Below are 55,878 nucleotides of genomic sequence, written 5' to 3'. Positions count from 1 at the left end.
CGGCCCACCACGTCGATCCACATCATCGTCGAGCACCTCGCCAAGGAGGGCTACAAGCAGATCGCCCACACCGGTGTCAACGACGCCAGCGGCCAGAACTTCTCCAAGACGATCGTGGAGGCGGGCAAGGCCGCCGGCATCACTGTCGACAGCCAGCTCCTGGACCCGACGGCCGTCGACGCCTCGCCGACGCTGCTCAAGCTGCAGTCCTCCGACCCCGATGCGCTGGTCGTGAGCGGGTCCTTCGGCTACGCGCCGATCTTCAAGGCGATCTCGAAGCTCGGCTGGGACCTGCCGATCGTGGCGGACCCCAACATGGCCGCGACCAACTTCGTGGCCGCCGTGGCCCCCGACGTCCTGTCCCGCATGCAGGTGCTGGCCTTCCCCGCCATCGTGCAGGGCTCCGACATGACCAAAACGAAGGCCTGGAAGACGTTCCGCGAGGCGGTCGACAAGCAGGTGGGCGGAAAGAAGATCACCTCGCCCATGCAGCAGTACATCCAGGGATACAACTCGGTCCTCCTGGCGGCCGGGGGATACGAGGGTGCCGACTCGATCGACACCGAGAAGGTTCGCAGGTATCTAGAGTCGGGGGCCCTTCCGGAGCGGTACGCCCAGCTGATCGTGGGCCCGGGCAAGCTGGGCCTGAGCGAGAGCAACCACGCCTTCGACTACACCGGTGACGACCTCATCTACACCTCGGTCTCGGCATTCAACGACGGCATGTTGGTCCCCTAGGTCCCTTCGTGCCGTGCCGTGCCGTGCCATGGGTGCGCCTCGCGCCCACCCATGGCACGCACGCTCGCGCACGCCCACCGCTCGACACACCACACGACATCTTGGAACGGAGCACAGCACGTGAACGCCACCGACGACGGATCCACGACGCATCTGGTCCAGCAGCTGCTGGACCGGGAGGCCATCCGGGAGACCCTCCATCGCTACTGCCGCGGCGTCGATCGCGTCGACGCTGACGCGATCCGCTCGGCCTACTGGCCCGATGCCCACGACACGCACGGCGCCTACACCGGCGGCCCCGAGGGCCTGATCGAGCGCACCCAGGAGATCTACGGCGCCACGGATCACGTGGTCCACACCGTGGCGTCGGTGGGGATCGACCTGCGCGGATCGCAGGCGAACGTGGAGGCCTACTACCTGGCCTGGTTCGGCACGGAGAACGACGACGACGGCGCCCGCGTCCAGACCTTCGTCGCCGGTCGCTACCTCGACCTGTTCGAGAAGCGCGGCGACGAGTGGAGGATCCTGAAGCGCACCTGCGTCTACGACTGGATCCACCGCCTGCCGCTTCCCGAGGGGATGGGCGAGGAGGTCTTCGGCGAACGCCGTCCCTTCGGGCGGCACGCACCCGACGACGAGATCTACCGGCTGGGTTTCGCCTGATGGGCGCAGAGCTCGACGAGCTGGCTGATCGCGTCGACCGGCTCGAGCAGATGGTCTCCCGGTTGACCGACACGCTGGACATCATCCGGCTGTTGGCCTCCTACGGGCCATCCGTCGACAGCGACTCCCACGACCTGGCCGGGGAGATCTGGGTCGAGGACGGCGTCTACGACGTTGACGGCTGGGAGATGGAGGGGCGCGGCGAGATCCGCGAGATGCTGGCCGGCGAGCACCACCAGCCGTATATCGCCACCGGATCGGCCCACCAGGTCTCGATGCCGGTGGTGGACGTGCACGGCGACACGGCCACGGCCCTCGGCTTCATGTCACTGATCCAGCGCACCTCCGACGGGTTCACGATCCGGCGTCAGACCGCCAACCGGTGGGACCTCGTGCGCACGGACAAGGGCTGGCGGGTCAAGCGGCGCACCAACCGGCTCCTCAACGGCTCGGTCGAGGCGCGCGACCTGCTGCGAGCCACCCTGCTCGGCTCGTCGACGATCTCGGGGGCGCTCACCGGCCACCACGAGCCGGGGGGAAGGGGCTATGCCAACGAGCAGGTCGAGTTGTTCGAGCGCTCCGAGGGCGCCGAGGGCAACACCATGCACGGGCTACCCGTGGTGGTGCTGACCACGCGCGGCCGGACGTCGGGCAAGCTGCGCAAGAACCCCCTCATGCGGGTCGAGCACGAGGGACAGTACGTCGTGGTCGCCTCGATGGGAGGCGCCCCGACCCATCCCACATGGTTCGAGAACCTGCAGGCCCATCCGGTCGTCGAACTCCAGGACGGCCCGACCAGACGCGCCTACCGCAGCCACGTGCTGACCGGCGACGAGCGGGCCACGTGGTGGGACCGGGCGGTGGCCGCGTTCCCCCAGTACGCCGAGTACCAGGAGCGCACGACCCGGGAGATCCCCGTCGTTCTCCTCGATCCGGCGTAGGAGGAGTCCGCATGACTGACGCATCCGGACTGAGGATCGGCCTGGCCGCGTCCTGCCAGACGGTCGGTGGCGCCGACCTGGCCGCCGCGGCCGAGCAGGAGGTGCGCCTGATCCGGCGCGCGCGCGACGGCGGCTGGGACTCGGTGTGGGTCTCCCACCACTACGTGACGCCCGCCGTGGCGATGCCGCAGCCCGCGGTGTGGCTTTCGCGGCTGATTCCCGAGACCGGTGACATGCAGCTCGGCACGGGCATCATGCTGCTGCCGCTGCCGCACGCGGTGGACGTGGCCGAGACCTACGGGTCGATCGACGCCCTGTCCGACGGCCGGCTGGTACTCGGCGTGGGCCTGGGCTATCGCAGCGAGGAGTTCGAGGCCTTCGGCCTGCTCCGCAAGGACCGGGTGCGCCTGTTCGAGCAGAACCTGGATACCCTGCTGCGTCTCTGGGGTCCCGACCGCGACTTGCTGACCTCTCCACCGGTACGGCACCCCCGCCCACCCGTGGTGGTCGGGGCGGAGGGGCCACTGGGCATCGCACGTGCGGCGCGGGTCTCCGACGGGTGGCTGGCCAGCCCACGGATGACGCGCGCCGAGCTGGTCGCGGGCATGGAGACCTTCACCGCCACACGTCGCGATGCCGGTCACGAGGCGCCGGGCACGATCATGCTGGGGCGCGAGGTCTACTGCGCGGCCACGTCGGCGCAGGCGCAGTCCGTCGCCGACCGGTTCCTGCGCGACAAGTACGACGTTTACGGACGCTGGTCGGGGCTGGAGACCGACCCCTCCGTCATGCCCGAGAGGGACGAGCGGTTCGCCGTCGGCACGCCCGAGGAGTGTGTGGCCGCGCTCCTGCCCTACGTGCACGCCGGCATCGACCAGCTGGTGCTGCGGACCCACTGGGCCGGCATGAGTGAGCAGCAGGCTGCCGAATCGATCGACCTGTTGAGCGCGGAGGTGTTGCCTGCCCTCAGGGCCGCGGCGCGTGCCGCCGGCCCCGCAGCCGTACCCCGATGAGACCGCCGGCTGCCGTGGCCGGCGAGCCGTGCCACCAGTACCGACGCCTGAAGCCCCGAAACCCCGAACGAGAGGAACACCCTTGAGCAACCGGATCGCCGACCGGCTGGAGATCCACGAGTGCTTGTACCGATACGCCCGAGGCGTGGATCGGCTGGACTACGACGCGATCGTCGATTGCTACTTCGACGACGCTGTGGACGCACACGGGTCCTACGTCGGCTCGGCCGCGGGACTCGTGGAGGACATCCGGAGTCGGCACCAGATCATCGACTCCTCGCAGCACTACATCACCAACGTGATCATCGACTTCGACGGCGAGGATCGCGCGCATGTGGAGTCCTACTGCCTGGCCTTCCTGCGCGAGCAGGCATCCGAGGAGGGGCAGCCCCAGAGCGAGGCGATGTCGCGGTGCCGATACGTCGACCGCTTCGAGCGGCGCGAGGGCCGGTGGGCGATCGCGGACCGCGTCGTGGTCTTCGACGAGTTCCTGACCAACCAGGTGCAGGACCTGCGTCGTGACGAGTGGGTCGTGTCTCGCCGGGACCGCAGCGACCCGGTCTACCTGTGGGGCCGGGATGGGAGCACGCCTCGGCCGTAGCTCCCACATGGGTGGCAGGGAGCGGCGAGTGCCGCTCGCTGCTGTCGCCGCTCGGGGCCCTGGGGTGGACCGGGCTCAGGGGATCAGCGCCAGGTCCGTCTCGATGTCGAGGGCGGTCTTGCGTAGCTCTGCCAGCAGCTCGCCGCCCAGGGTCGACATCGGCACCAGCGAGGTGACTCCGATGGAGATGGCGCATGCCATGTCGCCGTTGCGGTCGTGCACGGGCACGGCCACGGTACGCAGGTTGCGCTCGAGCTCCTGGTCGACCAGCGAGAAGCCCTCGGCCGCGACCCGCGCGATCTCGGCACGCAGCTTCTTCTCCGAGGTGACGGTCTCGGGGGTCCTCGCCACGAGGTCGACCTCCTCGAAGTAGGCATCGAGCTCGGCGGGGGACAGGCTGGCGAGCCACACGCGTCCCGGAGGGCTGCAGTACGCCGGCACCCTCGTGCCGATCGAGACCAGCACGGCGACCAGCCGCTTGGCCTGGACACCGGAGACGTACACGATCTCGTGACCATCGAGCACGAACGCCATCGACGTCTCGCCCGTGTGGTGCGTGAGGGACTCCAGGTGGGGCTGGATCACGTCGACGTGGGCCATCGAGTCGAGGTAGGGCCGCGCCAGCTCGAGCACCCGGGGGCGCAGGTAGAAGCGGGCCCCGTCGACGCCCAGATAGCCCAGCGAGACCAGCGTGTACAGGAAGCGGCGGGCCGCGGCTCGGTCGATCCCGACCGCTCGGGCGACGTCGGACGTCGTCAGGCGGGTGGCGTCGTCACCGAAGCAGCGCAGTACGGCGAGGCCTCGGTCGAGGGCCTGGACGTAGGGGGTGTTCTCGGGACTGATTGCCATGCCGCTCCTTGGGGTGAGGTCAGCGCGCTCATTGTGTCAGAGCGGCAACGGGGCGCCGGTGGCCCCTCGCGGTCGGCAGAGAGATGAGGGCCGGGGATCTGTTGACCGGCGCCGAGTGGCATTGTCATGCTGCGTGCGAGTAACGCATAAGTGCGCGCACAACGCACAAGATTCAAGGGAGATGAGATGAGCAACGCGACGACCTGGCGTTCTGGCTGGGACGTGGACAACCCCCTCGGGATCGAGACGGGAGCAGTCGCCAAGGACGAGGGCACGTGGGAGCCGCTCGCCGGGACCGGGCTGGAGAGTCGTGACCTCGGCCTGGAGGCGAACACCGGCGGTGGTCTGCTGGGTCGTCACGTGCGCTCGGCGGGCAACGGGGAGGACGCCGCCACGGACTGGCAGTTCACCGACACCGACTTCCACTGGTTCTTCGTGCTGGAGGGCGAGATCACGATCGCCACCGAGGACGACGAGAAGGTCACCTTGGGCAAGTGGGCCTCGGCCTACCACCCGCCGTACTGGCGGCACCGCGTCCTGTCGGTCTCGCCGGACTACCAGGCGCTCGAGGTCATCGGCCCCAGCGCGTACGAGACCACCGTCGGCGAGGACGCCCCGAAGCCGGAGCGCGCCGCGGAGTTCGCCCATCTCAAGGGCGTCTACACCCTCGACACCGAGGACCAGTACGCCCGCGGCGACGGCCCACGGGCCTGGTCGCTGTACCGCGACCTGGGTACCCGGATCCCGACCGACGGGCGGATCCACATCCACATCATCAAGCTGGACGAGGAGAGGCCCTCGCCCAAGGGCGGCACGGGTGACCACACGCACTCGATGGCCCAGTTCTTCTACCCGATCCAGGGCTGGATCGACATCTCGACCGAGGGGCAGGAGAACCGTCGCTACTATGCCGGCGACTTCGTGATGCTCCAGCGCGGGACGATACACAACGCCTACGACGCCTCTCCCGACTACGCCACGATCGAGCTGTGCGTGCCGGCCGACTACACGACGGTGGCCCAGTGATCCTGGCGTCCCTGGCCGCGGGAGGACCTGACGGCACCCTCGTGGTGGTCAGCCGCGACCGGCAGCGCATGGCGTTGCCCGAGCCGGGGCCGCGAACGCCGCAGGAGGCGCTCGACGACTGGGCGGCGCACTCCGAGGGTCTGCGCAGAACGTTCCAGACCCTGGAGGATTCCTCCGTCGGTAGCCCCATCGCGGGCGCCACGTTCGCGGCTCCGCTGCCTCGTGCCTTCCACTGGGCAGAGGGCAGCTGCTACCTCCCGCACATGGAGCGGATCCGGGGAGGGCGGGGAGAGGCGCTGCCCCGTCGGCACCAGGAGCTGCCGATCACTTATCAGAGCGGCTCCGCGCCCAACTGGCCGCCCGTGTCCGCGGTCGAGCTTCCCGACGTGTCGTGGGAGCTCGACTTCGAGGCCACGGTGTTCGTGATGACCGACGCGGTCGAGATCGGTGCCGGCGCGGACGCCTCGGACCGGATCCGCCTGGTCGGGATCACCAACGACACGGCGCATGCCTGACCATGCAGTACGACGGCAACCTGGTGCTGTACAAGTGCATCTGGCAGAACCGGGGCATGTGCGATGAGGCGTACACCTCCGGCTGACCGGTGCTATGGGCGACGAACAAGTTCGACCCCTGGACCGAACCGCACTACTTCGCCAAGTTCCAGGACGACGGCAACTTCGTCCAGTACATGCCGGGCCCGACGTCCCTCCCGCTGTGGGCGTCGAACACCGAGGACCACCGAGGGTGGCGCCTGGTGGTCCAGGACGACGGCAACATGGTGATCTACAACCATGACGGCAAGGCCATCTGGGAGACGAACACTCCCTGGCGGCCCAACACCTGATCGACGGCTCGGCGTCGGCCTGCCAGGTGCCGACCGGACGGGCTCCGGTTCCGCGCCGGCAGGCGACGTCGAGTCCGGCTCCGATGCGGAGCAGAATGCAGCAGGTGCTGACCGTCGAGACGATCACCGATCCCGAGGACGAGCGGATCGGCGACTACCGCGCGCTCACCGACGTGGAGCTGCGCACCCGCTGGGCGCCGCCCAACCAGGGGCTATTGCGTTCTCCGTAGTGCTGGTCACGTCGTTGATCAAGTCGCGGGGACGGCGGTTGGCGGGTCTGGTGGCACGGGCGATGTCGGGTTCGCCGCTGCTGCGGTGGTATCCGATGGCGATGCTGCGCAGCACGGCGGCCACCGCGGGAACCGTTGCCAGCGCAGGCCTGGTGGGCGTCCCTGCGACGGTCGCATCCCGCTTGGCAAGAGTTCGTTCGACGTCCAGCCGGGCGGCTGTATCCGTTGACATGGTTCCGCCCGGCATGCGCTCACATGCCGGGCGGAACACTCGATGAGGTGGAAGGTCTACGAGGCCAGGTCGACGAAGGCGTGCGCGACCGTTGCGCCCGATGCGTCGGTCAGTCGCAGGTCAACGCGCGCCGTCGTAGTCGTCGCGAGCAACTCCGTGATACACCCCATAAAACAGGAGTCTGGGACTCCTCTTTAGGTAGGGTTCGCTTGTGCGCCTCAACCGCTCCACGGACATCAGCCTGCGCATCCTGATGCTGGGTGCCGCTCGCGAGGGCCTGCTCACCATCGACGAGCTGGCCGACGCGGTCGCCGTGCCGCGGCACCATCTGGCCAAGGTCGTGCAGCGCCTGCAGCACCTCGGGCTGCTGGAGACTGTCCGCGGACGCAGCGGCGGGGTGCGCCTGGCCACCGCGGCCCGAACGGCGTCCGTCGGCGGGCTGGTGCGTGAGCTCGAGGGCGAGACGGAGGTCGTCGAGTGCACCGGCGACCCGGCGTGTCCCCTGAGCCAGGGCTGCCGGCTGCGCGGAGCGCTGGGGCGCGCGCAGGAGGCCTTCTACGCCACCCTCGACCCGATCACGATCGATGACCTCACCGCGCCACCCGTGCGGCAGGTGCTGTTGAGCCTGGGCCGCTCCTGATCGCGCGACCCATTCCCCTCATCTGGAGAACAACCATGCTGTCAGCCACGAACTCCCCGGTCGTCGAGGCGACCCTCCCGGTCGTCGCCGACCACCTCGACGCCATATCGGACGTCTTCTACGACACGATGCTGGACGAGAACCCCGACCTGCTCAACCTGTTCAGTCGCAGCGCGCAGGCCACCGGCCAGCAGCGGCAGGCGCTGGCCGGCGCGGTGGCGGCCTTCGCGGCGCACCTGGTCGGCGCAGGCCCGGACGCCGTGACGTTCGAGCACCTGGTGAACCGGATCGCGCACCGGCACTGTGCGCTGGGCATCCGCCCCGAGCAGTACACCGTTGTCGGCCGATACCTGCTCGCAGCGGTCGGTACCGTGCTCGGCGACGCTGTGACCCCGCAGATCGCGGCCGCCTGGGACGAGGTCTACTGGCTGTTCGCCACCCGGCTGATCGGGCGCGAGACGCGCATCTACGCCGAGGCCGGGACGGACGGCGAAAACCCCTGGCGCGAGTACGTCATCGACAGCAAGACCGCGGAGGCGGACGACACCGTCTCGTTCGTCCTCACACCGGCCGACGGCCGCCCGGCCCCCCGGTTCCTGCCCGGGCAGTACGTCACCGTCGCCGCGGACCTGCACGACGGCACGCGCCAGCTCCGGCAGTACTCGCTGTCGCAGGCCGCCGACGACCAGACCTTGCGCATCACTGTGCGGCGCGTGCGCGGCAACGGCGGGGCGCCGGACGGGGTCGTCTCCAGCTTCCTGCACGACCACACGGCCCCCGGCGACCGGCTGCGGCTGAGCCAGCCGTACGGCGATCTCGCCCTGACTCCCGGCGACACGCCGCTGCTGCTGGTCAGTGGCGGGGTCGGCGTCACGCCGATGGCCGCCATCGTGGACCACGTGGCCCGCACCCAGCCGGCCCGGCACGTCACCGTCGTACACGCCGACCGCAGCCTCGACCGGCACCCGCTACGCGCCCACATGCACGCCAGCGGCGCACGGCTGGACTCCTTCGACTACCTCGTCTGGTACGAGCAGCCGACCCCGGACGCGTTCACCGGTCTGGTCGACGTGGACGCCATCCCGGTGCGCCCCGGCGCCGAGGTGTACCTGTGCGGCCCGGTCCCGTTCATGCAGGCAGTCCGCGCGGGTCTGCGTCGCCGCGGCGTCCCCGACGAGCGGATCCGCTACGAGGTGTTCGGCTCCGAGCAGTGGCGTCCAGCCCCGGCGCTGGCCCGCTGAAGTCTCCGGCCGGCGGCGGCGCGTGCGAGCCCGGCACCAGCGGACGCCGCCGGCGTCGCATCGGCGTCCGCAACCGACCAGAAACGGAAGACCAACCAATGCAGAAGCTTTCTCTTGACGCCCGGGTACGCGAGCACCTGGAACGCGCAGCCGCATCCTCCACCGGCCGCAGCGCCGAGACCCTCTACGGCGGCCACGAACACGCCCTGCGGCAGACCCTCATCGCACTGCGTGCAGGCACGTCCCTGGCCGAGCACGAGAACCCCGGCGAGGCGACGCTGCTGGTACTGCGCGGGCGCGTACGGCTGCACAGCGGCGAGACCTCATGGGAGGGCAGAGCCGGGGATCTGCTCATCGTGCCGCCCGCCCGGCACAGCCTGGAAGCCGTCGAAGACGCCGCCGCGCTGCTGACCGTCGCCAAGACTCCCTGACGCCGGTTCGCCAAGTACACGCAACTCCCGCCGGCCTGAGCGGGCAGGGCACTCGTGGCGGTGGCTCAGCCTGCGACGGCCGACGGGTGGAGCGTCCAAGTGCCCTTCGAGCGGCGTTTCGATGCGTACAACGCGGCGTCGGCGTGCGCGAGGAGCACATCGGTGGACGTGCCGTGTTCGGGGGCCAGAGCGATGCCGACGCTCACGCCGACCCGGGCCGTCGTCGCGTTGCCGAGGTGGTAGGGCAGACTGCAGGACTCGATGAGCCGTTCGGCGGTGTGGACGGCGACCTCGCCGTCGGCGCCCGATACCAGGACCACGAACTCGTCCCCGCCGATCCGGCAGACCAGGTCCTGCCCTCGTACGGCCCGGCGCAGGCGGATGGCCACGCTCTTGAGGAGCCGGTCGCCGACGGCGTGTCCGTGCCGGTCGTTGATCGGCTTGAACCCGTCCAGATCGAGGCACAGTACGGCGAAGCCGTCCTGCCGGCGGTCGTGGACCAGGTCGCGGGCCAGAGCATCGAGCAGAGCGGCTGTGCGTTCCCGCAGCAGCAGGCGGTTGGCGAGACCGGTCAGCGGGTCGTGCATGGAGAGGCGGAAGTTCTCCTGCTGCGCCACGAACGCGTTCATCAGGATCGTGTGATTCTGCAGGACGAGGAGATGGAAGGCGACCGGCGCGGCCGGGACCAGGACGGCCACCGCACGCAGTTGCGGTACGCCGAGAAATCCCACCGTCTGTGCCGCGCCCATCAGGTACAGCAGCGGCGCGGCCAGGCGGGGGAACGCGGCGTATCGAGAGGCGACGTAGCCCATGAACCCGATCGGCAGGATGCTCCCCAGAACCAGCAGACGCGGGTCGCCGGCGCGCAACTCGCCGACGATGCCGGCGGCCATGACGACGAACCACGTGACGTTCACCAGCACGAGGCTTCGGTGGGGCGGGTGCCCGCGTCCGGATGCCGCCCGGCGGTGCTGCAGCGTCAGCCACATCCGGCCGGCCTGGACCGCGCCGTCCGCCACGATCCACGCCAATGCCCAGGCACGTCCGGTGATCAGCAGCGCGAACCAGCCGACCACCTGACTCCACAACACAGTGGCGATCGCGAGGAACCACGTGTCGGGCAGTGTCGCCTGCCGTGCCGCGCGGATCTCGTGGGCGTTGCGTGCGGTCGTCCGCGCGAACGTCCGCGGCTGTGCCACGCCGCCACCCGCCCAGCGTTGCGACCCCGACGAACGACCCATGGTCTGGTCATCGGCATTGATGAGCCGGACATGAGCGAAGCCACCGGCGGGCACGCTCGCGCAAGAGCCGGACAAAGGCCCCGATGGGGGCGAGCCGGGGGAGAGTGCGACAAACGGGCCGCCTGTACCGGGCGGACGTGAGCGATGGCCGGGGCAAGGCTCACGCCGGCGGATCGGTGCGGCGACGGCGGGTGACGACGACGAGGACCAGCACACCGGCGACGACCAGCAGCGCCACGGTCATGAGCGCGATCGCGGTCACGGTGCCGGCGGTGTTGTCGTCCGCGGCGACCGGCGTCGGGCTCCCGGCGCCGGGCCCGGTGGTGCCTGGCTCCGCGGCCGCCTTGCTGATGGGGGTGCCGGGCGCGGAACTGCTCGCCGCGGCGGCTGGGCGCAACATCAGGACCGGTGCCGGGTGCTCCGGCTCCGGGTTGCCCGGCTCCGGCAGGTCGATCCAGCGGGCGACGCTGCCGTCGCTGTACGTCTCCAGGGTCTTGAACGCCAGCGCGTGGGCCGTGGCCGGCAGCCGGGCGACGCGGATCGTGTGCACGGCGTCGGTGCGCGGGCGCAGGGCCGGGCCGGAGATGGTGTAGCCGTCCGTCCCGGCGCTGAACGTCCAGGCCGCCGGGGCAGTGACCAACTGCACGTCGCCGATCTCGATTCCGGCCGGGAGTACAACCCGCTCGGCGCTGATGCCGGCCCGTGAGGACTCGCCCTCGCCGGTGAACGTGATGGTCACGTCGCGGGCGCCGGCCTGCGGGTTGTCCGCGCTGACCTGCACGTGTGCGGCGGCGGGCGCGGCCGGCAGCAGGGTGGCCGTCAGGCCGGCCGCGATCGCGGCACCGTACGCGGTCAGGCGGCGCAGGCTACCGTTCGCCATGACGGCACTCCTCATGTTTGCGGCCCCGCAGCTGTGGTCGGTGCGGGATTGAGCCGCCGGTACCGTACTACTACCTTCATTCGAAGCCGAACGGAGGACGCCTTCCGGCCAGTCGGGCCGGCGGTAACCGGTGATGGGACGGCCGTCGAGTTCGGCCATGCGCACGTGGTCGCCGGTGGTCGGGGCGTGGACCATCCAGGTGCCGACGCAGGTGCCCATGTGGGGACACGGACGCCAAGACGACAGCGGGTGGCACGTTTTCGGGAGTCAACACTACTAAGTGGCCTAGTAGTGTTCTCCTCATCGGAGCCATTCCCTTGATGTGAAAGGACCACCCTGATGAGCGAGTACGGCGAGTTCGACGGCGGGCACGAGTCGGGCGGTGTGGAGTACGGTCAGTTCGAGATGGGTCAGGAGTCGGGTGCGCTGGACCAGCTGCACCAGGCTTCGGGCAGCGAGCAGGACTTCGACTCGCAGTTCGGTGTGTACGGCGAGGACCACAGCTCCGCCGAGTCCACGGACTTCCAGACGGGTCGGCACGTGGAGTACGAGGGTGCCGACGGCACTCGGTTCGAGTCGACGGACTACACGAACTACTCCAACGACTCGGAGTCGTCGGACTCGACGTTCGCCGCCGAGGGCAGCGAGTCGGCACACAGTGCGGACTTCTCGCAGCTGGACGCGCTGCAGGCGCGGTTCGACAGTGCGTTCGCCGAAGGGACGCAGCTGAGCACGGGTCACGGCGACGCCGGCCTGTCCATCGCCTCCAACTGACGCCAGCGCAGCCCCTCGGGGGCCGGTCCGCTGTGCCGGATCGGCCCCCGACCGCTGTCCCGCCATTCGAACGTGACTACTAGGAGACTTAGTAGTAAGGTCTCCATGGGTCGTGCCGGACCTGACCAATCCCCTTGGGCGCTGTTCCGGCACGGCCCTTCGCGTCTGTGGCGCACTCCTCATCCCGTTGCCCGGCGTCGCCCTCTCCCGCCGGGTTGTGATGGGGGAGTACGGTGGTGATACATGCGTAGTTGCGCATAAGTCAGGAACGGGGCGGCCGGTCAACGGTGCGCCCGATCTCGCGCCCGCCCCTCCGGCAGGCGCTCCCGAGCAGGAGGGGCCGCTTGTCATGAGCAGCAGCGATGCCGAGCGTCACGAGCCGGACGACCATCACCGGTCGCACCGCCACGGCGAGCACGCGAGCGCCGTCCTGCCGTCCGCCGCCGACGACGCGGATCGCGACCACGCCGAGGGGCACGAGCACGATGATGCCCACGAGCATGAGCAGGGAGGTCATGGGCACGCCGGGCACGGCCACGGCGTTTCCGCCGACGCCGACCGCCGCTGGCTCGCGCTCGCCCTGAGCCTCATCGGCGTCTTCATGGCCGGCGAAGTCGTCGTCGGGTTGATCGCCCGGTCGCTCGCCCTGCTGTCCGACGCCGCGCACATGCTGACCGACGCGGGCGCCATCGCTCTCGCGCTGGTGGCCATGCGGCTCGCGGCCCGGCCGCCCAAAGGTGGGTACACCTTCGGCCTGAAGCGCGCCGAGATCCTCTCGGCGCAGGCCAACGGTCTCACGATGATCATCCTCGGCGTCTGGCTCGGCATCGAGGCGATCGAGCGGCTCATCAATCCGCCGGAGGTGACCGGCGGACTCGTGCTCGTCACCGCGCTGGCCGGGATCGTGGTCAACCTCGCGGCGGCGTGGGCGATGTCACGGGCGAACCGGTCCAGTCTCAACGTCGAAGGGGCGTTCCAGCACGTCCTCAACGACCTGTTCGCGTTCATCGCGACCGCCGTCGCCGGCGTCATCATGGTGCTGACCGGTTTCGCCCGGGCCGACCCCATCGCCACGCTCGTCGTGGTGGTACTGATGTTCAAGGCCGGGATCGAGCTCATCCGCGCATCCGGGCGGATCTTCCTCGAGGCGGCCCCGACCGGCATCGACCCGCCCGCCCTCGGCGCACGGCTGGCCGGGGTGCCCGACGTGGTCGAGGTCCACGACCTGCACGTGTGGGAGATCACCTCCGGCGAGCCGGCCCTGTCCGCACACGTGCTCGTCGCCGAGGGCCGCGACTGCCACGCCGTGCGCGCCGTGATCGAGGCGATGCTGCGCCGGGAGTACCGCATCACGCACAGCACCCTGCAGGTCGACCACGCCGGCACTGATCCCACTGTGTCCACCGGCCACGAGGTGAGCCTCGACCGCCCGGACCCGCACTGCGAAGACTCGCACGGCGCCTCGTACTGGCCGCCGAGTGCGTCGGCGCCGGCGTCCTGACCGCAGGCGCATGGGTGCGGGCCCCAGAGCGACCACGGGGCCCGCACCGCGTCGGCCGGAGCGCAGTTCCCACACCAGGGGCCAGCCGCACGGCAACTCTACTGTTTGGATTAGTAGATAGCGAACGGTTCGCGGCCGGCCCGGGCTCAGCCTCGACGACGCTGCGGCCGACGGGGCTTGAGCTACAGCGACAGCATCGCGGGCACCCAGGCGACGTAGCGGTCGAACGCCGCCATCGCGGCCGGGGCGGCGAGGACGCCGGTGGTCGCGGCCACGATCGCGGCGCGAACCGGCCATGACAGTGGCCGCGGCGGGGCGAGGAGTCGATGCAGCCGCTCGAGGCTGTCGCCACCCCCGGCGGCGAGCAGCCCGTCCGGCGTGCCGGAAGGGCTGGACGCCGGCTGGGCCATGCTGACCAGCGCCCGGGCCAGGTCGATGCGGGCGGCACCGCGGGCCGCGGCGTCGTCGGCGCACAGCTCAACCAGCCGCTCGACCTGCCGGCGGCCGAGCTCGAAGCCGCGGATCCGCGGGAAGGCTGCCGCGAGCAGCCGCATCCAATGGGTGATTTCGTAGTGGTGGCCGGCGTGGTGTGCGCGTTCATGGGCCAGTACGGCCGCCAGCTCGGGAGCCTGCAGGCGTTCGACGGCGGCCGAGGTGACCACGATCTCCGCCTCTCGCCCAGGCAGGCTGGGCCCCGGCAGCAGGTACGCCGCGGGCTCGCCGTGGCGCACGATGCTCGCCCCCGGCAGCGGCGACGGCACGCCGCCGATCCGCACCGCGAGCCGCAGCTCGGCGCGGCGCGCCCGGGCGGCGATCACCATCCGCCGGCCGTTGACGAGCAACCGGTCGCCGAGGACGAGCAGTCCGGTCAGGCCGACCACGGCGGCCACCTGCGCCGGACGGTCGTGCCGGCCCAGGAGCGCGTCGAGGCAGATGTGCCAGGCCCCCTTGACCAGGTCGTGCGTCCGGTCCCAGTGCAACAGCAGGGTCAAACCGGTCAGCACCGCCGAAAGGAGCGCCGCGCCGGACAATCCCAGCCAGGCCCCGATGGCGAGCCGGGGTGCGCGTGCGACCCAGCTCGCTGAGGCCAGCCGGGGTGCGGCCACCAGGGCCAGCACCACGGTGAAACCGGCCAGCAGGAGCGGGCTCACCGGCCCGAGATCCTGCGCTCGTAGGTGCGCAGCGCGGCCCGCAGTGCCACGGCCTCGTCCAGGCTCATCCGCCCGACGAAGTGGGTCAGCGCCTCGATCCGGTCACCGCTGTCGACCAGGGCGTTGTGCATCGCCTGGGCCACGCACTGGTCGCGGGTCAGCGCCGGCGTGTACCGATACGCCCGGCCATCGGGTTCGCGGGTCAGCCAGCCCTTGCGGTAGAGATTGTCGATCACGGTCAGCACGGTGGTGTAGGCGAGCTCGCGATGCCATTCCAACTCGGTCAGCGCCTCGCGGACCGTGGTCGGTTCGTCGCGCTCCCACAGCAGTTCCATGAGCGCTGCTTCCAGATCGCCGAACCCCTGCACCTCGCGCCCCCCAGCCGACTGGGCGCCATCGTAACGCGAGACCGCCCGGACAGGTGTCGCCCGGACAGCCACCCGACATCCGGCTCGACATCATCTACGAAGGCACTCAGTAGTCGTGCGGCCGGTGGCGCCCCATGTTCGCCACATATTCAGTCGGTACTCCGAGACTCCTTAGTAATAGATTCGCATCACCGACGGCTTTCCGGGGGACTCAGCCGCGGCGCATCAGGCGTCCGACGGCGGCCATCATCTCGGTAGCCATCTCCTCGCCCTTGCCCTCCTCGGCGCCGTGGCGCAGGCAGTGCCGGGCGTGGTCGTCGAGCAGCCCCAGCGCCACCTTGTCCAGGGCCGCCTGGATCGCGCTGATCTGCGTGAGCACGTCGATGCAGTACCGGTCCTCGTCGACCATCTTCTCCACGCCGCGGACCTGACCCTCGATGCGGCGCAGGCGGCTCTGCAACTGGTCCTTGGTCGCGGTGTAGCCGCGGGTGGGCGTGGTCGTCATGCTCCCACTGTAGCAAACCCCCATGGGGTATACCCTGGTTGCCGGTAGTTGACACGGGTACCCGCCGGGGGTAATGCTTGGGTACCCCTCAGGGGTATGGGTATGTTGGGGGCGTGGCGCCGAACGACCCGAGACCGCAGGCTCCGACGACGCGGGCCGACAGCAGAAGGAGACCGTCATGACGACGCAGACCTACATCGTGACCGGCATGACCTGCAGCCACTGCGTGCAGTCCGTCAGCAGCGAGCTCGGCAAGCTTGACGGCGTCCAGAACGTCCAGGTCGACCTGGGCACCGGCGCCGTCGCCGTCACCAGTGAGCAGCCCCTCGACGACGCGGCGGTTCGGGCCGCGGTCGACGAGGCCGGATACCAGGTGGCGAGCTAGCCGTGCGCACCCCGCTCAAGCTCGGTGTCTACGCGTTGGGGCTGGCGGCCGTGTTCGGCGCCGCGGCCGGGGTCGGCAACATCGCCGGCCCGGCCCCCGCCCCGGCGGCCCACACCGACACCCATCACACCGCCACCACGCCCACCGGCGCGGGACACGACGACCACCAGGACGCGACCCCCGGTGGGCTGCAGGTCACCGAGAACGGCTACCGCCTCCAGCCGCTCACCACCACGCTGAGCACGACCAGCACTGCGCCGTTCCGCTTCCGGGTCCTCGGGCCCGACGCCCAGCCGGTCACCGGCTACACGGTCAGCCACGACAAGGAACTGCACCTCATCGTGGTTCGCCGGGACCTTTCCGGGTTCCAGCACCTGCACCCGCAACGCGACCCGGACGGCACCTGGAGCCTGCCGCTGGCCGTGGCCACGCCCGGGCAGTACCGGGTTTTCGCCGACTTCCAACCGGCCGGACACGGCCGCGGGCTGACCCTCGGCGTCGACGTGCCCGCCCCCGGCGACTACCAGCCGGTGGCCCTGCCCGCACCGCAGCGGACCGCGACCGTGGACGGCTACACGGTCGTCCTCGACGGCACGCTCACTCCCGGTACCGCGTCGAAGCTGACCCTGACCGTGACCCGCAACGGAGCCCCGGTCACCGACCTGCAGCCGTACCTCGGCGCCTACGGCCACCTCGTCGCGCTGCGCGACGGCGACCTCGCCTACCTGCACGTCCACCCCGACGGCACCCCTGGCGACGGCCACACCGCGGCCGGTCCGCAGATCACGTTCTTCGCCGAGGTGCCCAGCGCCGGCACCTACCGGCTGTTCCTGGACTTCCAGCACGCCGGCGTCGTGCGCACCGCGGAGTTCACCGCCGTCGCCGGCACCGCCCCGGCGCCGTCGGCGGCCGGGCACGGCGAGCCCGGCCACACGCACGGCTGAAGGAGGCACCGATGGCATCCCCGACCAAGCCGCTGATCGCGGTACCGAACCACATCGAACTGGCAATCGGTGGCATGACCTGCGCCTCCTGCGCCGCGCGGATCGAGAAGAAGCTCAACCGCCTCGACGGAGTGATCGCGAGCGTCAACTACGCCACCGAGAAGGCGACGGTCAGCTACACCGGTGACGTGACCCCGCAGGACCTCATCGCGACCGTCGAACAGACGGGCTACACGGCGGCTCTGCCTGCCCCGGAGGTACCGGTGCCCCGGGAAGGGGAGCGCGACGAGCTGCGCACCCGCCTGCTCGCCAGCCTCGTGCTCACCGTCCCGGTGATCGTCCTGGCGATGGTCCCGGCGTGGCAGTTCACCTTCTGGCAGTGGGCCTCATTGACCCTCGCCGCGCCGGTCGTCGTCTACGGCGGGTGGCCGTTTCACCGGGCCGCGTGGACGAACCTGCGCCACGGCGCGGCCACCATGGACACGCTCGTCTCGCTGGGCACGATCGCCGCGTTCGGCTGGTCGCTGTGGGCGCTGTTCCTCGGTACCGCTGGGGCGCCCGGCATGACGCACCCGTTCGAGCTGTCGATCGAGCGCAGCGACGGCGCCGGGAACATCTACCTCGAGGCCGCTGCCGGCGTGACCCTGTTCATTCTTGCCGGCCGCTACTTCGAGGCCCGCGCCAAGCGGCGCGCGGGTGCGGCCCTGCGCGCTCTGCTGGAGCTCGGCGCCAAGGACGTCGCCGTCCTGCGCGGCGGCACGGAGATCCGCATCCCGGTCGAACAGTTGACGGTCGGGGACCGGTTCGTCGTGCGGCCGGGCGAGAAGATCGCCACCGACGGGATCGTCGAGGACGGCACCTCCGCCGTCGACGCCAGCATGCTGACCGGCGAGTCCGTCCCGGTCGAGGTCGGTCCCGGCACGGCGGTGGCCGGCGCGACCGTCAACGCCGGCGGGCGGCTCGTCGTGCGCGCGACTCGGGTCGGCGCGGACACCCAGCTGGCCCAGATGGCCCGGCTGGTCGAGGAGGCGCAGGCCGGCAAGGCCGCCGTGCAGCGCCTGGCCGACCGCATCTCCGGCGTGTTCGTCCCGATCGTCATCGCCCTCGCCGTCGCCACGCTCGGCTACTGGATCGGCACCGGCACCGGGCTGACCGCCGCGTTCACCGCCGCCGTCGCGGTGCTCATCATCGCCTGCCCCTGCGCACTGGGCCTGGCCACCCCGACCGCGCTGCTGGTCGGCACCGGCCGCGGCGCCCAGCTCGGCATCCTCATCAAGGGGCCCGAGGCCCTGGAGTCCACCCAGCGGGTCGACACCGTCGTGCTCGACAAGACCGGCACGGTGACGAGCGGCCGGATGACCCTCCACGACGTCGTCACCGCCGACGGCACCGACCCGGTCGAGCTGCTGCGTGTCGCCGGTGCGCTGGAGGCCGCCTCCGAGCACCCCATCGCGCGGGCGATCACCACCGCCGCGGCCGAGCGGCACGGACCGCTGCCGGCGGTGACCGGATTCGGCAACGCCGAAGGGCTCGGTGTCCGGGGTACCGTCGAGGGCCGCACGGTCACCGCCGGCCGGGCCAAGCTCCTGCTCGACGACGGCCTGACCATCCCGGACGAGCTGCGCGCGGCCCAGAGCGCCGCCGAGGCCGCCGGGCGCACCGCGATCCTCGCCGGCTGGGACGGCCAGGCCCGCGGGCTGCTCACCGTCGCCGACGCGGTCAAGCCGACCAGCCGTCAGGCGGTCGCCGCCCTGCGCGCGCTCGGCCTCACCCCGATCCTGCTCACCGGCGACAACGGAACCGTCGCTCGTGCCGTGGCCGACCAGGTCGGTATCGCCGAGGTCGTCGCCGACGTCCTGCCGGCGGACAAGGTCGACGTCGTCAAGCGCCTTCAGGCCGACGGCAAGGTGGTCGCGATGGTCGGTGACGGCGTCAACGACGCCGCGGCGCTCGCCCAGGCCGACCTGGGCCTGGCCATGGGCACCGGCACCGACGTCGCCATCGAGGCGTCCGACCTGACCCTGGTCCGCGGTGACCTGCTGGCCGCCGTCGATGCGATCCGCCTGTCGCGGCGAACGCTGCGCACCATCAGAGGCAACCTGTTCTGGGCCTTCGCCTACAACGTCGCCGCCCTGCCGCTCGCGGCCGCCGGGCTGCTCAACCCGATGCTCGCCGGCGCCGCGATGGCGCTGTCCTCCGTATTCGTCGTCACCAACAGCCTGCGCCTGCGCCGGTTCAAGACGGCGCACCCGAGCAGCGCCGCCGCGGCGCTGCCGGGAAGGGCCGGCGGTGAATTGCGAACAGCAGGCCGCTAACCGGCCGGGTGCGTGGGCACACGTGCGTCGGACGGGGGCACGTGCGTGTGGGGCCGGCCGTCGCCGGCGGCGTGATCGGGCAGGTCACGGTCGGCGTGATCGGCGTGGAACAGCGCTTCGGCCAGCAGTGCCCGGACGTGGGGGTCGGCGGCGGAGTAGTGCACGAAGGTGCCTTCCCGGCGGCCCCGCACGAGGCCGGCCAGGCGCAGTTTGGCCAGGTGCTGGCTGACGGCGGTCGGGGCGGCGCCGACGAGTTCGGCCAGGCAGGCGACTGAGGACTCGCCCTGCAGCAGTGCCCACAGGATCTTGATGCGGGTCGGGTCGGCCAGCATCCGGAAGCCCTCGGCGGCCAAGTGGACCTGCTCGTCGTTGGGCATCTGAAAGCCCGGCAGCGAGGTATGCACGTTCCCAGGATATCGGAACCGGCGTACTCATCTGCCTACCTTCTTGGCTATCTGCGTGACTGCGCAGGTATTGTTGCTCGGCGTGACCCTGACGATGAGCCCGACCACCGCCGCGGCCGTGGCACCCGTGTCCCCGCCGCGGCATCTGGCCGCCCGGCTATGGACGTTGCCGGAGGTGCGCTGGGCGGGCCTGGCGCTGGCGCTGTTCGCAGCCGGTGGGCTGACGCAGCTGGCCGGCGCCCCGAGTCCCGTGTGGTGGGCGGCGTATCTAGCCTGTTACGCGGCCGGCGGGTGGGAGCCGGGACTGGCCGGGCTGCGGGCCCTGCGCGCCAAGACGCTCGACGTCGATCTGCTGATGATCGTCGCGGCGATCGGCGCGGCCGCGATCGGGCAGGTCTTCGACGGAGCGCTGCTGATCGTCATCTTCGCCACCTCCGGTGCCCTGGAGGCGTTCGCCACGGCTCGGACGGCGGACTCGGTGCGGGCGCTGCTGGACCTGGCCCCGCAGCGGGCGACCCGCGTGGACGCCGACGGGGTGGAGGTGGTCGTGGACGCCGGCGATCTGCACGTCGGCGATCTGGTGCGGATCCGGCCGGGCGAGCGGATCGGCGCCGACGGGGTGGTCGTCGCCGGGGCCGGCGAGGTCGACCAGGCCACCATCACGGGCGAGCCCCTGCCGGTGGCGAAGATGGTCGGCGACGAGGTGTTCGCCGGCACCCTCAATGGCACCGGCACCCTGCTCGCGCGGGTGCACCGCGAAGCCGGCGAATCGGTGATCGCTCGCATCGTGGCCCTGGTCGCGGAGGCCTCGGCGACCAAGGCCCGGACTCAGCTGTTCATCGAGAAGGTCGAGCAGCGCTACTCGATCGTCGTTGTCGCTGCCACCCTTGCCCTGTTCGCGATCCCGTTGTTGCTCGGCGCGGACCTGCGCACCAGCCTGCTGCGGGCGATGACGTTCATGATCGTGGCGTCGCCGTGCGCGGTGGTGCTGGCCACGATGCCGCCGCTGCTGTCCGCGATCGCCAACGCGGGCCGCCACGGCGTGCTGGTCAAGTCTGCCGTCGTCATGGAGCAGCTCGCCGACACCACGCTGGTGGCCTTCGACAAGACCGGCACCCTGACCGAGGGCACGCCGCGGGTCGCCGGGATCCACCCCACCGGACCGATGAGCGGCGAGGAGGTGCTGCGGCTGGCCGCCGGCGCCGAGCACCCGAGCGAACACCCGGTCGCCGCCGCGATCCTCGCCGCCGCCCGCGAACATGGCCTGGCCGTGCCGGCCGCCCACGAATTCGTCTCCACACCGGGCCGCGGCGTGCGGGCGATCGTCGACGGCCAAACCGTGGCGGTGGGCAGTCCCGCCCTGCTCAGCGAACTGTCGCCGGCCCTGGCCGGCACGGGGGCCGTGGCGCGCCTCGCCGCCGCGGTCGACGCCGTCGAAGGCGCGGGCCGCACGGCGGTGGTGGTGCTTGCCGACGGCACCCCGGCCGGGGTCCTGGCCCTGACTGACCGGATCCGCCCGGGCGCTGCCGGCACAGTGACCGCCCTTACGCACCTGACAGGTACGGTGCCAATGCTGCTCACCGGCGACAACCCCGGCGCCGCCGGGCGGCTGGCCGCCGAGGCCGGCATCACCGACGTACACGCCGGGCTGTTGCCGGCTGACAAGGTCAAGCGCGTCCACGCCCTGCAGGACGACGGCCGGCGAGTGCTGCTCGTCGGCGACGGCGTCAACGACGCCCCCGCGCTCGCCGCCGCCCACCTCGGCGTGGCGATGGGCCGGCACGGCTCCGACCTCGCCCTGCACAGCGCCGACGCGGTCCTGGTCCGCGACGACCTGACCGCCCTGCCCGCGGTGATCGCCCTGTCCCGGCGCGCCCGCCGCCTGGTCGTCGCGAACCTCGCCATCGCCGCCACGTTCATCGCCGTACTCGTGCTGTGGGACGTGATCGGGCACCTGCCGCTGCCGCTGGGCGTCGCCGGCCATGAGGGCTCGACCGTCATCGTCGGCCTCAACGGGCTGCGCCTGCTGGCCGCCCGGGCGTGGCGGCGGGCGGCCGGCGAGGCATCGGTGCCGCGATGAGCATCGGCTGGAGAAGTCGCAGGTGAGAACGGCGGTTTTGACGTCCGCGGTCATGCGGTGCGGCGATTGGCGGTGGCGGCGCTCAGCAGCCCGGCGGCGAGAACCGCGGCGGTCAGGCCGGACACCAGCAGCGGCAACCGACCGTCGGCGCCCCATGCCAGTCCCGCCCACACCCCGGCGGCGAGCACGCCCAGGCCGGACAGGCCCTGGAACACGCCCTGCCCGCTGCCCTGCGCCGTGGCCGGCAACAGTCCCGAGATCCATGCCTTGCCGACACCGTCCGTGAGGGCGGTGAACCCGCCGTACCCGGCGATGAGCAGCCACGCCGCGGTATGGCTACGGGTCAGGCCCAGGCCGGTGTAGGCGACGGCGAACACCGTCAGCCCGACGGCGAACACCAGCGCCGGCGTCATCCGGTCGGCCAGCGCCCCGGCCGGGTAGCTCAGCAGCGTGTACACCACGTTGTAGGTGACGTACGCGCCGATCACCGCGGGCACCGTGAACCCGATGTCGTGCAGGCGTAGCAGCAGCAACGCGTCCGGGAAGTTGACCAGGCTGAACAGCACGAGCACCGCGACCGTCCGCCAGAACCGGCCGGGCAGTCTGCGTGGGTTCCAGCCCAGCCGTTCGCCGACTGGGGTGGCGCGGGCGGGGTCGCGCAGCGCGGCGACCAGCGCCACGCTGGCCACCGCCGGCACCACCGCGATCCACAGCAGCGGCCGGATGCGCTGGTGCAGCAGTTCGAAGGCGGCCAGCCCGATCAGTGGGCCGACCACGGCGCCCGCGGTGTCCATGCTCCGGTGGAACCCGAAGGCCCGCCCCCGCGCCGCGGCCGGCACGTCGGCGGCGATCAACGCGTCGCGGGGTGCGCCGCGAACCCCCTTGCCCAGCCGGTCCACGCACCGCCCGGCGAGGACCATCGGCCAGGCGCCGGCCACCGCAACGAGTACCTTGCCCACCGCGGCCAGCCCGTAGCCCAACCCGATCAACGGCCGGCGGCGGTAGCGGTCCGACAGCCACCCGGCGGCCACCTTCGTGACCGACGCCGCACCCTCGGCCAACCCCTCCACCACACCCACCACGGCGGCCGGGGCACCCAGCGTCACGGTCAGGAAGATCGGCAGGATCGGGTACAGCAGCTCTGAGGCGGCGTCCTGCAGGAACGACACCCCGGAGACGACCTTCAGGTTGCGGGTCAGCCAGCCACCTGACCCGGTCGCCGCCGGCACGATCCGCCCCGCATCTTCGGTCACACAACCTCCCACCATCGTGGCCGCGTGCACCCTCACCACGACGGTGGCACGATCGCGCCGTTCTGTCTGCTCGGGGCGTGCTGTCAGCGGCGTGGCACGTACATGATGACCGCTACGCCGAGGAGGCAGACGAGCGCGCCGGCGATGTCGTACCGGTCGGGCCGGAACTTGTCGACGGCCATCGCCCAGCCGAGGGAGCCGGCGACGAAGATGCCGCCGTAGGCGGCGAGGATGCGGCCGAAGTTGGCGTCGGGCTGGAGGGTGGCGACGAAGCCGTAGGCGCCGAGCGCGGCGATGCCGGCGCCGATCCACGGCAGGCCCTTGTGTTCGCGGACGCCCTGCCAGATGAGCCAGGCGCCGCCGATCTCGGCGAGGGCGGCCAGGATGAACAGGGCGATGGATCGGATGATCGTCATGGTCGTATGGCAGCACACCGCGGCGGCGCGGCCGTCATGCGGGCCGCGCCGCCGGCGTCGTTCAGCAGCCGCATCCTCCGCCGCCGCAGCCGCAGCCGGCCCCGGCTGCGGCGGCCCGCTGGGTGCTGCGGCGGCGGTGCAGCCACCACATGCCCAGCGCGGCCACGGCCAGACCGGCCGCGACGGCGAGGAGGGTCTTCTCGAGGATGGCGGCGCCGGCGGTGGTGAGCACGCCGGCGGCGATGAGCAGCGGCAGGGCGCAGCAGGCGGCGCAGGCGAGGGCGGCGAGGGCGCCGCTGACCTTGGAGCGCATCGGCGGGTTGTTGTCCGCCGCTGGTGTCGCGTCGTGGCGGCGGGTGGGTGGCGGCTGCAGGGGCAGGCTCATCTGCGCTCTCCGTCGGGGTCGTCGGCGGTACCGATGGTCAGGAAGGGGATCGGGCAGTCATCGCAGGTGCAGTTGGTGAGGCTGTCGCAGCGGGCATCGACGACCTCGGTCAGGGCCGTGCGGATCGCGGTGAGGTCGGCGAGCTTCGCGTCGATCTCGGCGATCTTGTCGATGGCTCGTTGGCGCAGGTCCGGGGTCGGGTGCCGGCGGCTGCCGGTGTCGAGCAGTTCGGCGACCTCGTCGAGGGTGAAGCCGAGCCGCTGCGCTGCCTTGATGACCTGCAGCAGGGCGACGGTGCCGGCCGGGTAGAGCCGGTGCCCGCCCAGCGAGCGGTCCGGCGAGGCGAGCAGCCCGCGACGCTCGTAGTACCGCAGCGTCTGAATGTTCACGCCCGCCCGCTCGGCGACCTCGCCGGTGCGCAGCCCGCCGCGTTCGCGGGAGGTCACGGCGTCGCCCCGGCCGCGGCCGCACTCGCCCGCCCGGCGAGGGAGGCGAGCACGCCGGTGTGGGCGGCGGGGACCTGGACGTCCAGCACGAGTACCTCGCGGTCGGGGTCGCCCTCGGTCTGCGGCGTGGCGGTGAAGGTGAAGAACGAGCAGCACGCCGTCTCCCGAGCGGCCAGGTCACGCACCGTGGCTTCGAGCCCGGCCGGGCCGGTCAGCCGCATCCGGGCGTGGGTGGGGCTCACGGTCTCGACCTCGCGGACGGCGGTGGCGAACAGCGCGTCGAACTCGGCCAGCCGCAGCGGCTGCTCCGCGGTCGGCAGGGTGCACGAGTCAGGGACGACGAACGACATCACAGGCTCCTCGAGCTGGCAGATGGCCGGCGCCGGTCCGGCGCTGTCCCTCACGGTAAGCCTGTACCTGGGTACCGGATGCAACCTCGCATCGCCGGGACTGGCGGGATAGTTCAGCGTTTGCTGTACTGTCGAGGGGTGGAGACGCTGACCCACGGCCAGGTCCTGGCCCGCTTCGGCCATGCCTTGTCCGATCCCGTCCGCGCCCGGCTGCTGCTTGCCCTGCGCGAAGCGCCTGGGTACCCGGCCGAGCTCGCCGAAACCCTGGGCACCAGCCGGCAGAACCTGTCCAACCACCTGTCCTGCCTGCGTGGCTGCGGCCTTGTCGTCGCTGTCGCGGAAGGTCGCCGCCTGCGCTACGAGCTCGCCGATCCCCGCCTCGCGCATGCCCTGGGTGACCTGCTCGGCCTCGTCCTCGCCGTCGACCCCGCCGCGTGCGCGGACGCCGGGCGGGACGGCTGCTGCTGATGGGCACCCCGCTGCCCCTCGCCGCGTCACCGTCCGGCGGCCCCTCTGCGGCCCGGCGGGCGGTGCTTGCCCGCCGGATCCGGCTGTTCGTGGCCGCGACGATCACCTACAACGTCGTGGAGGCGCTCGTCGCGATCACCGCCGGCGCGCGAGCGTCGTCGACCGCGCTGATCGGGTTCGGCCTGGACTCCGTCATCGAGGTGTCCTCGGCCGCCGCGGTGGCCTGGCAGTTCTCCGGCCCTGACCACGAGCGCCGGGAACGCACCGCGCTGCGGATCATCGGCGTGTCGTTCTACGCCCTCGCCGCCTACGTCACCGTCGAGTCGGCCCGCGCGTTGCTGGGCGGCCACCACGCCGAACACTCCACGGCCGGGCTGGTCCTGGCCGCGGTGTCGCTGGCGGTGATGCCGCTGCTGTCCGCCGCGCAGCGCCGGGCCGGGCGCGAGCTCGGTTCGGCCTCGGCGATCGCCGACTCGAAACAGACCCTGCTCTGCACGTACCTGTCCGCGGTGCTGCTGGCCGGGCTCGCCGTCAACACGCTGTTCGGGTGGTGGTGGGCCGACCCGGCGGCCGCGCTGGTTCTCGCCGCCGTGGCGGTCAAGGAGGGCCGGGAAGCGTGGCGCGGCGACACCTGCTGCCCGCCGCCCGGCGCCCATCGGCCGGCACCCGCGACGGGCGCGGAGACCCGCCGGGCGTGGCCGACATCGTGAGGTCGAGCCGGCTACTCGCTGCGGGCCTGGAGTTCGACCAAGAGGCCGTCGCGGTCGGTGAGCAGCGAGCCGAGGATTCTGCGCCCCGCGGCGAGCAGCTCGGCTACGTGCGGCGTGCTCAGTGCGTACATCACCAGGGGGCCGTCGCGGTAGGACGCGACGATCCCGGTCCGGCGCAGCACGGCCAGCTGCTGCGAGAGGTTGGAGGCCTCGATCTCGATCTCCGCCAACAGGTCACGGACCGGCCGTGGCCCGTTCTGCAGCAGTTCGAGGACCCGGATGCGCACCGGGTGGCCCAGCGTGCGGAACATCTCCGCCTTCGCCTGATACAGCGGCACCGACATGCCTGTACTCATACTCACCTCCGCCCGAGCTCTGGCATCAAAGGCTAGCAGCATCCCGACACCGGCGGAGATGAGAGTATGAACAGTTTCTCACTTGCAAAGATTGGCAAGTCGTCGGATGTACGCCATAAAATGTGGCGCACCGTTGACCCGGCATGACGGACACGGTGTGCGATCACCTCCCGTGCGGATCGGTGACGCTTCGCAAACGCACGCCGCGCTCGCGTTGCCGGCGGGCGCCCGTACCGATTTGGGAGGACACCGCATATGCCGGACATGGACGTTGCCCTGAAGGACGCCATGCAGATCGAGGGCGCACTTGCCGCCGCCCTCGTCGACTACACCAGCGGCATGGCCCTGGGGATGGCCGGTGGCGGCAAGAATTTCGACCTGGTCGTCGCCGCCGCGGGCAACTCCGACGTCATCCGCGCCAAGCTGCGCACGATGGAGCTGCTCGGGCTCGATTCCGTCGTCGAGGACATCCTCGTGACGCTGACCGACCAGCACCACCTCATCAGGCCGCTGTCCGCACGCTCCAGCCGCGGGCTGTTCCTCTACCTGGTCCTGTCCAGGTCCAGGGCCAACCTTGCCCTCGCCCGACACCACCTGCGCCGCATCGAGGCGGCCATCGACATGTAGCCGACGACATCCGGCCCGTACTGCCGTCGGCGCGCGAGTTGAAGACTTTTGCAACTGATAAAGTCTGCGCATCGACCTCGCGACGCAACGGAAGGGATGGCGGCATGCCGATCCGCCCAGGGAGTGTCCGCAGCGCCGCCGCTCGCGTTACCGGCTTGCTGCCACGGCGTCGCGACTGGGCGGCCGCGCGCCGTGCGCCGCGCCGGGACCTCCTGGCCGGGCTGACCGTCGCCGTGGTGGCCCTGCCGCTGGCGCTGGCGTTCGGCGCCACGTCCGGACTCGGCGCCCAGGCCGGCCTGGTCACCGCCGTCGTCGCCGGGGCGCTCGCCGCGGTGCTGGGCGGATCGAACCTGCAGGTCTCCGGGCCGACCGGTGCGATGACCGTCGTGCTGGTGCCGGTCGTCGCCCAGTTCGGCCCGACGGGCGTACTCATGGTCGGGGCCATGGCCGGCGTCGTGCTTGTGCTCCTCGCAATCGCCCGCGTCGGGCGGTACGCGCGATATCTGCCGACGCCGGTGATCGAAGGGTTCACCGCGGGGATCGCCGTGGTGATCGCGCTGCAGCAGATCCCCGCCGCGGTCGGGGTCCTCGACGCGCACGGCAGCAAGGTCTGGGCGGTCGCGGCCGATGCCGTCGCCCGCTTCGCCGCCCACCCCGACCCGGGGCCGCCGGCGGTCGCGCTCGGCGTCGCGGCCGTGATGCTGCTCGGCGGGCGGTGGCGGCCCCGGCTGCCGTTCTCGCTCATCGCAGTGGCCGCGGCCACCCTCCTGACCGACTTCCTCGGCCTCGACCTGGCGCGGATCGGCCGCCTGCCCGCCGGGCTGCCCGCGCCGTCGCTGGAGTTCCTGCAGCCGGACGCGATCGGCCGGCTGCTGCCCTCCGCGCTCGCGGTGGCCGCGCTCGCGGCCCTGGAAAGCCTGTTGTGCGCCACCGTCGCGGACGCGATGAGCGTCGACGAGCATCATGACCCCGACCGGGAGCTGTTCGGCCAGGGGCTGGCCAACCTGGTCACCCCGGTGTTCGGTGGCATTCCCGCCACCGCGGCGATCGCCCGCACCGCCGTCAACGTCCGAGCCGGCGCCGGCTCGCGGCTCGCCGCGCTGACCCACGCCGTAGTGCTGGCCGTCATCGTGCTCGCCGCCGCGCCGCTCGTCGCCGGCATACCGCTGGCCGCGCTGGCCGGAGTGCTGCTGGCCACCGCCGTACGGATGGTCGAGGCGAGCTCGCTGCTCGCTCTGGCCCGCGCCACCCGCGGCGACGCCCTCGTGCTGGCGCTCACGTTCGTCGTCACCGTCGCCGTGGACCTGGTCGCCGCCATCGCCGTCGGGCTCGGCGTGGCCGTCGTCCTCGCGCTGCGCGCCGTGGCCCGCACCGCCCGACTCGAACAGGTGCCGCTCGATCCCGCCGACCACTCCGCCGAAGAGCACCAGCTGCTGGCCGAGCACATCGTGGCCTACCGGCTCGACGGACCGCTGTTCTTCGCCGCCGCGCACCAGTTCCTCATCGAGCTGTCCGAGGTCGACGACGTCCGGGTCGTCATCCTGCGGATGTCCCGCGTCACGACCATCGACGCCACCGGCGCCCAGGTGCTCGGCGACGCCGTCACCCGGCTGCGCCGGCGGGGCATCACCGTGCTGATGTCCGGCATCGACGTACGCCACGACCAGGTCCTCACCGCGCTCGGCGTCGCGGGTCAGCTGCGCCGCGACGGTCACCTCTTCCCCGACACGCCGGCCGCCATCGCCTACGCCCGCGCCCACATCCAGCACCGGACACCGCACCGGCACCAACCGTCAGGTGCCGACCCGGACGAGCCCGGCCCAGCAAGCGGTCCGCCGCACACCGGACCGGATTCGACCGCCATGCCGGCAGTGGAGCACTGACCCACCCGAGGCAGGATGCGTGGGGAGGTGGAGGTTGGCCGGCAAGATCAAGGACGGGCAACGACCTCGTTGAAACCGTCGGTGGCGGCTCGCAGGTCGCAGCGCCTCGGCCGGGGGAGTGCCCTCGATCAGCGCGACATCGACGGCGCACTTGGCCAGCGGCGCGCCGATGGCGAAGCCCCGGACACTCCGAACGAGCGAACCGTGGACGGCGCGACGGCGTACCTCTCGACCGGGTCGATGGTCAGTCCGGCCGGGGCAGCGGTAAGAGGGGCCACGGGTGGGGCCTTTCGTACGCGTGGGTCAGGCCAGCTTGGCGGTGCTGGCCCGGACGACCACCTCGCCGCCCATCCGCAGGATCCGGCGGCGCCGCCCGGTGTTCTCGGTCAGCGCCAGTTCCATCGCCTTCTCCCCGAGCTGCTGCAACGGCAGCGCGACGGTGGTCAGCGGCGGGGTGAGGTCACGGACGATCGGGATGTCGTCGAAGCCGGCGACGGAGACGTCGTCCGGCACGGACCGGCCGTGGTCGCGCAGGGCCGCGCAGGCGCCGATGGCCATCACGTCGGTAAGCGCGAATACGCACGTGACGGTCGATCCGCGGGCCAGTAGTTCGGTCATGGCGCCGTACCCGCCGTCGCGGGTGAACGGGCCCTCCACGATGTCGGCCGGGTCCAGCGACACGCCGGCCTTCTTCAGCTCGTCGCGGAAGCCGCCCAGCCGGTCGGCGACCGTGGTCAGCGCCGGCGGCCCGGCGAGCACCGCGAACCGGCGGTGCCCCAGGTCGAGCAGGGCACGGGCCATGGCGGCCGCACCGGCCCGGTTCTCCGGCAGCACGCTGTCGACCTTCAGGCTGCGGTGCCGGCTGACCACGGCGACCCGGCCGCCGCCCTCCAGGTAGGGCTTGAGCTCGGCGTCCAGGGCCCGCTCCCAGCGGGGGTCCTCGAACCCGGAACCGATGAGCAGGATGGCCGGCGCCCGCTCGGCGCGCAGCATCGACACGTACGCGATCTCCCGTTCCGGGTCCCGGAACGTACTGGCCAGCATCACCAGCAGGTCGTTGTTGCCGGCGACGCGCATGATGCCGCCGGCGACCGTGGCGAAGTAGGGGTCGCTGACGTCGTGGCAGATCACGCCGACCGTGCGGTGAGAGGCGCCGGCCAGGGCGCGGGCGTGCGCGTTCGGCGTGTACGCCAGCTGCTCGGCCGCCGCCAGCACCCGGTCCCGCAATTGCGGGGTCACCCGCATGCCGTTGAGTGCCCGGGAGGCCGTGGCCAGCGAGACGTCGGCGGCTCTGGCCACGTCTTCCAAGGTCACGTGCGTCCGTGGCTGCATGGGCTTCCCCCTGCGCAAGTTCTTGACCGAACTATTTCGGCGTGGTTACCGTAGCACCCTGAAAGCGCTTACTGAAAGCGCATTCAGGGCCGAGACCTGGAGTTTTCGGGTCGTCCTCGACCCTACCGACGGCACGTGCCTACCCCGCGGCTGAGTACCCGGAACCGCCGGCCAGCCAGGGAGAACGGAGGGTCATGGCCGCGCAGAGCACCATCGAGCAACGGGAGCCGACCGCTCCCGGCCGCAACCCCGCATCGGCCAACCGCCGCCGGGGTCGGGCCGGCGGCGGCCTGCTCCGGTTCGTCCAGAGCGCCTGGCGCCCCGCCGCGGTCCTCGCGGCAATCTTCGTCGTCTGGTGGGCGGTCACCGCGGCGGACCTGGTCAAGCCGTACCTGGTTCCGTCGCCGGGCACCACCCTGGACGTCGTCCTCGCCCAGACCGGCTACTTCGCCCACCACACCTGGATCACCACCTACGAGACGATCCTCGGCTTCGCCATCGCCATCGTGGTCGGCGTGCTCTGCGCCGTCGTGATGGTGTACTCCCCGACGGTCGAGAAGAGCCTCTACCCGCTGCTGCTGTTCGCCCAGGTCATCCCGAAGATCGCGATCGCGCCGCTGTTCATCGTGTGGCTCGGGTTCGGGCTCACCCCGAAGGTCGTCGTCGCGGTCCTGATGGCCTTCTTCCCGATCGTCATCTCCACGGTCGCCGGCCTCAAGTCGATCGATCCGGAGATGCTGCAGCTGTCGGCGACCATGGGCGCAGGCGCCGGCCAGACCTTCCGGAAGATCCGCTTCCCGGCCGCTCTGCCGCACCTGTTCTCCGGCCTCAAGGTCGCCGCCACGATGGCTGTCACCGGCGCCGTGGTGGGCGAGTTCGTCGGCGCCAACGAGGGCCTCGGCTACGTGATCCTGCAGGCCAACGGCAACCTCGACACCCCGACGCTGTTCGCCGGGCTGCTCATCATGTCGCTGCTCGGCGTGGTCCTGTTCGTGGTCGTGGAACTGCTCGAGTACTTCGTCCTTTCATGGCACGCCAGCCGCCGTACCGACGCCGCTACGACGTCGCTCTGAATAGGAGACCGTCCCATGAAGTTGCGCACCCTCGCCGCCACGCTCGTGCCGACCCTCATACTGGCCGCCACCGCCGGCTGCGGCTCGTCCTCGGACGAACAGGCCAAGACCGCCCAGGGCCACGACAAGGTCACCCTGACCCTCAACTGGTACCCGTACGGCGAGCACGCCCCGTTCTACTACGGTCAGAAGCAGGGCATCTTCGCCAAGCACGGCATCGACCTGACCATCCAGGCCGGCCAGGGCTCGCAGAAGACCGTCCAGGCCACCGACGCCGGGCAGACCGATTTCGGCTGGGCCGACACCCCCGCTCTGCTCTCGGCGGTGGGCCAGGGGATGGACGTCAAGAGCGTCGGCGTCTTCCTGCAGACCACCCCGTCGTCGGTGCAGTTCTTCAGCGACAAGAACATCAAGTCCCCGGCCGACCTCAAGGGCAAGACCATCGCCTCCACCGCCGGTGATGCGCTGAGCAAGACCTTCCCGGCCTTCCTCAAGGCCAACGGCCTGGCCGCCTCCGACGTGACCCTGCAGAACACCGACCCGGCCGGCAAGATGGCAGCCGTCATGTCGGGCAAGACCGACGCGCTGCTCGGCTTCGCCACCGACCAGGGCCCGACCATGCAGGAGAAGGCCGGCAAGCCGGTCTCCTACCTCAAGTTCGCCGAGAACGGCCTGACCTTCTACAGCAACGGCCTGATCGCCTCCACCGACACCATCAAGAACAAGCAGGACTTGGTCAAGCGGATGGTCGCGGCCAGCAGCGAGGCCTGGGCCGCCGCCGAGAAGGACGCGGCCGGCGCCGTCGCGGCGATGGCCGGCGCCTCCCAGCAGTTGCCGTCGGAGAAGGTGCTCACCGACCAGTTCAACGCCACCCTGCAACTGCTGCACACCGACGCCACCAAGGGCCAGGCGCCCGGCATCAACGACGAAGCCGACTGGACGAAGACGATCAACGTGTTCGCCGACGCCGGCGTGATCAACAAGGCTGAGTCTCCGGCGACCTACTGGGACGCGAGCTTCGCGCCGAAGGGATGAACCCGAGATGACGGTCGGCAACACCACCACGCAGCAGTCCACTGACGCCACGGCGACCGGCGCCGCGGTCGAGATCGACCAGGTCGCGGTCCGCTTCCGTACCAAGAAGAAGGACGTCACCGCGCTGCGCGACGTCTCGTTGCGGATCGAGCCCGGCGAGTTCGTCTCGATCGTCGGCGCCTCCGGCTGCGGCAAGTCGACGCTGCTGAAGCTGGTGTCCGGCCTGCTGCGGCCCTCGTCCGGCCAGGTCCGCCTGCACGGCGAGGACGTGCGGGGACCGCGGCGCGACATCGGGTACGTCTTCCAGCGCGCCGCCCTGCTGGAGTGGCGTACGGCCCGGAAGAACATCCTGCTCCAGGCCGAGATGCGGCGCCTGCCCAAGGCGCAGGCACGCCAGCGCGTCGACGAGCTGATCGCGATGACCGGCCTGACCGGCTTCGAGGACGCGTACCCGAACGAACTGTCCGGCGGCATGCAGCAGCGGGTGGCCCTGTGCCGCGCGCTGCTGCACCGCCCCCCGGTCCTGCTCATGGACGAGCCCTTCGGGGCGCTGGACGCCCTCACCCGCGAGCAGATGAACGTCGAGCTGCGGCGCATCTGGCGGGAGACCGGCACCACCGTCCTGCTCGTCACCCACTCCATCGCCGAGGCGGTCTACCTGGCCGACCGGGTGGTCGTCATGACCCCTCGACCCGGCACCCTCGCCGAGGTCATCGACGTCGACCTACCCGTCGAGCGCGACTACGGCCAGACGATGTCGGAGCCGGAGTTCGCCCGCGCCACAGGACGCATCCGGGACCTCCTGGGTGCGACGACGACCGCCGAATAGCCGCCGGACCTGGGAAGGAAACACAGTGGAGCGCACGGCTGTCGGGATCATCCTCAACGGCGTGACCGGACGGATGGGCTACCGCCAACATCTCGTCCGGTCCCTGCTCGCCATCCGCGAGCAGGGCGGACTGCCGGCCCGCGACGGCAGCCGCATCTGGCCGGAGCTGACCCTGGTGGGCCGCAACGAGGCCAAGCTCGCCGAGATCGCCGCCCGGCACGGGCTGACGTCGTACACAACGGACTTGGATGCCGCGCTCGCTGACGATTCCCACCAGATCTACTTCGACGCGCAGGTGACCGCCCAGCGGGAGAAGGCCGTCCGGGCGGCGATCGACGCGGGCATGCACGTCTACACCGAGAAGCCGCTCGCCGAGGGGCTGACCGGTTCCCTGGAACTGGGCCGGCTCGCCGCCGCCAAGGGCATCAAGAACGGCGTTGTACAGGACAAGCTGTTCCTGCCCGGCCTGCGCAAGCTCAAGCGGCTGGTCGACGGTGGGTTCTTCGGCCGGATCCTGTCGGTGCGCGGCGAGTTCGGCTACTGGGTGTTCGAGGGCGACTGGCAGGACGCCCAGCGGCCGAGCTGGAACTACCGGGCCGAGGACGGCGGCGGCATCACCGCCCAGATCAACTCCTCCTGGACTGTGCGGGTCTACCGCGACGAGCTGGTCGAGTTCCAGGTCGACGGCACCCACGGCAGCGCCGTGGCTGGGCTGCGCGAGTGCCGCATCCAGCACCGCGGCGCCACCCCCATGCCGGTGTGGAATCCGGACCTGCCGCTCACCGAGAACTTCCGCGGCCAGTGGCAGAGCGTCCCCGACAATGAGGACTTCGACAACGGGTTCAAGGTCCAGTGGGAGGCGTTCCTGCGCCACGTCGTCGACGACGAGCCGTTCCCGTGGGACTTCCTAGCCGGCGCCCGCGGCGTGCAGCTCGCCGAGGCCAGCCTGCTGTCGGCGCGCGAGGGCCGCCGGGTGGAGATCGAGAACATCACGCTGTGACCGGCCCGGATCACCCTGCCAATCCCCGGCGGCGCCACCGAGGCCCTCACCTTGCGCGAGCCGGCCGGCTGGCAGCGGCCGGCCGGCCCGCCGGCCAGCCGGATCGCGTACGCCGCGGCGCCGCGTACGCCGAGCAGGTCGCCTTCGTCCAGGAGTGCGGCGCGACCGCGGTGGTGATGGCCAGCCGGCCGCTCGCCGCGCTGGCCACCGGCCCGGACGACTACCGGCGCGCCTACGACCAGGTGCTGTCCGGCACAACGGCGCCGGTCGTGCTGCACTGGCTCGGCGACATGTTCGACCCGGCCCTTGCCCGCTCCTGGGGCTCGACCGACCTCGACGACGCGACCAAGACGTTCGTGTCGCTGCTCGAGGCCGAGCGGGAGATCCGGCTGCGGGACCTGCTGCCGCCCACCGTCCGGGTCTACACCGGCGACGACTACCACTACCCCGAGCTGATCGCCGGCGACGGCGGGCAGTTCAGCCACGCCCTGCTCGGCGCGTTCGCGGCCATCGCCCCCGCCGCGTCGGCGGCGCTGCAGCGCCTCGATGCCGGCGACACCGCGGGCTTCCGGGAAGTCCTCGACCCGACCGTGCCGCTGTCCCGGCACGTCTTCGCCCCGCCCACCGTCGGTCGCCGGAGTGAGCGCATGAGCACCGCCGACCCGCGCCTGGATCGGCTGTCGCTCAACACCTCGACGCACCGCCCGAGTGGGCCCCTGAGACGCGGTGGGGCGGCGGCACATCCGCGCCGCCGCCCCTGCTGTGCGTTGATCAGGCCGCCGGCGTACCGGTGACCGTGAAGAGACGGGTCCGGCCGGTGTTGTCGAACGAGCCGAAGCCCACCCGGCCGGAGCCGAAGGTGGTGTCCTTCGCGGTCAGCAGCGGGTCCTTGGCGTTGTCGACGTAGACGGCGATCTCACCGGTCGCGGGCAGGTGCACGACCCGCACCTTGTGCCAGTCGGCGTCGGTGATCGCCGGGTTGGCGCCGCGGGAGCGGCCGTTCCACTGGTGATCGATGCGTTCCCGGTCGGCGTTGTTGACCTTGAAGATGCCGTTGTGCGGGTAGATCGTGTTGTCGGTGGACAGGTGCGCGTAGTAGAACTGCGTGTCCGACTGCCAGCCGAACACGATGATGATGTCCCGGTCGGTGACCTCCACCGGCGTGTCGAGGCGTACCCGGGCGTCGATCTGCACCGACGACCAGGCCGACGGGCCCTTGTTGAGGAGGGCGTACTCGAACGGGCGGCGCGGGCCGGGGCGGCTCACGCCAGCCTCGGCGAGGATCACCTGGTCGCCGTTGAACTGCCACTTCGACGGGGTCACCGGCGTCCAGTTCTTGGCGCCGCCGGTGTGGACCACCTTGGTCCTGCCCACGGCGCCGTCGGCCACCTTCCTGGTGCCGACGACCTTCCAGATCTTCCCGTTGGCCTTGGCCACGATGTAGAGCTCACCGGCCGCGTCGGTGCCGAAGCGCAGGTCGACCCGGTTCGGGTCACCGGGCGCGCCCGGGCTGGACAGGTCCTGCATCCGTACCAGGTTGCCGGCGGTGGTGTAGAGGGCGAGCCGGTGGATCGGGGCGAGACCCTTGCCGCGGCGCATCTCGTCCGCCACGGTGTAGAGGATCTGACCGTCGACGAGGTCACCGAAGACGTACTTGCCGATCAGGGCCGGCACGGTGTGGCCGCGGTAGACGAAGCCACCAGCCACCGCGACGCCCACGTCGGAGGTGCAATCCCAACCCGGGGCCGGGTTGTGGTCGTACGCGGCGACCGGGTACGTGTAGCCGTACTTCGCGTCGTCGGCCGGCAGCGGTTGGAGCTTGTCGCAGGGCTTGGCCGCGGTCTTGTCGAAGACCCACGAGCCCTCACGCTCGCTCCAGCCGAAGTTGTCGCCGGCCCGAACCTCGTAGATCGACTCGATGGCGTGCTCGCCGATGTGGCCGAGGAACATCCGGCCGGTGGCCCGGTCCCAGCTGAACCGGTGGGGGTCGCGGAAGCCCACCGCGTAGATCTCGCCGAGCGCGCCGTCCCGGCCGGCGAACGGGTTGTCGGCCGGGATCCCGTATCGGCCGTTGGGCGCGCTGGTGCCGCGCGGGTCGATCCGCAGCAGCTTGCCGTGCGGCATGCCCATGTTCTGCGGGTCGCCGTTGCGGTAGCCCTGCCCGCCGTCACCGACCGCGAGGTACAGCATGCCGTAGTCCTTGTTGTTCGGCTTCGCGGTCGGGTTGAAGTTGATCTCCTGGATGCCGTGGATCTGGCCGCCGAAGCCGATCCGCAGCAGCTCCCGGTGGGTGCCGGAGAAGGTGCCGGCGGCCGGGTCGGTGGCCGTCCACTCGGTGATGACGCCCTGGTAGATGGTGTTCGGCTGGGCGTAGTCCGGAGTCCGGGTGGCGAGCGACGCCTGTTCGGTGTGGATGGTGTAGAAGCGGCCGTTGCGCCCGAAGTCCGGGTGGAAGGCGACGTAGCCGAAGCCCTGGCCGAGGCCGCGGCCGGAGAAGAACTGCGGCGCGAAGGTCGCGGCCACGTCGAGGTAGACGTGCGGCACGCCGTTCTCTACGAAGTAGAGGTTGCCGTTGAGGTCCGGCACGGCGCGGCGGCCGGAGCCGTCGGGCAGCTCGTTGATGGTGTTGATCCGGGCCTGGCGGACCAGCCGCTGGTCGACGGGGGCCGGGGTCGGGTTCGACTTCGGGAAGCTGGCGTACTCCTGCAGGACCAGCCCCAGCCGGGACTGGATCGGCGACTCGGGGATCGGGTCGTAGACGGCGCCGGCGGCCCGGGCGGGTCCGGCGACCAGCGTGGACAGGACGAGGGTGGCGGCAGTGAGCCCGGCGGTGAGCGCGGCTCTGCGGAGCCTGCCGGTGCTGGCAGCGCGAATGAACACGCGGGTTCTCCTTCTCGGTGGGGCGGGCCGAGGACGGTCAGCGGGCCATGTAGCGGTACTGCTTGGCGATGTCGCGCGCCGGGATCGCGCTGTCGAGGAACATGAGCCCGTCCATGCGGCAGTCGCACGGGTTGCGCTCGAGGTTGTTCTGCGGGAAGCTGCCGCCGATCTTGATGCCGCGCGGGTCGGTGGAGCTGGTGACGTGCGGGCCGGGCCCGGACACCTTCCACGGGTCACCGGCGACGGTGTAGAAGCCGTCGACCGGCTCGCCGTTGCGGTAGAGCGCCATGGTGCCGGCGGTGAAGTCGTAGGTGGCGGCGAGGTGCACCCACTTCCCCTTCGGCAGCAGGGTGCGCCAGTCCTCATTCGCCGCGAACGTCTGCGAGGACCCGCCGTCGAGGCGGCGGCCGAGCGCGACCAGGCGCAGCTCGCTGTTGACGTCGATCAGCTCGAGCAGGGCGCGCACACCGTGCCCGTCGGAGTCGCCGGTCAGCACGCCGGCCAGGCCGATCGCGTTGTACCGGTCGGTCGGGTTGGCGGTGGTGGAGTTCAGTGCCGGGCCGTCCATCTCCCGCTTGAACCAGCCCATCACCGTCGTACCCCCGGCGCCGCTGAACGCGCGCAGCGTCCGCACGCCGCTGGATGACCAGGTGCCGGCCTTCCAGTCGTCGTTTCCGGCGACCGCCGGGTTGACCTGCCCGGTCTGCAGCGCGTTGCCGCTGTGCTTGTACGCCTTGTCGGGCACCCGCATGTCCGCGCCGCCGTTGACCAGTTCGATCTCGGTGCTCGAGCGGCCGAGGTCCTGTTCGAGCGCGGCGTCGCCGGGCATCGGGTGGTCGAAGTCGTAGAAGGCGACCAGATGCGACCACAGGGCGGGGTGGACGTCGTGCGGGCCGGGCCGGTCAGCCTGGGCGGGGCTCGCGCTGGCGGTCAGGGCCAGACCCAGCAGGACGGCGGCCGCGACAGCGGCCCTTCTGGTTCTTCTCATTGGACGGTGCTCCGTTCGTCGGTGCGGTGGCGGTCGCTGACAAAGGCGCTCAGGTGAGGCGCGGGACCGTGCTCCGGTCGCTGGATTGGAGGTACGTCTGGACAGGACTGAGGGCCGCCCGGGCCGCTGGCCGGGCCCAGGTGACGCTGCCGGACGGCAGCCGGGCAGCGGCGGTGCCCCGCTTACGAAAGCGCTTACGAAAGCGCTTACGTACTCTATGCTGTGCCTTACGCCACAGGCAAGAGCGCTATGCGGATCAATGTGATGTCAGGAGTTTGTGGATGCCCAGACCCGGCGCGCGGCTGCGCCTCGTCGACGTGGCGGAACGCGCCGGCGTATCGCTGGCGACCGCCTCCCGCGCTCTGGCCGGCCGCGAGGGCGTCAGCGACGAGGTCGCCGACCGGGTCCGGCAGGTCGCCCGCGAGCTCGGCTACGTCGCCAACCCGTACGCCCGCACCCTCGCCGGCGGCGCCAGCTCCACGGTCGGCCTGATCGTCCACCAGATCGATGACCCCTACTTCTCGGAAATCGCCAGCGGGGTCATCGAGGTCGCCGCCGAGGAGGGACTGCTGGTCCAGATCGCCCACTCCGGCCGCGACCCGCAGAACGAGCTGCGCCAGCTGCGGCACCTGATCGCCCAGCGGGTGGGCATCATCCTGATCGCCGGGTCCGGCTACGACGACGCGCGTGTGGAGGGTGAGGCGCGCACCGAACTCGCCGCGTTCCAGCGCGCCGGCGGCCGGGTCGCGGTCATCGGCCGGCACGCCCTCGGCGTCGACGCCGTCGTGCCCGACAACGAGGCCGGCGGTCGCGCGATCGGCGCACACCTGCTGGGACTCGGCCACCGGCGGATCGCCGTCGCCGCCGGCACGCCGGGACTGACCACAGTGGTCGACCGCCTCGCCGGGGTCGCCGCCGCGCTGTCCGCGCACGGGCTCTCGCTCGACGAACTGCCCGTCGTGCACTCCGACTTCACTCGCGACGGTGGCCGGGTGGCCGCCGAGCGGATCCTGCACCAGCACCCGGACAGCAGCGCCATCATCGCGCTCAACGACGCGATGGCGATCGGCGTGCTGTCCATCCTGCGGGCCCGGCGCATCCCGGTGCCCGAACGGATGTCGGTGGTCGGCTTCGACGACGTGTCGGTCGCCGCCGACCTCGCCCCGAGCCTCACCACAGTACGCCTGCCGATGACCGAAATGGGACGGATGGCCCTCACGCTCGCCCTCAAACCCAGGTCGACCCGCCCCCGCCGCCGGCCCACCGGCCACACCCTGGTCGTCCGCGACTCGACCGGCCCCGCGCCGGCCCGCTGACCGGGCACGGCGAGCAAGATCACCTCAGGCGGAAACCCGCCATGAACGACGACGAGCAGACGGGCAGCGGCCAGACGGATCGTCATCCACGGGCATCGGTGGTCCTCGCCCCGGATCGTTGCGGAGCATGCAGCTCGCGCCTGACAAGCATTACCAGGGCGGCGATGCGGCGGTACGGGCGAAGCGGCGGGCCAGGTGGCCGAAGGCGTTGGTGAGCTCGGCGGGGTCGACCACCTCGATCTCGGTGTCGAAGCGGGCGATGGCGGCGGCGAGGCTGGGCCAGGACCAGGAGCCGAGCGTGAGCCGGCAGCGGTCCGGGCCGAGCTCCTCGACGATCCCGTCGCGCGTGTAGAGCGCCACGGTCGCGGCCGGCAGATCGAGGATCACGGTGCCCCGGCAGGGCCAGCCGATGGTGCCGTCGTCAGCGCCGCGGAATCGGCCGATGACGAAGGTGGTCACGTCGCCGCCGGGCAGTTCCCTGGGCGTGAAGCGGGGTCCGTTGGGGATGCGCGGGGTGATCCGGTCGGCGCGGAAGGTGCGCCAGTCCGACCGGTCGAGGTCCCACGCGACGAGGTACCAGCGCCCGTCCCAGGTGATGACGTGATGGGGCTCGACGCGGCGCGGGGGCTTGTCCGCGGTCTCGGAGCCGTAGTCGAAGCGGAGGATCTCGTGGGCGTGCACAGCGGAGCTGACCACCAGGAGCACCTCGCCGTCGATCGGGGCGGTGGGCCGGGTGGCGGGCCGTTCGACGGCGGTGATCTGCAGGGCGTTGATGCGGTGCCGGAGCCGCGACGGCATGACCTGCCGGATGGTGGTCAGGGCCCGTGCGGCCGCTTCGCCGGTGCCGTTGCCCGGCGTGGTGGCGGCGATCTGCAGCGCGATGGTGACGGCGACGGCCTGCTCGTCGTCGAACAGCAGCGGCGGTAGTTCGGTGCCGGCGCTGAGCCGGTAGCCACCGTCGGGACCCTTGACGGCGGCGATGGGGTAGCCGAGCTCGCGCAGCCGGTCGACGTCGCGGCGCACGGTCCGCAGGCTGATGCCGAGCCGTTCGGCCAGCAGCATGCCCGGCCAGTCACGGCGCGTCTGCAACAGCGACAACAGGGCCAGCAGTCGACCGGACGTTTTCGGCATGTATCTGATGCTGCCCGCAGTAGGTGCCACACCCTGTCACCTATGGCGCCGAATCTTGGTGATGAAGCCGGCCGGACACCGTGACCGGCAACAACTCTCACCAGGAGTCTCGATGAGCATCACCACCACCGCCCACCTCAACTTTCGCGGCAACGCCCAGGAGGCGCTGGAGTTCTACCAGTCGGTGTTCGGCGGCCAGATCATGGTCATCACGTACGGCGACTTCGGGATGCCCAAGGAGCTGTCCGACGCCGGCAAGGTCGTCTGGGGCCAGGTCGCGGCCGACAACGGCTTCCGCGTCATGGCCTACGACGTGCCCAGCCAGGCCGGAGCGGGCACCGCACCGGCGCCCGCCACGCGGCGCGAGAACGGCATGACGCTGACCGGCGAGCCGTTCTTCCTGTCCGTCCGCGGCGAGACCGTCGCAGAGGTCGGCGCGCTGTGGGAGAAGCTGGCCGGCGGCGCCACCATCGTCGAGGCGTACAGGCCGGTGCAGTGGGCGCCGGCGTTCGGGATGCTGACCGATCGCTTCGGCATCACCTGGATCCTCGACGTCGCCGCCCAGTACACCAACGACTGATCCTCGCCTCTGGCACCGGGACGAGGCGGCGGCCTCGTCCCACCCGATCCCCGGCTTTGAGAAGGAACCATTCATGCGTACGCGCCCCCTGGGCCGCACCGGCATCCAGGTCAGCCCATACTGCCTGGGCACCATGATGTTCGGCCCGAACGGCAACCCCGACCACGACGACTGCATCCGAATCATCCACCGAGCCCTCGACGCCGGTATCAACTTCATCGACACCGCCGACGTCTACGGCGGCGACGGCGAGACGGAACGGATCGTGGGCAAGGCGCTGCGCGGCCGCCGCGACGACGTCGTGCTCGCCACCAAGGTCAACGGCCCGATGGGTACGGATCCCAATCGGCGCGGCAACTCCCGCCGCTGGATCGTCACCGCGGTCGACGCTTCGCTGCGCCGCCTCGGCGTCGACCACATCGACCTGTACCAGGTCCACCACCCCGAACCAGGCACCGACATCGAGGAGACCCTCGCCACGCTGACCGACCTCCAGCGGGCGGGCAAGGTACGCGCGATCGGCCACTCCAGCCTGCCGGCCGCGGACATCGTCGAGGCGCAGTGGGTCTCCGAGCGGCGCGGACTGGCCCGTTTCCGCAGCGAACAGCCGCCGTACTCGATCCTGAACCGCGGCATCGAGCGTGAGGTCCTCCCGGTCTGCGCACGCTACGGGCTCGGCACGCTCGTCTGGAGCCCGCTGGCCATGGGCCTGCTCACCGGCCGCTACCGCAAGGGCGGCGGCGAGCAGGCCTCCCACGCTCGCATGCACTGGGCGCCCAGGCACATGACCGACGAGCGCAAACTCGACGCCGTCGAGCAGCTCATCCCGATCGCCGAACAGGCCGGGATGTCGCTGACCCACCTCGCCCTGGCCTTCACCATCACCCATCCGGCGGTCACGTCGGCCATCATCGGACCGCGCACCACGGCCCACCTCGACGATCTGCTCGCCGGGGCCGGCACGACCCTTGACGACGACATCCTGGACCGGATCGACGAGGTCGCCCCACCCGGCGTCGACCTCGGCCCGCTCGACGTCTCCTACGTGCCGCCGGAACTCGCCCAACCCCACCTGCGGCGCCGCCGCGGCGCCGACCGCGCCGCAGCGGACCGGGCATGACCGAACGAGGACGCGCCGGCCGGTTGCCGGCCGGCGCGCTCGTCCGGCTCGGGATCAGACGGGTTCGATCCAGATGCTGCGGTAGCGCACGTTCGCGCCCGGGTCGCCGTGGTCCTGCAGGCGGATCGGCAGTGCGGCCGGGCTCTCGGCGGCGCCGGCGCCCGTCGGGCCATCGACGGCCACGTCGTTGTGGACCGTCACACCGTTCCAGACGACCGTCACGCGGGCGTTCTCGGTCTTCGTCGTGCCGCTCCAGCGGGCCGCCCGGAATGTGATCTCGTAGGTCTGCCAGGTCTCCGGCGCCGTTGCCGGGTTGCTGTCGGGCGCACGCTTGAGGTAGATCGACCCGCACTCGTTGTCGGCCAGAACCGCCTTGCCGTACGTGTCCAGGACCTGGACCTCGTAGCGGTCCTGCAGGTAGATCCCCGAGTTGGCGCGGGTCTGGCCCGACGTCCGGCGGGAGGTTCGGCAGCCAGAACTCCACGTGGAGCTTGAAGTCGCCGAATGCCTGCTTCGTGCGGATGTCGCCGCCCAGGACCTCGGCCGAGCCGCCCGAGACCGGCCAGGTCGGGGCGGTAGCGTCGGCATTGCTGAACGCGTTGAGGTTCCCGCCGTTGAACAGCGTCACCCGCGACGGTCCGTTGTGGACCCAGATCTGCTGCGCCACCCCGGCCGCGTCCCAGATCTGCAGCTGCGTGCCGTCGGCCGAGGCGCCGCCGGCCGCGTCGAGCACCTTGCCGGACTGGGGGTTGCGCAAGGTGCCGTCGGGCTGGGACTGCCAGACCTGGGCGGCCGAGCCGTTGCAGTCGTACAGCTGCACCTTGGTGCCGTTGACGGTACCGGCGTTGTCGACGTCCAGGCACTTGCCCAGGGCGCGCAGCGTGTCGCCGGTGCGGGTCCAGCTCTGGGCGGTCGTACCGTTGCAGGTCCACAGCTGGATCTTCGTGCCGTTGGCGGTGCCGGCGTTGCTGACGTCGACGCACTTGCCGCCGATGCCGGTGATGGTGCCGGTGTGATCCGGCGATCCGCCGCCGGCCGGCGAGACTGCGATGTTGTCGAGGTTGACGTGGCCGATGTCGCCACTGTCCACTTTGTACGCGATCGTGTTGCCGCCGGCCCGCAGCGTGAGCGTCTGCGTCTGCGTCGCCCACGTCTCCCAGTCGCCGGTACTGCCGAGGGAGATCTGCTGCACCTTGGCGCCGTTGAGGTACAGGCTGACGGTCTTCGGCCCCGCCGACGGGTTCGGGCCGTTGCTGTAGCGCAGCGCCACATTGTAGGAGCCGGCACTGGGCGCGGCGACACTGAACGTGGCCGCGGCGCCAGCGTTGCCGAAGCCGGCCACGAAGCCGGTGCCGGTGTATCCACTGTGGTCGGTCGCGACTCCCGCGCTGCCGCTCAGGCCCGAGTTCTCGGCCTCCTGCTGACCCGTGGGCGGCAGGGTGCCGTCGGCAAGGGCGTTGAGGGTGTACCACGCCTCGGTGCTCCACAGCGACTCGCCCGCGGCCGACGTGAACGGCCGCGGCGAGCGCACGTACACGACCCGTCCGGGCTTGAGGCCGGCGACCTGGACCGTGACCTTCAACCGGTCGGCCGAGAGCGTCGCCGAGGTGACCGCAAGGGTCTCCTCGTCGACCTTCGGGCCGCCGTAGGCCGGCGTGGAGACGTATCGCCACTGCTTGAAGGTGTAGTGCGAGGCCAGCTGCTCGGCCGTGGCGGCCGACACCGGCTGCGTGTACTCCAGCTCGAAGCCGCCGGGCCTGACGCGCATCGCCTTGATGTCGAAGGCATTGACGCCGTTGGGGGTCAGCTTCTGCAGGCCGTACGTCAGCTTGCCCTCCTGGCCCCAGTTGCCGCCGGCGCCGAGCCCGCCGGCGTAGAGCGCGCCGTCGGGGCCTTCGCTCATGCGCAGGACGCCCATCTCCAGGCCCTGCGTCATGCGGAAGACCGCGCCCTGGTACTCACCGTTGACCGTCTCCAGATAGGCGCGCTGGACCCCGCCGTACGTCACGTCACCGAAGGCCACCTGCCCGGCGAAGGGCCCGTTGTGCAGCACCAGTGGCGTGCTCGGGGAGTTGGCGATCTCGTTCTGCGGCAGCCAGAGCACGGGCTGGGTGATCGGCTGGCCGTCGAAGGGGCCGTCGGGGTTGGTGTAGTGGCCGAAGAAGCGGTCCTGCTTGATCTGCACGAGCTTCGACGCGGGCAGCCACCCGCCCTGGTTGTCGGTCACGAAAAGCTCGCCGGCCGGGCCCCAGCCGATGCCGTCGGGGGTACGCAGGCCGCCGGCGACGTACTGCACGGCGCCGGTCGAGCGGTTGATCTTCAGGCTGGTGCCACGGTTCGGCGAGCCCTGCGGCTCGGTCGTCGCGCCGCCCTCGTTGATCGACACCGAGAGGTTCAGATAGAAGTACCCGTCCTGGTAGAGCAGGCCGAACGCGAACTCGTGGAAGTTGCCGTCGAACGGCCAGGTCGCGACCGTGCGGTACCGGTCGATCTGCCCGTCGCCGTTGGTGTCGGTGAGCTCGGTCAGCTCGTGTTTCTGTGAGACGTAGATGATGCCGTCCACGATCTTCAGGCCCATGGGTTCCTTGAGCCCGGTCGCGATGCGGGTGTACTGCACCTGCGACGGCGAGGTCGCGCCGGTGACGTTGCGCAGGATGTACACCTCACCGGTCGTGTTGAGGCTGCCACCCCAGGTGGCGATCGCGAGACGCCCGTCGGGGAACCAGTCCATCGCGCTCACCTGCGGGTTGAAGCCGCTCGGGCGCAGGTTCGTGAGGGTGTACCCCGGATGCACCGACGACAGCGGCCGGCCGTCGCCCGGCGAGTCGGCGGATCCCTCGCACTCCTTGCGCCCGGGCGCGGTCACCCGCACGACGCCGGCGTCGGTGCTCAGCACCGAGTTGGGCACGAGCGCGAACGCGGACGCGCCCGGCGGCCGCCACTGCAGGGTCAGTTGCTGACCGCCGGTGCGCTCGAAGAAGTCGATGCGCAGCGCGTGATAGCCGGCGGTGAGGGTGGCACTGCCCTCGACCGCGGTGGCGCCGTGCAGGCCGTCGTTGCTGATGACGGTGGCGCCGTCGATGGCCAGGCGCGAGCCGTCGTCGCTGGTGAGCCGGAACGCGTAGGAGCCGGCGCTCGGGATGTTGACGTTGCCGATGACCTGGGCCTGGAAGTAGTCCTCGAGGCCGAAGTCGGCGGCGGTGCTCCAGTTGACGGTCGGCATGAGCTTGTCGATGTTGGGTGTCTGCCCGGACTTGAGGACGCAGATCGAGCTCTGCGGCGCCTGCAGGTCGAAGACGCGCAGGGTGACGCCGGGCTCTTGCGCCGGCACCGCGGCGGCCGCGGGGATGGCCGGCAGCACGCCGGCGCCCACGAGCAGCGCGGCGACGAGGGTCGCCCATCGCTTCATGGAACGCTCCAAAGGGGTAGGAGCCGTCACGGACTCCCGCGCGCGCTCGCCGAAGACGGGCACGGGCCATCGACGCCGCCCGGTACTGGCGGAACCGACAAGCGTCGATGTGTTACGCCACGCTAAGGGACTTCCGTCGAAATGTCGATAACTTCTGTTGAGAATGGCGAAAGCGTGCCGGTTCCCAACCCGCACGGGCGACGGGCGCGGGCGGCGCTGTGCACGGGCTCGGCGCGAGCGGTGGGCCGCTCAACCCGAGCGCTCGCGGGCCGATGTGGGGGAAGTGAACAGCAAGGCACGGATACTCTTCGTCGACGACGAGCCGCGGATTCTCGACGGACTACGGCGATCGCTGCGCGGCAAGCGCGATGCATGGGACATGGCGTTCGCGACGAGCGGCGCCCAGGCGCTCGAGCTGTTGGCGGAGTTACCGTACGACGTCGTCGTGTCGGACATGCGCATGCCCCGCATGGACGGTGCGGAACTGCTCACCCATGTCAGCGATCGGCATCCCGAGGTGGCCAGGATAGTCCTGTCCGGCCATACCGAGCAGGAGGCGGCGATCAGGGTGGCGGTCGCCGGTCATCGCTTTCTCACCAAGCCGTCCGACGCGGGAAGCGTCGTCGCCGTCATCGAGCAGCTGACGCACAGGACTTCGGCCTCCCACGGGGCCGTGGTGCGCGGCATCGCCGGCGCGGTCCGCTCGCTGCCGACCCTTCCCGTGCACGTGGGCCGGCTCACCGCGGTGCTGGGGGCGGCCGAAGTCGAGCTCGCGGACGCGGCGTCGGTGGTCTCGTGCGACATCGGGTTCACCGCCAAGCTGCTGCAGTTGTCGAATTCAGTGTTCTTCGGCGCTCGCGCCCGGGTCACCTCCGCCGAGAGCGCCATCAATGCCCTGGGCCTGCCTACCGTCCAGGCGCTGGTCGGTGCCGGTCATCTGCTGTGGTCCTCCGAGCGGTGGGGACCCGCCGTCGAGCGGGACCTGGACGTGGTGTGGCGGCATGCCGTGGCCACCGCCCGGCTCGCGGGCCAGATGGCCTCGCCTGCCAACCGGCCCTACGTGCAAGCTGCGGCCCTGCTGCAGGACTTCGGCCAGCTGGTGAGTCTCGCCGGCGCGCGGGGTGCCCAGTGCCCACCCGTCGATCCCGCGGCGACGGGCGCCGCAGGTCCGACGCATCGGGAGGTGGGGGTCGAACTGCTGCACCTGTGGGGCCTTCCGCACCCGATCGTGGCGGCCGTGGCCGCGCGCGATCTCCCGCACCGCGCGCCGTCGTCCGGACTGGGCGTCGCCGCGGTCGTCCGGGCGGCGCACCTGCTCATCCAGGGCACCGAGGCCCGGGACCCGCGCCTCGGCACGCATGACGACGAGTTGGCCGAGTACCTGACTCATCCTCAGCTGACCGCATCCCCCACCGATTGGCAACGGGCCGCCGAGGAAGCATCCGAACAGGCCGGACAGGCGTCCGCGCGGTGAACCGAGGCCACAGCGGTGGCGAGAGAAGGGGACGTGATGGCGCAGATCCTGGTTGTCGACGACGAGCTGGCCATCCGGCAGTTGCTGACGGATGTGCTGGAAATGGAGGGGCACGAGGTGCGGGCGGCGGCGGACGGGCTCGCCGCCGTGAGCGCGTTCGAGGCGTTGCGGCCGGACTGTGTCGTGCTCGACCTCATGATGCCGGGCCTGGACGGTTATGGGGTGCTACGCCGCATCCGTGGTGAGGACGGAGAGCCGGTGCCGGTGATCATGCTGACCGCTGCGGCCGACCGGGAGTCCGCTGCGCGGGCCTGGGTGGACGGCGCCGATTTCTACGTGGCCAAGCCATTCGTTCCCGACGACGTGGTCGACCTGCTGCATCGGCTGCTGTACGAGGGGCCGGTGGTTGGTGTGGTGTGAGCGGTGGTGAAACGGGTGCCGCTTGATTGATCACTTGCGCGCCGCGCGACCGTACCGCACCATTCTTGTGCACGCTGTGTGTTGTAACGATTACCTAACGTGTTGTTGACGTGGGTAACGGATCGGAAGGTGAGCCCCAAGGATGGCAAGGAACACCCCGCCGCGCCTTCAGCGGGCGGCATTGGGGGCCGTGGCGGCCACGCTGCTGGCTGTGGCCGCCTCGCCACCGGCTTCGGCCGCGAACGCGGATGTTTCCAGCGGAGTGTGGCGCGACGTTGTGGTCACCGGCGGGAGCGCGGACGCCGCCGCCGTGGCCGTCTCGACCGCCGGGGGAGCCGTCCTGGCGTCCCTGCCCGTGGTGGACGGCGTCGCGGCGAGGCTGCCGGTGGGCGCCGAGCTGAGCCGGGAGTGGGTGGTGGTGCCGCAGCGAGTGCTGCGGGTGGCCTCCGTCTCGGCGACGGCGGGCGGCGCCCCGGTCTCGACCGTACGCAAGACGCTCGGCCTGCCCGCGAACGGCAACGAGGGCGCCGGCGTCACCGTCGCGGTGGTCGACACCGGTATCGCCGATGTGCCGGATCTGTCCGGGAAGGTGAAAAGCCGGGTCGATGTGACCGGTACCGGCGCCGGTGACGGCTTCGGCCACGGCACGTTCATGGCCGGCCTGATCGCCGGTTCGGGAACCGCTTCGGGCGGCGCCTACCGGGGCGTGGCACCCGGAGCGAAGCTCGTCGACGTGAAGGTCGCCGACGCACAGGGCCGCACCGATCTCATCACCGTGCTGCGCGGCCTGCAGTGGGTGAGCGAGCACGCTCGCGAGGTGCAGGTGCTCAACCTGTCGCTGTCGTCGTACAGCCCGCTGCCGTACCAGATCGACCCCCTGACCCAGGGCCTCGAGGCACTCTGGCGGCGCGGGGTCACCGTGGTGGTGCCCTCGGGCAACGACGGACCGAACGCCGGCACCGTGACGTCGCCCGGCAACGACCCGGTGCTGCTCACCGCGGGCGGCCTCGACGAGTCGAGCACCGCGAACCGCGCCGACGACGTGGTCGGCACGTGGTCGGGCCGCGGCCCCACCTGGCAAGCGGACGCCAAGCCGGATCTCGTCGCGCCGGGCGGGCACGTGGTGAGCCTGCGCTCGCCGGGCAGTGTGGCCGACACGTCGAACCCGCAGGCGCGGATCGTCAACGGATACTTCCGCGGCTCGGGTACCTCCATGGCGACGGCGGTCACCGCCGGTGTGGTGGCCGCCGCGATCGCGGTGCAGCCCAAGCTGCGGCCGGACGCGGTGAAGAACCTGTTGACCGCTACCACGTATGCCGCACCCGGCCTGACCCGGTCGGGCGGGGCCGGTGCGGGCGGCCTGGACGCCGCCCGGGTACTCGCCGCGGCCGCCGGCTGGCCGGCGAGCAAGGCTGCGGCGCAGTACGACCGGGACACCGAGGCGATCGTCCGGGACGCGAACGGCTGGATGGCACTGGAGCAGGCCCTCCTCAACCGCGACGGCGCCGCCGCGACCAACGCCTGGAACAAGCTCAGCCCAGCCTCGCGAGACTGGGCGGCGCGCTCCTGGGCGCAGCTCGACCCCGCGGCCCGCTCGTGGGCCGCCCAGTCCTGGACGGCCCGTTCGTGGGCCGGCGCCGGATCCGAATGGACGGCCCGGTCCTGGGCCGCGCGCTCGTGGGCGGCCCGGTCCTGGGCCTCCGATGCCTGGACCGCCCGCTCCTGGGCCGGTGCCGACTGGACGGCCCGCTCGTGGGCCGCGCGATCCTGGGCAGAGTCGGACTGGGCGGCGCGTTCCTGGGCCGGGGACGGCTGGGCGGCCCGCTCGTGGGCCACCGACCGGTGGAGCGCAGGATCGTGGTCCTGGCTGCTCCAGCCGTGACCGCAAGCGCATCGCCGGCCGGCCGCCCGGGTGTCACCCGGGCGGCCGGCCGCGCTCCGACATCGCGGGGCGACCCCGTCGTCCGCCTCGTCACCCGGCTGTGCCTGCTCGCCGGCCTCCTGGCCCTCGCCGCGATGCTGCTGTTCCCGCACCGCGGCAGCGTCCTGCGCGGCGTCGGCCTCCCCGACGCATGGCTGCTGCCGACGCTGGTGGTCCTGACCTTCCTGGCCGAGATCACCGTGGTCCGGCTGCGCCACGGCGACGCGGTCGAGGCCCTCAGCCTCTACGAGGCCGCGCTCATCATCGACGTGCTGTTGCTGCCGCCGCATCAGGCACTGCTCGCCGCCGTGCTCGGGTTGGTCGCCGCCCTTGTCGTACAGCGGCGGCCGATCGTGAAGATTCTGTTCAACCTCGGCAACTTCACGGCCGCGGTGTCGGCGCTGATCGTGGTGACGCACGCGGTCGGCGGTGCTCCCGGCACGCTCGACGCGCGGGTGCTCGCCGGCGTGCTGCTGGGCAGCATCGCGTTCACCACCGTCAACCTCGTCTGCATGGCGGCGATCCTGAGCATCATCACCGGTGAGTCGCGCCTGAGCATCATCCGTTCCGAGGCCAGGCTGTCCGTGTACATGGCCACCGGGACGCTGGCCACCGGCCTGACCACCGCCGAGATCGGCCTGCACGCACCGCTGCTGCTGCCGTTCATGGCGATGCCCGCGCTCGCCGTCACCTATGCCTACCGCACAGCGGCGCAGGAGGCGGACGAGCGCGCCCGCTCCGCGCGCCTGCTCGAACTGTCCCACGCCCTCGCCGAGCGCGACGACCTCGAACGGCGCTTCCTGCACCTCGTCCGCGACGCCTTCGACGTCGACCTCGCGATGCTGGTCCTGGACCGCGCCGACATCGCGTTGATCGCCGACGCCCAGACCCCGGGTGAGCTGTCCGCCGAGCCCGTCCCGCATCACCTGGCCGCCGTGCGGGACGCCGACACCCCGACCTTCGTCGCGCAGGACCTTCCGGACGACATCCGCCAGTTGGTGGTCGTACCGCTGGAGGCGGGTGATCGCCGCTTCGGCGTCGCCGCGCTGGCCGTGCGTGGGCGGCGCACCAAGCTGTCCACTCGCGAGCTCACGCTGCTCGCGCCGCTGGCCAACGCCCTCGCCGCGGCCATGCGCGGCAGCGAGCACCTGGATCGGCTGATCGAGGAGACGAGCAAGCTGCACGCGGTCGTGGAGCAGTCCACCGAGGGCATCTTCATGCTCGACGGTGACGGCCGGATCCAGATGTGGAGCCGCGCGATCGCCGAAGTCACCGACATCGCCGATGCCGCCGCGGGCGGGCGCCGGCTGACGGAACTGCTCGACGTGCCTGATCCCGACGAGTACGGCCGGCTGCTGCCCGTGACGGCCGATCATCCGCGGGCAACCGTCGAAGTGACCATCCGCCGGCCCGACGGGGAGCGGCGCCGGCTCCGGCTGTCCCACTCGGCCGTCTTCAGCGGCGCGACGCTCGTGCGCGACGTGGTGGTCGTGCGGGACATGACCCGCGAGCACCGCACCGAGCGGCTCAAGTCCGACTTCATCGCAACGGTGTCGCACGAGCTCCGCACGCCGCTGACCCCGATCCTCGGGTACCTGCACCTGCTGCGCACCCGCGGCGACCGGCTTGCGGAGCAGAAGCGTCAGAACGCCCTCGCGCTCATCGCCGACCGGGCGGCGCACATGTCCCGGCTGGTCGAGGACCTGCTGCTCGCCTCGCGGATGGGCGACGCCGACGACGACCTGACGCCGCACGTGTCCGCGGGAACGCACGACCTGGCCGCTGTCGTCAGGCAGGTCGTGAACGACCTCGGCACGCCGCGGATCGACGTCGAGCTGCCCGGCCACCCGGTGCCGGCGGCCTGTGACTTCGACCGGGCACTGCAGGTGGCCAGCAACCTCATCGGCAACGCCCTCAAGTACTCCCCGGAGACCGAGGACGTCCGGGTGCGCATGCGGCTCGACGATGACCACGTGCACGTCGACGTGTCCGACCGCGGGCGCGGCATCCCGGCCGACCAGCTGGAGAAAGTCTTTGAAAAGTTCCACCGGGTCGAGGATCCGATGACCATGAGCACCAGCGGCACGGGGCTGGGACTGTTCATCTCCCGGCGGCTGGCGCGGGCCATGGGCGGAGACGTCACGGTGAGCTCGACGCTGAACGTGGGCTCCGTCTTCACGCTCACCCTGCGCCGCGCCGAGCACGCTGCCGCCGGCTAAGGATCGGCATGTCCCGGCCGATGGGAAGGGTACCTCCGCGTGGAAGGGCAGTGCGCGGTTCAGCGGTAACGGGAGGCGCCGATGGCGGGGAGTCCTCGAGTCCTCTGCCTGGACGACGAGCCGTACGTCCTCGACGGGCTGAAGCGGTACCTGCGGGCCGACTACGACGTGCTGACGGCCACGCAACCGCGGGAGGCGCTGGAGTTGCTCGGCGCGGCCGGGCAGGAGCCGATCGCCGTGGTCGTGTCGGACATGCGGATGCCGCACATGACGGGCGTGGACGTCCTGGAACGGGCCCGGCAGATCTCGCCCGAGACCACCCGGGTGCTGTTGACCGGCGACGCCGACGTCAACGGCGCCGTCGCCGCGATCAATCAGGGCAACGTGTTCCGGTTCCTGCTCAAACCGTGTCCTCCCGAAGACCTCAAGGCGACGGTCGCGGCCGCCGCCGAGCAGAACCGGCTGGTACGCGCCGAACGGGAGCTGCTGGAGGCCACCCTGAAGGGCTGCGTCGACGCACTCATGGACACGCTGGGCATGGCACAACCAGCACTGTTCAGCCGCGCCGGCCGGCTGCAACGCCTCACGCAGCGGCTGTGCCGAAGGCTCGAGATCCCCGACGCCTGGCAGATCGAGATCGCGGCCCAGATGGGCGAGATCGGAGCCATCACGCTGCCTGCGGAAACCCTCGCCCGCATGGAGAGCGGCGTCCCCGCCAACACCACCGACGCGGAGATGCTGGCAAGGCTGCCCCAGCTCGCCGACAACGTGCTCGCGCGGATCCCGCGGCTGGAGGCGGTACGCGAGATCGTCCGGCACCAGCTGCCGACCGACCGTAGCCCCATGTCCCCGCTGCACAAGGACGCGCCCTTGGGGGCCTGGATCCTGCAGGCGGTGCGCGAGTACGACGCACTCGTCTGGCGAGGCATGCCGCCGGATCTCGCGATCGCCACCCTGTCCGCGCGGAAGACCTTCACGCCGGAGCTGGTGCACGCGCTCGCCGAGGCCGGCGGGATGCGGGTCCCGCGGGAGGCGGTACGGGAGATCGGCATCGACGACCTCGCCATCGGCCACGAGCTCGCCGACGACGTGTACAGCACCAAGGGGATGCTGCTCGTGTCGCGCGGACAGGTCATCACGGAGCGGTTGCTCGTCCGGCTGCGCAACTACGAGATGACTACCGGCCTGAAGAACTCCATCCTCATCGTCGATCTACCGCTGCGAAGCTGAGGTGCGCCATGTTCGGAAAGCGCGACGTCCAGACGGCTGGGGCGGGCGGAACCGGCGCGAGCCTCGTCCTGAGCGAGAACGATCTGCACTTCTTCGCCGACGCCATCCCGCACATCATGTGGGTGGTGACGCCCGGCGGATCGACGACGTACGTCAACCGCTGGGGACTCGACTACGCCGGACTGCCCGCCGACGCGGACTTCAACAGAAGCTGGGAAGTCGTGCTCTCGCCGGACGACGCCCGTCGCGTCCGCTCCGCCTGGCGGGAAGCGGGCCGGACCGGGTCCCCGTTCGAGCTGGCGTGCCGGGTCCGCCGCGCCGACGGCCGACGCCGCTGGCACAGTGTCCGGGGTCAGCCGGTCCGCCGGCCCGACGGTCGCATCATCTGGTGGGTCGGCACCGCCACCGACATCGACGATCAGACGGTGTTGCAGGACAGCCTGCGCCGCTCGGACCAGCAGACCGCCGAGACGCTCACGCTGCTGGAGACGATCCAGTCGGCCGCTCCGGTCGGTCTCGGCTTCGCCGACCACGAGCTGCGGTTCGTCCGGGCCAACGACTCGCTGGCCGCAATGGTCGACCTTCCGGCGGAGCGGCTCATCGACCGCCCGGTGGCCAACGTCCTGCCGGAGTTGTGGGCGCAGGTCGAGCCGCATTTCCGGCACGTGCTGGAGGCCGGCGAGGCCGTCCGCTGCGTGGAGGTGAGCGGGCCGACCGCCGGGCCTGATCGCGTCCGCTCCTGGCTCGCCAGCTACTACCCGGTCCGGGTCGAAGGCGAGGCCATCGGCGTCGGACTCGTCGTCATCGACATCACCGAGCGCAAGCAGGCCGAGGCGTTCCGCTCGGTCGTGATGGAGAACATGGCCGACGGTCTCTACACGCTCGACGAGCACGGCCGGGTGACCTCCCTGAACCGGGCTGCCTCGGAGCTGCTCGGATGGAGCGAGGCGGAACTGCTCGGCAGAAGGCTGCACGACGTCGTGCACTTCCAGCACGCCGACGGCACGCCGCTCCCGGCCGGCCAGTGCCCCATGTTCCAGGCCCAGGTCCAGCGCCGGTCGATCCACGGGCACGACCAGGTCTACACGCGCAAGGACGGGTCGGTCTTCCCGATCTCGTACTCCTCGACCCCGCTGGACGTGGCGTCCGGAATCGGCGGCACGGTCGTGGTCTTCCGTGACATCACCGAGCTGCGGGAACGGCAGCGGCGGGAGATCGAGGCCCGGCACGGCCAGCGGCTGGAGTCGCTGGGGCAGCTGTCGGCGGGGATCGCGCACGAGATCAACACGCCGATCCAGTTCGTCGGGGACAACATCCGTTTCCTGGCCGAGGCCTACCAGCAGATGCTCGATCTGCTGCAGGTCTACCGGGACTGCCTGGACCTGCCGAAGGGGGAACGATCCTGGGAGGAGCGCAGCCAGCGCGCCGCGGAGGCCGAACGCGAGGCCGACGTGGACTATCTGACCGCCGAGGTGCCGACGGCGGTCAGCCAGAGCCTGGAGGGCATCGAGCGGGTCGCGTCGCTGGTGCGGGCGATGAAGTCCTTCACCTACAAGGATTCCAAGGACCGGTCGTACGCGAACCTGAACGAGGCGTTGACCACGACGCTGACGGTGGCCCGCAACGAGGTCAAGTATGTCGCCGACGTGGTGCTGGACCTCGGCGATCTGCCGGAGGTGCTCTGCCGCATCGGCGACCTCAACCAGGTCTTCCTGAACCTGGTGGTCAACGCGGCCGACGCGATGGAGGGCAAGGACGAGCGGGGGGTGATTCGCGTCAGTACCCGTCCGGAGGGCACCACGGCGGTCATCAGCATCGCGGACAACGGCTGCGGCATCCCGAAACACCTCCAGCAGAGCATCTTCGAGCCGTTCTTCACCACCAAGGAGGTCGGCAAGGGCACCGGTCAGGGCCTGTCTCTGGCGCGAGCGGTGGTCGTCGACGGCCACGGCGGCACGATCGAGGTGCACTCGACACCCGGCGAGGGCACCGAGTTCACCGTGCGATTGCCGATCGACGGCAAAAGGCCGGAACCGGCATGACAGGATCCGCGGTGATCGAAGTCCGCTGACCGTGGTGCGGCAGGGACGACCTCGGGCCGCGGAAGGCATCGATACACCAGCCTGCTCATCGCACCCACGGTCATGGCCGCTCGTACGCGTGGAACCCGGCGCCGGTCTTGCGCCCCAGCCGGCCGGCCGCCACCAGGTCGCGCAGCGCCGGTGCCGGCGCGAGATCCTCGTCGCCGAAGCTGTCGCGCAGGCTGGCGAGGATCGCGACCGACACGTCCAGGCCGATGGTGTCCAGCAGGCGCAACGGGCCCATCGGGTAGCCGCAGCCGTCGCGCATCACCGTGTCGATCCGCTCGGCGTCGGCGTAGCCAGACCCGAGCAGCCGGGCCGCCCGGTTCAGGTACGGCAGCAGCAGCGCGTTGACGATGAACCCGGTCCGGTCGCCGCACCGCACGGCGCGCTTGCCGAGCCCGTGGCAGAACGCCTCGGCGGTCGCGGCCACCTCGTGCGCCGTGTGCGCCGTGGTCGCCAGCTCGACCAGCCGCATGACCGGCGCCGGGTTGAAGAAGTGCAGCCCCACGACCCGGTCCGCCCGGCCGGTGCCGGCCGCGCAGTCCAGAACCGACAGGCTGGAGGTCGTGGTGGCGAGCATCGTCGCGTCCGGGCACAACGCGTCGAGCTCGGCGAAGATCCGCCGCTTGACCGCGGCGTCCTCCACGACGGCCTCGATGACCGCGTCGCAGCCGGCGACCCCGGTGAGCTTCTCGTGGACGGTGAGCCGGGCCGCGGCCGCGTCGCGGTCACCCGGGTCGAGGCGGCCCCGGCGCACCGCGCGGTCCATCGACCGAAGGATCGCCGCCCGGGCGGCCGCGGCCTTCTCCCTGGTACGTGCGGCAAGGTCGACCGGGTGGCCGGCGCGGACGCAGACCTCGGCGATCCCGGTCGCCATGGTGCCCGAGCCGACGACCCCGACCCGCCGGACGCCGTTGCCGGCGTGGCCGGCGCCGGCCTCCCC

Annotated in this window: 54 protein-coding genes and 2 pseudogenes (2 of these 56 only partly in view); 36 read left to right on the top strand and 20 right to left on the bottom strand. The window is 71.2% G+C overall.

All coding sequences use genetic code 11. The features are described from left to right. The 5 genes from ACQPY0_RS33700 to ACQPY0_RS33680 all read left to right on the top strand — a co-directional run. Positions 1-738 carry the 3' portion of an ABC transporter substrate-binding protein gene (locus ACQPY0_RS33700; RefSeq protein ID WP_432969670.1) on the top strand. 468 nt of this gene lie to the left of the window's left edge, so only the last 738 of its 1,206 coding nucleotides appear in the window; the start codon falls outside the window, past its left edge; its stop codon occupies positions 736-738. A gap of 120 nt (positions 739-858) precedes the next feature. Beyond that, positions 859-1,401, top strand: a complete 543-nt coding sequence (locus ACQPY0_RS33695; RefSeq protein WP_238012144.1) for a nuclear transport factor 2 family protein — start codon at positions 859-861, stop codon at positions 1,399-1,401. Then, a complete protein-coding gene (locus ACQPY0_RS33690; RefSeq protein ID WP_238012143.1) occupies positions 1,401-2,342 on the top strand; it encodes a nitroreductase/quinone reductase family protein in 942 nt (313 codons plus the stop codon). The genes ACQPY0_RS33695 and ACQPY0_RS33690 overlap by 1 nt, the downstream gene beginning before the upstream one ends. A gap of 11 nt (positions 2,343-2,353) precedes the next feature. Further along, complete coding sequence (locus tag ACQPY0_RS33685; RefSeq protein ID WP_432969665.1) at positions 2,354-3,355, top strand: LLM class flavin-dependent oxidoreductase; 1,002 nt, start codon at positions 2,354-2,356, stop codon at positions 3,353-3,355. Between the two features lie 82 nt (positions 3,356-3,437). Beyond that, positions 3,438-3,956: a nuclear transport factor 2 family protein gene (locus ACQPY0_RS33680; RefSeq protein WP_432969662.1), complete on the top strand. Its 519-nt coding sequence runs from the start codon at positions 3,438-3,440 to the stop codon at positions 3,954-3,956. A gap of 75 nt (positions 3,957-4,031) precedes the next feature. On the opposite strand, the gene ACQPY0_RS33675 is transcribed toward ACQPY0_RS33680, so the two are convergent. Next, the gene (locus ACQPY0_RS33675) at positions 4,032-4,805 is read right to left on the bottom strand and encodes an IclR family transcriptional regulator domain-containing protein (protein WP_432969659.1); all 774 of its coding nucleotides are present in this window, start codon (positions 4,803-4,805) and stop codon (positions 4,032-4,034) included. 186 nt (positions 4,806-4,991) lie between these two features. Here ACQPY0_RS33675 and ACQPY0_RS33670 point away from each other — a divergent pair, with 186 nt between their 5' ends. From ACQPY0_RS33670 to ACQPY0_RS33640, 7 genes and pseudogenes are all read left to right on the top strand, one after another. Next, positions 4,992-5,831, top strand: coding sequence for a hypothetical protein (locus ACQPY0_RS33670; RefSeq protein ID WP_432969656.1), 840 nt, complete (start codon positions 4,992-4,994; stop codon positions 5,829-5,831). Beyond that, positions 5,828-6,346: a hypothetical protein gene (locus ACQPY0_RS33665; protein WP_432969653.1), complete on the top strand. Its 519-nt coding sequence runs from the start codon at positions 5,828-5,830 to the stop codon at positions 6,344-6,346. The genes ACQPY0_RS33670 and ACQPY0_RS33665 overlap by 4 nt, the downstream gene beginning before the upstream one ends. An 89-nt stretch (positions 6,347-6,435) precedes the next feature. After that, positions 6,436-6,678 carry a hypothetical protein gene (locus tag ACQPY0_RS33660; RefSeq protein WP_432969650.1) on the top strand — a complete coding sequence of 81 codons (243 nt, stop codon included), beginning with the start codon at positions 6,436-6,438 and terminating at the stop codon, positions 6,676-6,678. 83 nt (positions 6,679-6,761) lie between these two features. Then, positions 6,762-6,884 (top strand): annotated as a pseudogene (locus ACQPY0_RS33655) (TrmH family RNA methyltransferase); the annotation flags it as partial. 467 nt (positions 6,885-7,351) lie between these two features. Beyond that, positions 7,352-7,780 (top strand): RrF2 family transcriptional regulator, encoded by a 429-nt coding sequence (locus ACQPY0_RS33650; RefSeq protein WP_432969647.1) that lies wholly within the window; start codon positions 7,352-7,354, stop codon positions 7,778-7,780. A gap of 35 nt (positions 7,781-7,815) precedes the next feature. Beyond that, positions 7,816-9,021, top strand: a complete 1,206-nt coding sequence (locus ACQPY0_RS33645) for a globin domain-containing protein (RefSeq protein ID WP_432969645.1) — start codon at positions 7,816-7,818, stop codon at positions 9,019-9,021. 98 nt (positions 9,022-9,119) lie between these two features. Next, positions 9,120-9,452, top strand: a complete 333-nt coding sequence (locus ACQPY0_RS33640; RefSeq protein WP_432969642.1) for a cupin domain-containing protein — start codon at positions 9,120-9,122, stop codon at positions 9,450-9,452. Between the two features lie 65 nt (positions 9,453-9,517). Here the strand turns inward: ACQPY0_RS33640 and ACQPY0_RS33635 are convergent, their stop codons facing one another. Then, complete coding sequence (locus ACQPY0_RS33635) at positions 9,518-10,651, bottom strand: diguanylate cyclase (RefSeq protein ID WP_432969639.1); 1,134 nt, start codon at positions 10,649-10,651, stop codon at positions 9,518-9,520. Positions 10,652-10,853: 202 nt separating this feature from the next. Then, entirely contained in the window at positions 10,854-11,573 is a 720-nt protein-coding gene (locus ACQPY0_RS33630) for a DUF1775 domain-containing protein (RefSeq protein ID WP_432969636.1), read from the bottom strand. A gap of 339 nt (positions 11,574-11,912) precedes the next feature. Between ACQPY0_RS33630 and ACQPY0_RS33625 the strand changes: the two genes are divergently transcribed. Both ACQPY0_RS33625 and ACQPY0_RS33620 read left to right on the top strand, forming a co-directional pair. Beyond that, on the top strand, positions 11,913-12,347 hold the full coding sequence (locus ACQPY0_RS33625; RefSeq protein WP_432969633.1) for a hypothetical protein: 435 nt from the start codon (positions 11,913-11,915) through the stop codon (positions 12,345-12,347). 349 nt (positions 12,348-12,696) lie between these two features. Then, the gene (locus ACQPY0_RS33620; RefSeq protein ID WP_432969630.1) at positions 12,697-13,848 is read left to right on the top strand and encodes a cation diffusion facilitator family transporter; all 1,152 of its coding nucleotides are present in this window, start codon (positions 12,697-12,699) and stop codon (positions 13,846-13,848) included. Between the two features lie 182 nt (positions 13,849-14,030). Here ACQPY0_RS33620 and ACQPY0_RS33615 read toward each other — a convergent pair whose 3' ends face one another. The 3 genes from ACQPY0_RS33615 to ACQPY0_RS33605 all read right to left on the bottom strand — a co-directional run bounded on the left by ACQPY0_RS33615 (position 14,031) and on the right by ACQPY0_RS33605 (position 15,872). Continuing rightward, the gene (locus ACQPY0_RS33615) at positions 14,031-14,999 is read right to left on the bottom strand and encodes a M56 family metallopeptidase (RefSeq protein ID WP_432969627.1); all 969 of its coding nucleotides are present in this window, start codon (positions 14,997-14,999) and stop codon (positions 14,031-14,033) included. Further along, entirely contained in the window at positions 14,996-15,334 is a 339-nt protein-coding gene (locus ACQPY0_RS33610) for a BlaI/MecI/CopY family transcriptional regulator (protein ID WP_432969624.1), read from the bottom strand. The genes ACQPY0_RS33615 and ACQPY0_RS33610 overlap by 4 nt, the downstream gene beginning before the upstream one ends. 244 nt (positions 15,335-15,578) lie before the next feature. Next, positions 15,579-15,872 (bottom strand): metal-sensitive transcriptional regulator, encoded by a 294-nt coding sequence (locus ACQPY0_RS33605; protein ID WP_432969621.1) that lies wholly within the window; start codon positions 15,870-15,872, stop codon positions 15,579-15,581. 178 nt (positions 15,873-16,050) lie between these two features. On the opposite strand from ACQPY0_RS33605, the gene ACQPY0_RS33600 reads away from it, so the two are divergent. The 3 genes from ACQPY0_RS33600 to ACQPY0_RS33590 are packed head-to-tail and all read left to right on the top strand — an operon-like array spanning position 16,051 to position 19,516. Next, on the top strand, positions 16,051-16,257 hold the full coding sequence (locus ACQPY0_RS33600; RefSeq protein WP_432969618.1) for a heavy-metal-associated domain-containing protein: 207 nt from the start codon (positions 16,051-16,053) through the stop codon (positions 16,255-16,257). 2 nt (positions 16,258-16,259) lie between these two features. Next, positions 16,260-17,201 carry a hypothetical protein gene (locus ACQPY0_RS33595; RefSeq protein WP_432969615.1) on the top strand — a complete coding sequence of 314 codons (942 nt, stop codon included), beginning with the start codon at positions 16,260-16,262 and terminating at the stop codon, positions 17,199-17,201. A gap of 11 nt (positions 17,202-17,212) precedes the next feature. Further along, on the top strand, positions 17,213-19,516 hold the full coding sequence (locus ACQPY0_RS33590; protein WP_432969612.1) for a heavy metal translocating P-type ATPase: 2,304 nt from the start codon (positions 17,213-17,215) through the stop codon (positions 19,514-19,516). Here the strand turns inward: ACQPY0_RS33590 and ACQPY0_RS33585 are convergent. Further along, complete coding sequence (locus ACQPY0_RS33585; protein WP_432969609.1) at positions 19,513-19,920, bottom strand: ArsR/SmtB family transcription factor; 408 nt, start codon at positions 19,918-19,920, stop codon at positions 19,513-19,515. The genes ACQPY0_RS33590 and ACQPY0_RS33585 overlap by 4 nt on opposite strands. A gap of 94 nt (positions 19,921-20,014) precedes the next feature. Here ACQPY0_RS33585 and ACQPY0_RS33580 point away from each other — a divergent pair, with 94 nt between their 5' ends. Beyond that, positions 20,015-22,000, top strand: coding sequence for a heavy metal translocating P-type ATPase (locus ACQPY0_RS33580; RefSeq protein ID WP_432995486.1), 1,986 nt, complete (start codon positions 20,015-20,017; stop codon positions 21,998-22,000). A 50-nt stretch (positions 22,001-22,050) separates the two neighbouring features. Here ACQPY0_RS33580 and ACQPY0_RS33575 read toward each other — a convergent pair whose 3' ends face one another. From ACQPY0_RS33575 to ACQPY0_RS33555, 5 genes are all read right to left on the bottom strand, one after another. After that, complete coding sequence (locus ACQPY0_RS33575) at positions 22,051-23,253, bottom strand: MFS transporter (protein ID WP_432969606.1); 1,203 nt, start codon at positions 23,251-23,253, stop codon at positions 22,051-22,053. A gap of 83 nt (positions 23,254-23,336) precedes the next feature. After that, positions 23,337-23,669, bottom strand: a complete 333-nt coding sequence (locus ACQPY0_RS33570; RefSeq protein ID WP_432969603.1) for a YnfA family protein — start codon at positions 23,667-23,669, stop codon at positions 23,337-23,339. A gap of 61 nt (positions 23,670-23,730) precedes the next feature. Further along, positions 23,731-24,054 (bottom strand): hypothetical protein, encoded by a 324-nt coding sequence (locus tag ACQPY0_RS33565; protein WP_432969600.1) that lies wholly within the window; start codon positions 24,052-24,054, stop codon positions 23,731-23,733. Beyond that, positions 24,051-24,500, bottom strand: coding sequence for a MerR family transcriptional regulator (locus ACQPY0_RS33560; protein ID WP_432969597.1), 450 nt, complete (start codon positions 24,498-24,500; stop codon positions 24,051-24,053). The genes ACQPY0_RS33565 and ACQPY0_RS33560 overlap by 4 nt, the downstream gene beginning before the upstream one ends. After that, a complete protein-coding gene (locus tag ACQPY0_RS33555; RefSeq protein ID WP_432969594.1) occupies positions 24,497-24,850 on the bottom strand; it encodes a hypothetical protein in 354 nt (117 codons plus the stop codon). The genes ACQPY0_RS33560 and ACQPY0_RS33555 overlap by 4 nt, the downstream gene beginning before the upstream one ends. Positions 24,851-24,928: 78 nt before the next feature. On the opposite strand from ACQPY0_RS33555, the gene ACQPY0_RS33550 reads away from it, so the two are divergent. Both ACQPY0_RS33550 and ACQPY0_RS33545 read left to right on the top strand, forming a co-directional pair. Next, positions 24,929-25,318 carry an ArsR/SmtB family transcription factor gene (locus ACQPY0_RS33550; protein ID WP_432969591.1) on the top strand — a complete coding sequence of 130 codons (390 nt, stop codon included), beginning with the start codon at positions 24,929-24,931 and terminating at the stop codon, positions 25,316-25,318. Then, positions 25,318-26,028, top strand: coding sequence for a cation transporter (locus tag ACQPY0_RS33545; protein ID WP_432995484.1), 711 nt, complete (start codon positions 25,318-25,320; stop codon positions 26,026-26,028). The genes ACQPY0_RS33550 and ACQPY0_RS33545 overlap by 1 nt, the downstream gene beginning before the upstream one ends. A gap of 11 nt (positions 26,029-26,039) precedes the next feature. Here ACQPY0_RS33545 and ACQPY0_RS33540 read toward each other — a convergent pair whose 3' ends face one another. Next, a complete protein-coding gene (locus ACQPY0_RS33540) occupies positions 26,040-26,372 on the bottom strand; it encodes an ArsR/SmtB family transcription factor (RefSeq protein ID WP_432995482.1) in 333 nt (110 codons plus the stop codon). A gap of 267 nt (positions 26,373-26,639) precedes the next feature. Here ACQPY0_RS33540 and ACQPY0_RS33535 point away from each other — a divergent pair, with 267 nt between their 5' ends. Together ACQPY0_RS33535 and ACQPY0_RS33530 are read left to right on the top strand one after the other, a co-directional pair. Continuing rightward, positions 26,640-27,011, top strand: coding sequence for a hypothetical protein (locus ACQPY0_RS33535; protein ID WP_432969588.1), 372 nt, complete (start codon positions 26,640-26,642; stop codon positions 27,009-27,011). Between the two features lie 104 nt (positions 27,012-27,115). Next, positions 27,116-28,894 (top strand): SulP family inorganic anion transporter, encoded by a 1,779-nt coding sequence (locus tag ACQPY0_RS33530; protein ID WP_432969585.1) that lies wholly within the window; start codon positions 27,116-27,118, stop codon positions 28,892-28,894. A gap of 303 nt (positions 28,895-29,197) precedes the next feature. On the opposite strand, the gene ACQPY0_RS33525 is transcribed toward ACQPY0_RS33530, so the two are convergent. Then, positions 29,198-30,226 (bottom strand): LacI family DNA-binding transcriptional regulator, encoded by a 1,029-nt coding sequence (locus tag ACQPY0_RS33525; RefSeq protein ID WP_432969582.1) that lies wholly within the window; start codon positions 30,224-30,226, stop codon positions 29,198-29,200. Between the two features lie 194 nt (positions 30,227-30,420). On the opposite strand from ACQPY0_RS33525, the gene ACQPY0_RS33520 reads away from it, so the two are divergent. From ACQPY0_RS33520 to ACQPY0_RS33500, 5 genes are read left to right on the top strand one after another with little or no spacing between them, the layout of a single operon-like run. Continuing rightward, on the top strand, positions 30,421-31,299 hold the full coding sequence (locus ACQPY0_RS33520) for an ABC transporter permease (RefSeq protein WP_432969579.1): 879 nt from the start codon (positions 30,421-30,423) through the stop codon (positions 31,297-31,299). Positions 31,300-31,314: 15 nt separating this feature from the next. Then, on the top strand, positions 31,315-32,334 hold the full coding sequence (locus tag ACQPY0_RS33515; RefSeq protein WP_432969576.1) for an ABC transporter substrate-binding protein: 1,020 nt from the start codon (positions 31,315-31,317) through the stop codon (positions 32,332-32,334). Positions 32,335-32,341: 7 nt separating this feature from the next. Further along, entirely contained in the window at positions 32,342-33,163 is an 822-nt protein-coding gene (locus ACQPY0_RS33510; protein WP_432969573.1) for an ABC transporter ATP-binding protein, read from the top strand. A 25-nt stretch (positions 33,164-33,188) separates the two neighbouring features. Further along, entirely contained in the window at positions 33,189-34,163 is a 975-nt protein-coding gene (locus ACQPY0_RS33505) for a Gfo/Idh/MocA family protein (RefSeq protein ID WP_432969570.1), read from the top strand. Continuing rightward, complete coding sequence (locus ACQPY0_RS33500) at positions 34,160-34,957, top strand: DUF993 family protein (protein WP_432969567.1); 798 nt, start codon at positions 34,160-34,162, stop codon at positions 34,955-34,957. Before ACQPY0_RS33505 ends, ACQPY0_RS33500 begins: the two co-directional genes overlap by 4 nt. On the opposite strand, the gene ACQPY0_RS33495 is transcribed toward ACQPY0_RS33500, so the two are convergent. Then, positions 34,935-37,043, bottom strand: a complete 2,109-nt coding sequence (locus ACQPY0_RS33495) for a PQQ-dependent sugar dehydrogenase (protein ID WP_432969564.1) — start codon at positions 37,041-37,043, stop codon at positions 34,935-34,937. The two genes, ACQPY0_RS33500 and ACQPY0_RS33495, sit on opposite strands and share 23 nt — an antisense overlap. 37 nt (positions 37,044-37,080) lie before the next feature. Next, positions 37,081-38,031, bottom strand: coding sequence for a LamG-like jellyroll fold domain-containing protein (locus tag ACQPY0_RS33490; RefSeq protein WP_432969561.1), 951 nt, complete (start codon positions 38,029-38,031; stop codon positions 37,081-37,083). A gap of 281 nt (positions 38,032-38,312) precedes the next feature. Here ACQPY0_RS33490 and ACQPY0_RS33485 point away from each other — a divergent pair, with 281 nt between their 5' ends. Next, the gene (locus tag ACQPY0_RS33485) at positions 38,313-39,347 is read left to right on the top strand and encodes a LacI family DNA-binding transcriptional regulator (protein ID WP_432969558.1); all 1,035 of its coding nucleotides are present in this window, start codon (positions 38,313-38,315) and stop codon (positions 39,345-39,347) included. Between the two features lie 150 nt (positions 39,348-39,497). Here the strand turns inward: ACQPY0_RS33485 and ACQPY0_RS33480 are convergent, their stop codons facing one another. After that, a complete protein-coding gene (locus tag ACQPY0_RS33480) occupies positions 39,498-40,478 on the bottom strand; it encodes a helix-turn-helix transcriptional regulator (RefSeq protein ID WP_432969555.1) in 981 nt (326 codons plus the stop codon). 112 nt (positions 40,479-40,590) lie between these two features. Between ACQPY0_RS33480 and ACQPY0_RS33475 the strand changes: the two genes are divergently transcribed. Continuing rightward, positions 40,591-41,058 carry a VOC family protein gene (locus tag ACQPY0_RS33475; RefSeq protein ID WP_432969552.1) on the top strand — a complete coding sequence of 156 codons (468 nt, stop codon included), beginning with the start codon at positions 40,591-40,593 and terminating at the stop codon, positions 41,056-41,058. A 73-nt stretch (positions 41,059-41,131) separates the two neighbouring features. Continuing rightward, entirely contained in the window at positions 41,132-42,178 is a 1,047-nt protein-coding gene (locus tag ACQPY0_RS33470) for an aldo/keto reductase (RefSeq protein ID WP_432969549.1), read from the top strand. Between the two features lie 54 nt (positions 42,179-42,232). Here the strand turns inward: ACQPY0_RS33470 and ACQPY0_RS33465 are convergent, their stop codons facing one another. Next, the gene (locus tag ACQPY0_RS33465) at positions 42,233-42,766 is read right to left on the bottom strand and encodes a 3-keto-disaccharide hydrolase (RefSeq protein ID WP_432995480.1); all 534 of its coding nucleotides are present in this window, start codon (positions 42,764-42,766) and stop codon (positions 42,233-42,235) included. Between the two features lie 58 nt (positions 42,767-42,824). Continuing rightward, positions 42,825-45,587: pseudogene (locus tag ACQPY0_RS33460) on the bottom strand (ricin-type beta-trefoil lectin domain protein); the annotation flags it as partial. Between the two features lie 283 nt (positions 45,588-45,870). Between ACQPY0_RS33460 and ACQPY0_RS33455 the strand changes: the two are divergent. The 6 genes from ACQPY0_RS33455 (at position 45,871) to ACQPY0_RS33430 (ending at position 54,893) form a co-directional block, all read left to right on the top strand. Continuing rightward, the gene (locus ACQPY0_RS33455; RefSeq protein ID WP_432969546.1) at positions 45,871-47,061 is read left to right on the top strand and encodes an HDOD domain-containing protein; all 1,191 of its coding nucleotides are present in this window, start codon (positions 45,871-45,873) and stop codon (positions 47,059-47,061) included. Positions 47,062-47,097: 36 nt separating this feature from the next. After that, entirely contained in the window at positions 47,098-47,481 is a 384-nt protein-coding gene (locus tag ACQPY0_RS33450; protein WP_432969543.1) for a response regulator transcription factor, read from the top strand. A 142-nt stretch (positions 47,482-47,623) separates the two neighbouring features. Further along, positions 47,624-49,363 (top strand): S8 family serine peptidase, encoded by a 1,740-nt coding sequence (locus tag ACQPY0_RS33445; protein ID WP_432969540.1) that lies wholly within the window; start codon positions 47,624-47,626, stop codon positions 49,361-49,363. Further along, positions 49,360-51,621, top strand: a complete 2,262-nt coding sequence (locus ACQPY0_RS33440; protein ID WP_432969537.1) for a sensor histidine kinase — start codon at positions 49,360-49,362, stop codon at positions 51,619-51,621. The genes ACQPY0_RS33445 and ACQPY0_RS33440 overlap by 4 nt, the downstream gene beginning before the upstream one ends. Before the next feature lie 81 nt (positions 51,622-51,702). Next, positions 51,703-52,851 carry a response regulator gene (locus tag ACQPY0_RS33435; RefSeq protein WP_432969534.1) on the top strand — a complete coding sequence of 383 codons (1,149 nt, stop codon included), beginning with the start codon at positions 51,703-51,705 and terminating at the stop codon, positions 52,849-52,851. An 8-nt stretch (positions 52,852-52,859) separates the two neighbouring features. Further along, positions 52,860-54,893, top strand: coding sequence for a PAS domain-containing sensor histidine kinase (locus ACQPY0_RS33430; RefSeq protein ID WP_432969531.1), 2,034 nt, complete (start codon positions 52,860-52,862; stop codon positions 54,891-54,893). A 100-nt stretch (positions 54,894-54,993) separates the two neighbouring features. On the opposite strand, the gene ACQPY0_RS33425 is transcribed toward ACQPY0_RS33430, so the two are convergent. Then, a protein-coding gene (locus ACQPY0_RS33425) for a 3-hydroxyacyl-CoA dehydrogenase family protein (protein ID WP_432969528.1) crosses the window boundary here: on the bottom strand, positions 54,994-55,878 show its 3' portion. It continues 705 nt past the right edge of the window; the window shows 885 of its 1,590 coding nt (coding positions 706-1,590); its start codon lies beyond the right edge, outside the window; the stop codon is at positions 54,994-54,996.

The sequence above is a fragment of the Dactylosporangium sp. CA-233914 genome (assembly GCF_050942935.1).
GTDB lineage: Bacteria > Actinomycetota > Actinomycetes > Mycobacteriales > Micromonosporaceae > Dactylosporangium.
Note: the sequence above shows the minus strand (reverse complement) of the source record. Positions and strands in the feature narration are given on the sequence as shown.

Coding starts and splice junctions, on each gene's coding strand:
- ACQPY0_RS33690 (WP_238012143.1), top strand. CDS start 1,401: ATGGGCGCAGAGCTCGACGAGCTGGCTGATCGCGTCGACCGGCTCGAG.
- ACQPY0_RS33685 (WP_432969665.1), top strand. CDS start 2,354: ATGACTGACGCATCCGGACTGAGGATCGGCCTGGCCGCGTCCTGCCAG.
- ACQPY0_RS33675 (WP_432969659.1), bottom strand. CDS start 4,805: ATGGCAATCAGTCCCGAGAACACCCCCTACGTCCAGGCCCTCGACCGA.
- ACQPY0_RS33670 (WP_432969656.1), top strand. CDS start 4,992: ATGAGCAACGCGACGACCTGGCGTTCTGGCTGGGACGTGGACAACCCC.
- ACQPY0_RS33645 (WP_432969645.1), top strand. CDS start 7,816: ATGCTGTCAGCCACGAACTCCCCGGTCGTCGAGGCGACCCTCCCGGTC.
- ACQPY0_RS33640 (WP_432969642.1), top strand. CDS start 9,120: ATGCAGAAGCTTTCTCTTGACGCCCGGGTACGCGAGCACCTGGAACGC.
- ACQPY0_RS33630 (WP_432969636.1), bottom strand. CDS start 11,573: ATGGCGAACGGTAGCCTGCGCCGCCTGACCGCGTACGGTGCCGCGATC.
- ACQPY0_RS33625 (WP_432969633.1), top strand. CDS start 11,913: ATGAGCGAGTACGGCGAGTTCGACGGCGGGCACGAGTCGGGCGGTGTG.
- ACQPY0_RS33620 (WP_432969630.1), top strand. CDS start 12,697: ATGAGCAGCAGCGATGCCGAGCGTCACGAGCCGGACGACCATCACCGG.
- ACQPY0_RS33610 (WP_432969624.1), bottom strand. CDS start 15,334: ATGGAACTGCTGTGGGAGCGCGACGAACCGACCACGGTCCGCGAGGCG.
- ACQPY0_RS33605 (WP_432969621.1), bottom strand. CDS start 15,872: ATGACGACCACGCCCACCCGCGGCTACACCGCGACCAAGGACCAGTTG.
- ACQPY0_RS33600 (WP_432969618.1), top strand. CDS start 16,051: ATGACGACGCAGACCTACATCGTGACCGGCATGACCTGCAGCCACTGC.
- ACQPY0_RS33590 (WP_432969612.1), top strand. CDS start 17,213: ATGGCATCCCCGACCAAGCCGCTGATCGCGGTACCGAACCACATCGAA.
- ACQPY0_RS33580 (WP_432995486.1), top strand. CDS start 20,015: ATGAGCCCGACCACCGCCGCGGCCGTGGCACCCGTGTCCCCGCCGCGG.
- ACQPY0_RS33570 (WP_432969603.1), bottom strand. CDS start 23,669: ATGACGATCATCCGATCCATCGCCCTGTTCATCCTGGCCGCCCTCGCC.
- ACQPY0_RS33565 (WP_432969600.1), bottom strand. CDS start 24,054: ATGAGCCTGCCCCTGCAGCCGCCACCCACCCGCCGCCACGACGCGACA.
- ACQPY0_RS33555 (WP_432969594.1), bottom strand. CDS start 24,850: ATGTCGTTCGTCGTCCCTGACTCGTGCACCCTGCCGACCGCGGAGCAG.
- ACQPY0_RS33550 (WP_432969591.1), top strand. CDS start 24,929: ATGCAACCTCGCATCGCCGGGACTGGCGGGATAGTTCAGCGTTTGCTG.
- ACQPY0_RS33545 (WP_432995484.1), top strand. CDS start 25,318: ATGGGCACCCCGCTGCCCCTCGCCGCGTCACCGTCCGGCGGCCCCTCT.
- ACQPY0_RS33540 (WP_432995482.1), bottom strand. CDS start 26,372: ATGTCGGTGCCGCTGTATCAGGCGAAGGCGGAGATGTTCCGCACGCTG.
- ACQPY0_RS33535 (WP_432969588.1), top strand. CDS start 26,640: ATGCCGGACATGGACGTTGCCCTGAAGGACGCCATGCAGATCGAGGGC.
- ACQPY0_RS33530 (WP_432969585.1), top strand. CDS start 27,116: ATGCCGATCCGCCCAGGGAGTGTCCGCAGCGCCGCCGCTCGCGTTACC.
- ACQPY0_RS33525 (WP_432969582.1), bottom strand. CDS start 30,226: ATGCAGCCACGGACGCACGTGACCTTGGAAGACGTGGCCAGAGCCGCC.
- ACQPY0_RS33520 (WP_432969579.1), top strand. CDS start 30,421: ATGGCCGCGCAGAGCACCATCGAGCAACGGGAGCCGACCGCTCCCGGC.
- ACQPY0_RS33515 (WP_432969576.1), top strand. CDS start 31,315: ATGAAGTTGCGCACCCTCGCCGCCACGCTCGTGCCGACCCTCATACTG.
- ACQPY0_RS33510 (WP_432969573.1), top strand. CDS start 32,342: ATGACGGTCGGCAACACCACCACGCAGCAGTCCACTGACGCCACGGCG.
- ACQPY0_RS33490 (WP_432969561.1), bottom strand. CDS start 38,031: ATGAGAAGAACCAGAAGGGCCGCTGTCGCGGCCGCCGTCCTGCTGGGT.
- ACQPY0_RS33485 (WP_432969558.1), top strand. CDS start 38,313: ATGCCCAGACCCGGCGCGCGGCTGCGCCTCGTCGACGTGGCGGAACGC.
- ACQPY0_RS33480 (WP_432969555.1), bottom strand. CDS start 40,478: ATGCCGAAAACGTCCGGTCGACTGCTGGCCCTGTTGTCGCTGTTGCAG.
- ACQPY0_RS33475 (WP_432969552.1), top strand. CDS start 40,591: ATGAGCATCACCACCACCGCCCACCTCAACTTTCGCGGCAACGCCCAG.
- ACQPY0_RS33470 (WP_432969549.1), top strand. CDS start 41,132: ATGCGTACGCGCCCCCTGGGCCGCACCGGCATCCAGGTCAGCCCATAC.
- ACQPY0_RS33465 (WP_432995480.1), bottom strand. CDS start 42,766: ATGCCGACGCTACCGCCCCGACCTGGCCGGTCTCGGGCGGCTCGGCCG.
- ACQPY0_RS33450 (WP_432969543.1), top strand. CDS start 47,098: ATGGCGCAGATCCTGGTTGTCGACGACGAGCTGGCCATCCGGCAGTTG.
- ACQPY0_RS33445 (WP_432969540.1), top strand. CDS start 47,624: ATGGCAAGGAACACCCCGCCGCGCCTTCAGCGGGCGGCATTGGGGGCC.
- ACQPY0_RS33435 (WP_432969534.1), top strand. CDS start 51,703: ATGGCGGGGAGTCCTCGAGTCCTCTGCCTGGACGACGAGCCGTACGTC.
- ACQPY0_RS33430 (WP_432969531.1), top strand. CDS start 52,860: ATGTTCGGAAAGCGCGACGTCCAGACGGCTGGGGCGGGCGGAACCGGC.